Source organism: Aliihoeflea aestuarii, from assembly GCF_024105665.1.
Lineage (GTDB): Bacteria > Pseudomonadota > Alphaproteobacteria > Rhizobiales > Rhizobiaceae > Aliihoeflea > Aliihoeflea aestuarii.
The window spans coordinates 168,741-224,253 of record NZ_JAAAMK010000003.1 but is presented as its reverse complement, the minus strand read 5'-3'; the positions used below and the strand labels follow the sequence as shown (position 1 = coordinate 224,253).

The window sequence follows — 55,513 nt, the reverse complement described above, 5'->3', positions numbered from 1 at the left end:
ACGGGAAGGATGGGCTGGAGCGGTGCTCGACCAGCGCGTGCCCGATCGGGATCAGATATGGGCGCTGCGTCGGAACGATCCTGCCGATGAGGTAGCTGATGACGAGGCCGATCACGAGCGCGGCGAACAGGATGAGCGCCTGCCGGCGTACCGAACGGTCGCCGAGCGTCCAGATCATGATCAGGTGAAGCGGGATCAGATAGATCACGACTTTTGCCGCGACGAAGGCGATGGCGGCCATAACGCCCCATTCGTCGCTCGACGCGTTGATCATGAGGAAAAGCTGCTGGTCGATCGCGTTCATCTGGTCTCGCACTTTGTCGTTTCGGCGCGTCGCATGCACCGATTCGATGGCGAGATTGCGCCCGGCCGGTTAATCGGCGGTTAGCCGGCGTCTTAAGGTTTCAGCGCTGCCGGGCAGCCACGAACTGTGCGGCCGCGATCAAAATGTCGGCGCGTGCGCCATAGGGTGCGAGCACGTCGGCGGCCTGCGCGACAAGGCCGCGCAACTGGCCGCGCGCCCAGTCCTCGCCGTGAAGCGCGGTCAGCGTGGCCTTGCCGGCGGCGGCGTCCTTGCCGGTCGCCTTGCCCATCGCCTCGGCGCTCCCCGTCCGGTCGAGAAGATCGTCGGCGAGTTGGAAGGCGAGGCCGATCGCCGAGCCGAACTCGCCCAGCCGCTCCACATCCGCTTTCGGCGCACCGGCCGCGATCGCGCCGGCCTCGCAGGCAAAACGGATCAGCGCGCCGGTCTTCATCGCCTGCAGGCGGATGATGCCGGCTTCGTCCGGCGCATCGCTTGCGGCGGACAGATCGAGCGCCTGTCCGCCCACCATGCCGCCGATGCCGGCCGCCGAGGAGAGCTTGCGCACCAGCGTCACGCGCGTTTCGGCGTCGAGTTCGGTCGCGGGGTCGGCGATGATGTCGAAGGCGAGCGTCAGGAGCGCGTCGCCGGCGAGAATCGCGGACGCCTCGTCGAACGCCTTGTGAACGGTCGGTTGGCCGCGCCTCAGATCGTCATCGTCCATCGCGGGCAGGTCGTCATGGACGAGCGAATAGGAATGCACGCATTCGAGCGCCGCGGCGACCCGCACCACAGCCTCGCCGTCGACGCCGAAAAGAGCGGCGCTTTCGAGCAGCAGGAACGGGCGCAGCCGCTTGCCGCCGTTGAGCACGCCATGGCGCATGGCGGCGAGAAGCCGCTCGGGGCGCGCCAGTTCTCCCTCTGCCGGGGTGGAGCCGAGGCAACTCTCCAGCATGGCTTCCACGCGCAGTGCGGTGCTGGCGAGCAGCGTTTCGAAATCGATGTCGGTCTGCATGCGTCAGGCAATCGCCTCAAATGAAGGCATGGTCAAGACGTTCGCCTCGAAGATTGCGCCTTATCGCCTGAGCGGTTAGACGATGACTTGTATCCGAATTTGGAAGAAACGGGTGGACGAGCCTGCAATCGAGGTCGAACCGCGCAGACGCGAAAGGCCGGAAGCCTTGGCGCTCCTGAAGCCGCGCCGCAAACGCGGCTCGCGCTTGCGCTGGCTATGGCGCGGCATCATGCTGCTCGTCGTCGTCGCGCTTCTTCCCCTGGCCTTGACGATGCTCTATCGCCTTCCCGCCGTGCCCGCGCCGTCCACGCTGATGGTGCGCGATGCGCTGACGTTCCAGGGCTACGACCGGCGCTGGATGCCGATCGACGAGATGGGCACGAACATCGTCTACGCCGTGATGATGTCGGAGGACGGCCAGTTCTGTGCCCATCAGGGTGTCGACTGGACCGCGCTCAACACGGTCATCGAAGGCGCGATGTCGGGCGAGCGCACGCGGGGCGCCTCGACCATCTCGATGCAGACGACGAAGAACCTGTTCCTGTGGCACGGCCGCTCGATGATACGCAAAGGCATCGAAGTACCGCTGTCGCTTTATGTCGATGCCGTCCTGCCCAAGAAGCGCATCATGGAAATCTATCTGAACATCGCCGAATGGGGTCCGAACGTTTACGGTGCGGAAGCTGCCGCGCAGTATCATTTCGGGCGTTCGGCGCGTGATCTGAGCGCCCGGCAGGCGGCGCTTCTGGCGGTGTCGCTGCCCAGCCCGCTGACGCGCAATCCGTCCAATCCGGGCCAGGGGCTCAACCGCCTCGCCAATACGATCGAAAGGCGCGCCGCGCAGGCGGGTGCCTATGTCGGGTGTCTGCGGTAGATGGATGCGCGAATGGAGATGGCGGGAGCGCTCTGAAAAATCTGCACGCCGAGTCTGGCCAAGCCGCCCCCATGCGTGTATAGGCACCGCAACCTTTCGCTTAAATTCGGCCAGTTGCAGGCCCTTGTCCCAAGGGCGGCGGCGGCCATCGACCGTTTACCGGAGCAGACAAATGGCAGTACCTAAAAGGAAGACCTCGCCTTCTAAGCGTGGCATGCGTCGTTCGGCCGATGCGCTGAAGTCGCCGACCTTCACCGAAGACAAGAATTCCGGCGAAATGCGCCGCCCGCACCATATCGATCTGAAGACCGGTATGTATCGCGGTCGTCAGGTGCTGACGCCCAAGGAAGGCTGAGCCTTTCCGAACGCATGAAAAAAGCCGGGCAATGCCCGGCTTTTTTGTTGCCTGATAAAAGCGCCGATCAGTGATCAGGCGTCGGTTCCGCGAACCATCTGGGTCGATTCCCAGCCTTCGCCGGCCGAAATGATACAGCTATTGCCATCGGTGCCGGTTGCAAGGATCGTCCACGACCCGCTGTCGGAGACGAAAATCTCGACGACCGCGTTCTGGTCGACCATGCCGACAGCAGTCACGTTTTCCTGGAACTGCTGTTCGAGCTCGGAAACGATGTGGCTGCGGTCGCTGCACATGTTCATGTTGAGCATGTTCGCGTTCATGGCCGGAAGCTGCTCGACGGGAGCGGATGTCTGGGCGGTCATGTCGGCGTTCGGGCTGGTCGCCGATGCAAATGGCAATGCGGTCAGAACCATCGCGGCCGCCGCTGCTGAAACGATAAATGCCGTACGTGCCATGATGGCACCTCCTGCGTTTCGGTCAGTGGGGAACGACGATCTACAAAATGCCCTGGCCCGACCCTGAAATCTGTGCATTTCCGCGCTTGGCGGTCTCGCGGAAACAAGGGTTGAGAAAAGGTATCCGTTCCATCACCATTTCGTGACGCTGCGACATGCGTTCTGATGGAACCCATAAGAAAACGGGCGCTCGAAGGCGCCCGTTTAAGATTTCAGAACGTGCTGCGAAGCGTCAGTTCATGGTCGGAATGACCAATTCCACACCGTCCTTGATGCCCCGCAACGCGCCCGCAGCCGCAGGCGAGGACGCGCAAAAGGGAACCGCCGGACGTCAGTTCATCGTCGGAATAACGAATTCCGCGCCATCCTTGATGCCTGACGGCCAGCGCGAGGTGACCGTCTTGGTCTTGGTGTAGAATCGGAAGGCATCGGGGCCGTGCTGGTTGAGGTCGCCGAAGCCGGAGGCCTTCCAACCACCGAAGGTGTAATAGGCGATCGGCACCGGGATGGGCACATTGACACCGACCATGCCGACCTGGACGCGGGCAGCGAAGTCGCGCGCGGCATCGCCGTCACGGGTGAAGATCGACACGCCGTTGCCGTATTCGTGCTCATTGGGCAGGCGGATCGCGTCTTCGTAGGTCTTGGCGCGCACCACCGACAGGACCGGGCCGAAGATCTCCTCCTTGTAGATCTTCATATCGGGCGTGACGTGGTCAAACAGGCAACCGGCCATGTAATAGCCGTTCTCATAGCCCTGCATCTTGAAGTCGCGCCCGTCGACGACGAGCTTCGCGCCTTCCTTCACGCCGCCATCGACGTAAGTCTTGATGCGCGACAGCGCGTCGGCGGTGACGACCGGGCCGAAATCGGCCGAGGCGTCGAGCGAGGAACCGATCTTCAGCGCCTCGACACGCGGAATGAGCTTTTCGACCAGCCGGTTCGCGGTCTCCTCGCCGACCGGGACGGCGACCGAGATCGCCATGCAGCGCTCGCCGGCCGAACCGTAGCCCGCGCCGATCAGCGCGTCGACCGTCTGGTCCATGTCGGCGTCGGGCATGATGATCATGTGGTTCTTGGCACCGCCGAAGCACTGGGCGCGCTTGCCGTTCGCCGTCGCGCGCGAATAGATATATTGCGCGATGGGCGTCGAGCCGACGAAGCCCACGGCCTTGATGTCGGGATCGTCGAGAATGCCGTCCACGACGTCCTTGTCGCCGTTGACGACGTTGAGGACGCCAGCCGGCAGACCGGCCTCGATGAACAGTTCGGCGATGCGCATCGGCACCGACGGGTCGCGCTCGGACGGCTTCAGGATGAAGGAATTGCCGGCCGCGATCGCCGGGCCGATCTTCCAGAGCGGGATCATGGCCGGGAAATTGAACGGCGTGATGCCGGCGACGACGCCGAGCGGCTGGCGCAGCGAATAGACGTCGATGCCGGGGCCGGCGCCGTCGGTATACTCGCCTTTCAAAAGATGCGGCGCGCCGATGCACACTTCGATGACTTCGAGACCGCGCTGGATGTCGCCCTTGGCATCGGGGATCGTCTTGCCGTGCTCGCGGGCGAGCATTTCGGCCAACTCGTCATATTCGTTCTGGACGAGGTCCAGGAACTTCATCAGGACGCGCACGCGGCGCTGCGGATTGGTCGCCGCCCAGCCGATCTGCGCTTCCTTCGCGTTCTCGACGGCCTTGCGCAGTTCCTCGCGCGAGGCGAGCGCCACCTTGCCGCGCACCGAGCCGTCCATCGGCTGCATGATGTCCGCCGTACGCCCGCTGGTTCCCGCGACGCGCTTGCCGCCGATGAAATGTCCGACCTCGATCATGACCGTTTCTCCCTTGTCTGGTTGGATCGCATTTTGACCCTTCAGCCTGCGAATGCAACGTCACGGCAGCGCAAGCCGCTGTGCAGGAATGCGTGCGCGCGAAATAAGGTGCAGCAATCGACGCAACGCGATATGGGAGACGACAAAGAGGGTTTTCGATGAACTGGGACGATATGCGCGTATTTCTCGCCGTGGCGCGCTCGGGGCAGATATTGGGGGCCGGCAAGCGCCTCGGCCTCAACCATGCGACCGTCTCGCGCCGCATGGTCGCGCTGGAGGCCGCGCTCGGCGCGAAGCTGCTCAACCGGCTGACGACGGGCTGCGAGCTGACGCCCGAGGGCGAACGCTTCTTCCAGGTCGCCGAGCGCATGGAAGCCGACATGATCGCGGCGCGCTCCGAGATTGCCGACGAGGGCGCCTCGCTTACCGGCACGGTGCGGATCGGCGCGCCGGATGGTTTTGGCGTCGCCTGGCTCGCCGGGCGCCTGCCGGAGTTTTCCGCCGCGCATCCCGATCTCGACCTGCAACTCGTGCCGGTGCCGCGCTCATTCTCGCTGTCGCGCCACGAGGCCGACATCGCGATCACCGTCGACCGGCCGACCGAAGGACGGCTGGTGGCGGTGAAACTGGTGGACTACACGCTGGCGCTCTACACCTCGCGCGACTACGCGGCGTCGCACGGCATGCCTGAAACCACGGACGATCTGCCGGGCCATCGGCTCGTCGGCTACGTGCCGGATCTGATCGTCAGCCCTTCGCTCGATTATGCGCGCCAGTTCCACCCGCAATGGGAGGCGCGGTTTTCGGTGTCCTCGGCGCTCGGGCAGGTGGAAGCGGTGCGCGCCGGGGCGGGCATCGGCATCCTGCATTCCTTCATCGCGCGCCGGCATGAAGATCTCGTCCAGATCGAGACGATCAAGCCGATCCGGCGCGCCTACTGGCTCGTCTACCACGAATCGGTCCGGCCGGTCCGGCGGATCCAGGCCGTCGCCGCCCATATCGCGCGCGCGGTCGAGAAAGACCGCGCATTGTTTTCCTGAACGGACACTTTCATGACGATCACCATCCGTGCTGCCCGCGAAGACGACTTGTTCGCGATCACCGCCATCTATGAAGACGCAGTATTGCACGGTACGTCGAGCTACGAGCTGACCGCGCCGGACCTTGCCGAGATGACGGCGCGTTTCGCCACCCTGACGGCAGGCGGATATCCCTATCTCGTCGCTGAGATCGACGGCGATATCGCCGGCTACGCCTATGCCGGCGCATTTCGCGCGCGTCCCGCCTACCGCTTCATCGTGGAGGATTCGGTCTATGTTTCACCGCGCCATAAGGGGAAAGGTGTCGGCCGTGCGCTGATGGAAGCCCTGATCGCGGAGGCGGCCCGGCTCGGCTTTCGCCAGATCGTCGCCGTCATCGGCGACGGGCACACCGACAGCGCATCCGTGAAGCTTCACGCCAAACTTGGATTTAAAGACGCCGGCAAGCTCGCCGGCACCGGCTACAAGCACGGCCGCTGGCTCGACACGGCGTTCATGCAACTCGCATTGAATGAAGGCGCCGATGCGCCGCCCGATCCGGCATCGTTGCCGGAACGGCGGTTTCGCGGCGAAATCTAGGAACCGACTGCCGCCAGCCGCTCCGGCAGCTTTTCCAAGGTCTCGGCGGTCGCATTGGCAAACGCGACGCGCAAATGGCGTTCGTTGCCCGCGCCGAAGAACGAGCCGGGGATCGTGATCACGCCCGCCTCACGCGCCAGCCGTTCCGCGACCTCGACGCTCGGCCGATCCTCGAAGGGATGGCGCAGGAAGGCGAAATAGGCGCCGACGGCGTCGAGCGTCCAGCCGTTCAGGCCCTCGAGCGCCGCACGCAGCACGCGCGCGCGTTTCGCGATCTCGGCGCGGTTGGCCTCGCGCCAGTCCGTCAGCGCCGGCAGGGCCTTCGCAACCGCCATCTGCGGCGCGCGCGGCGCGCAGATCTGGATGTTGTCCATTATCCTGGCGATCGCATCGACCATATGCGGCGACGCCGTCACCGCGCCAAGCCGGTGACCGGGAATGCAGAAGGATTTGGAGAACGAATAAAGCCCGATGAGATTGTCGCCCCACTGCGGATCGGAAAAGAGATCGTGCGGGCGCGTATCTCCCGTCGCCAGGAAATCGCGATAGGTTTCGTCGAGGATCAGCCAGATGCCTTTTTCGCGGCACAGCGCCAGAAGATCGGCGAGCAGGGCCGGCGGATAGACCGCGCCGGTGGGATTGTTGGGCGTGACGATCGCCAGCGCGCACACCTTGCCGTCGATGGCGGCGGCGACGTCTTCGACCGTCGGCAGGAAGCCGTTTTCGGCCCGGCATGTCACGTAACGCGGTGCGATGCCGAGCATGGCCAGCGTCGTCTCGTGGTTGAAATAGCAAGGATTGGTCATCAATATGGCATCGCCAGCGCCAGCGACCGCCATCGCTGCACTGACGAAAGCCTGGTTGCAGCCCGATGTGATGTGGACGTTTTCGGCCCCGATCGCCGCGCCGTAGAGGTGGCTTTGATGCTCACTGTATGCAGCACGCATCGCCGCCTCGCCCTCGATCGGCCCATAGCCGGTGGCGGCGACCGAGCCGGCGGCGTCCGCCAGCCATCCGAGCATGCGCGGCTCCGGCGGATAGCCGGGAACGGCCTGGCTCAGATCGATCAACGGCCCTCTATGCCCGTCATAGGCGCGGCCCCATGCCTGAACAAGGGGGATCGGCGGTGCCGACAGATCAGCGATCAGGGGATTGAGCGGAGCGGGACGGGACACGGGCGGCGAACCTCGATGAATGACGGATGCGTCAGCGCTACACCAGCTTGCACCCGCAATTCAACGCGCCTTACCGGGATGCTGAACTTTCCGTCGTCTCACCGGTTGAGGGGGCTGATCGTGAACCGGGCAATCGGGTGAGGTGAAAGATGAAGATCGCGGGCTTCCAGATGAAGAGCGTGCCGGGCGACGTGGGCGCCAATCTCGACAAGATCGCGGCTGCCGCGCGCGCGGCGACTGAGAAGGGCGCGTCGATCCTCGTCGTGCCCGAACTCGCGCTCACCGGCTACGGCGTCGGCAAGGCGGTGCGCGAGACCGCGCAGACGCTGGACGGCGACCAGATCGCCGGGCTTGCCGCCACGGCCCGCGAAACGGGCCTCACCATCGTCGCCGGTTTTGCGGAGCGCGACGGCGACATCGTCCGCAACAGCGCGGTCGTGGTCGATGGCGAGGCGTTGCCGATCGTCTACCGCAAGTGCAATCTCTACGGTCCCTACGAACGGGGGCTTTTCGAGCAGGCTAAGCCGGCGGCGGTCACCTTCGAAAAGGGCGGGCTGACCTTCGGTCTCCTGATCTGCTACGATGTGGAGTTTCCCGAGAACATGCGCCGGCTGGCCAGAGCCGGCGTCGACGCGGTTCTGGTGCCGACGGCGCTTCCGACCAGCGATCACGACGCTTTCATCGCACGCCAGATGGTGCCGGTGCGGGCTTTCGAGAACCAGGTCTTCCTCGCCTATGTCAATCACTGCGGCGCCGACGAACGCTTCGCCTATGCCGGGCTGTCGTCGATCGTCGCGCCGGACGGAACGCTGCTCGCCAAGGCGGGCGGGGACGAGGAAGCGTTGATCGTTGCGGAACTGACGCCGTCACGCTATGCGGATTCGGCCGAGGCCAATTCCTATCTGGCCGATCTGAATATTTGAGGAGTTCGCCATGACCATCACCCGCCACGAGACCGGCCCGCGCATGAGCCATGCCAACATCTTCAACGGCGTCGTCTATCTCGCCGGTCAGGTCGGCGACGGCGAGACGGTCAAGGCGCAGACGGAATCCATTCTCACGGAGATCGACCGGCTGCTCGCTGTGGCAGGTTCTTCGAAGTCGCGCATCCTGTCGGCGCAGATCTGGCTGTCCGACATGGCCGATTTCGCCGAGATGAACGCGGCGTGGGATGCCTGGGTCGATCCGGCGAACACGCCGGCCCGCGCGACCGGTGAAGCCAAGCTCGCCGCGCCGAAATACAAGGTCGAGATCATCGTGGTCGCTGCGCAGGACTAGCGCATGTCTCCCGAAAATGGGCACCGGTTTCGGGATAAAGACATGCGCAAAATAAGAAGCTGAAGCGCATGGAGCGAATCTGAAAGATCGCGGCGCGCTTCAGGCGCCGACGAGTTTCAGCTTCTTGTCGAAGATTGTGACGACGCGTGCAAGTTCGTGTCCGCGTTTCAAAATGACGCCGTTTGCGGCTACGACCGAAAAGGCGCCCTGCTTGCGAGCGAGCGCGGGGATCTTTGTGATCTGGAAGAGCGGCACTTCGCTGGTGCGGCGGAAAACGGAAAAGACGGCGCGGTCCTTCAGGTGATCGATCGCGTAATCGCGCCATTCGCCGGCGGCCACCATTTTCCCGTATAGCCGCAGGATCAGATCCAGTTCGAGGCGGTGAAACGTCACCGGAAGCTCCATGCGCTCGCGGCGCGCTTCATGAAGTGGAATGAGCGTTGCGGATGAATCGGCACCTGCGCCATGTCCGCCATCATTCATCGGCGAACCTCCTCGTGACAGTTTCGCGACATAGGAAGGTTCGCCTGCATGCGTGGCAATTGCAAGGTCAAAAGCGTCGTTGCACGAATGTCGCACCACACTCACGCCGCGGGACAGGCTGTCGGAATTGGTGATTGTCGGACTTATTCTTGCCGTAATTAATCCAAGTTGCAGCCCCAATCGAAGGCCAGTGTTCCCCCGTTGCCTGAGACGGTTCGGTCCGGCCCGGTGCCGTAACCCCAAGCCCCCCGCCCACGGGATCGACGTCGGATCGAACCAACTCGGTGACACTTCCTGAAAATCGATGAGACGACAACGGTGCGGCCGCCCGCTCCTTATGATCCTGCGCCGTGATGGATCAGCGCGGCGCCCCGGATCGCGCCCGGCAGGCCGTTGGGATTGATTTCCTGCACGAGCACGGCGACGCCGCCGCTTCCCTTCTTGCGCACGTCATGAAGCGGCAGGCGCAGTTCGCCCGCCTCTCCCTGCCACATTCCCGCGCTGTGGAACGCCTTGACCGGGTGAACGTAAGCATGCGAACGGCCGCGATTGTGTCCCTGTTTGATCTCGACTTCGGTGCGCTTGTCGAAATAGACGACCAGCACGCTCGCCTCCGTGCGCGCGACGCCTTTGCCGAGCGAAATCACCAGACTGTCGGATGTCAGCCGAAGATCGACCTTTACGGGCAAAAACCCGCCCATGCGCACGCGGCGCAGGGCCGCCTCGACCCGCTGGGGCTTCGATCCCTTGACGTCGCCCGCGCCGTTGATGACGATTTGTGGCGTATAGACCGACCGGTTGCCGAACAGGCGCGAATAGTCGCGCTGCCGATCGGTGTTCTCGGGCGTGGCGAGCGTGTCCTTCCAGCCCAGATAGTCCCAGTAATCGACATGGAAGCCGAGCGCGACGATGTCGCCGGCCTCGGCGAGTTCGGCCAGCTTGGCGTCGGCCTGCGGGCAGGAATTACAGCCCTGGCTGGTGAAAAGCTCGACCACGGCAACGGGCTTTTCGACGTCCGGCGAGGCCGACGCGGCAAATGTTCCAAACCCGGCTATCGCAAAGGCGATGAGCGCGAATGCGTGTCGCAGTCCCATGATCGATCCGGTTCAGGCAGGGCCGGAATGGCGCTGCCGCAATCGACATAAGGTTAGGCATTGCCGCAGGTCAACGGAAAGTAACGTTCGGGTGAGCCTTGCAATGACTTCCAAGAGAAAAGCCGGGGCGCGAACGCCCCGGCCTTCGTTCGAAATTGCAGAGGCGCGACGCGCTCAGGCCGCGAGGTCGCGCAGCACGTATTGCAGGATGCCGCCGTTCTTGAAGTAGTCCAGCTCGTCCAGCGTATCGATGCGGCACCAGATCGGAACGTCCTTCACCTGCCCGTCGGCATAGGTCACCTTGGCGACCATCTTCTGACGCGGCTTGATCGTCTCCAGGCCCTCGATGGTGACGGTCTCGTCGCCCTTGAGCGCGAGGTCCGCCCAGCTCGTGCCGTCTTCCAGAACGAACGGGATGACGCCCATGCCGACGAGGTTCGAGCGGTGAATACGCTCGAACGACTGCGCGATGACCGCGCGCACGCCCAGAAGGTTCGTGCCCTTGGCCGCCCAGTCGCGCGACGAGCCGTTGCCGTATTCGACGCCGGAGAAGATCACCAGCGGCACGCCTTCTTCCTTGTAGCGCATGGCCGCGTCGTAGATCGACATCTCCTCCTTGGAAGGGTAGTGGATCGTGTAGCCGCCCTCGCGCCCGTTTTCGCCCAGCATGTGGTTGCGGATGCGGATGTTGGCGAAGGTGCCGCGCATCATCACTTCATGATTGCCGCGACGCGTGCCGTACTGGTTGAAGTCGGCGACGCCGACGCCATGATCCGTCAAATAGGCACCAGCCGGAGAAGCCGCCTTGATCGAGCCGGCCGGGGAGATGTGGTCGGTCGTGATCTTGTCGCCGAAAAGGCCGAGGACGCGCGCACCTGAGATCGGAGCGACCTTGCCGTCGGCTTTCTTCTGCATGCCTTCGAAATAGGGCGGGTTCTGCACATAGGTCGAATTGTCGTCCCAGGTGTAGGTCTGGCCGGCCGAGACCTGCACCTTCTGCCAGTTCTCGTCGCCCTTGAACACGTCGGCGTATTTCTCGGCGAACAATTCGCGCGTGACGTTCTTCGCGATGAAGTCCTGAATCTCGGCCGAGGACGGCCAGATGTCCTTCAGGAAAACGTCCTTGCCGTCCTTGTCCTGGCCGAGCGGTTCGCTGGTCAGATCCTTGGTCACCGAGCCGGCGAGCGCGTAGGCGACGACCAGCGGCGGCGAGGCGAGGTAGTTCGCCTGCACGTCCGGCGAAACGCGGCCCTCGAAATTGCGGTTGCCCGACAGGACGGCCGCGGCGATCAGCCCCTTGTCGTTGATCGTCTTCGAAATCGGGCCCGGCAGCGGGCCGGAATTGCCGATGCAGGTGGTGCAGCCGAAGCCGACGAGGTTGAAGCCGATCTGGTCGAGTTCGGTCTGAAGGCCGGCGCGCTCCAGATATTCCGCGACGACCTGCGAGCCGGGCGCAAGCGACGTCTTCACCCATGGCTTCTGCTTCAAGCCGAGGCGGTTGGCGTTGCGCGCCAGAAGGCCGGCGGCGATCAGCACCGACGGGTTCGAGGTGTTGGTGCAGGACGTGATCGCGGCGATGGCGACGTCGCCATGGCCCAGATCGTAGTCCTCGCCCTCGACGGCGTAGCGGCGGTCGGTATCGGCCGTCTTCTTGTATTCCTTGCCCAGCGCCTCGGCGAAGCCCGTCGCGATGTCTTCCAGCGCGACGCGCCCCTCGGGACGCTTCGGGCCGGCCATGGACGGCACGACCGTGCCCATGTCGAGTTCCAGCGTGTCGGTGAAGACGAGGTCGGAGCCGTCGCCGTCGCGCCACATGCCTTGCGCCTTCGAATAGGCTTCGACCAGCGCGATGCGCTGCTTTTCGCGGCCAGACATGGTGAGGTAGTTGATCGTCTCGCCGTCGACGGGGAAGAACCCGCAGGTCGCGCCGTATTCCGGCCCCATATTGCCGATGGTCGCGCGGTCGGCGAGCGTCATGTTGCCGAGGCCCGAGCCGTAGAACTCGACGAATTTCCCGACGACGCCCTTCTTGCGCAGCATCTGGACGACGGTCAGCACGAGGTCGGTCGCGGTCACGCCTTCCCTGAGCTTTCCGGTCAGCTTGAAGCCGATGACTTCCGGCAGGAGCATGGAGACCGGCTGGCCGAGCATGGCCGCCTCCGCCTCGATGCCGCCGACGCCCCAGCCCAGAACGCCGAGACCGTTGATCATCGTCGTGTGCGAATCGGTGCCGACGCAGGTGTCAGGATAGGCGACGGTGACGCCGTCCTCTTCCTTCGTCCATACGGTCTGGCCGAGATATTCGAGGTTGACCTGGTGGCAGATGCCCGTGCCGGGGGGAACGACCCGGAAGTTGCGGAACGCCTGCTGGCCCCATTTCAGGAACTTGTAGCGCTCCTCGTTGCGCTGGTATTCGAGCTCGACATTGCGCGCGAAGGCGCGCGGCGTGCCGAATTCGTCGACGATGACCGAGTGGTCGATGACGAGATCGACCGGCACCAGCGGGTTGATCTTCTCCGGGTCGCCGCCGAGCGCGACCATCGCGTCGCGCATGGCGGCAAGGTCGACCACGGCCGGAACGCCGGTGAAGTCCTGCATCAGGACGCGCGCCGGGCGATAGGCGATCTCGACGCCGGCGGTGCCCTTGTCGTCCAGCCATCCGGCGACGGCCTGGATGGATTCCTTGGTGACGGAGCGTCCGTCCTCGTTGCGCAACAGGTTCTCGAGCAGCACCTTCATCGAGAAGGGAAGCTTCGAGATGCCGGCAAGGCCGTTCTTCTCGGCTTCAACGAGGTTGTAATAGGTGTATTCGGTGCCGTTCACGTCGAGCGTGCGGCGGCAATTGAAGCTGTCGAGTGATTGTGTCACGGGCGTTCCCTAACTGTCGGTACCGAGAGGGGACGAACGCCAGTGTGCATCACGCGCAAAGGTGCGGGTACGGTCATTTCCGCTGTCCGTCACCCCGCAACCCGGCCGTTCAAGGCGGCACGCGCGCTGGCTCGGCGCAAATTTGGTCCACACGCCGACCGCTGGCGTGGTTGCCGGTTCTATAGAGAATTTCTTATAAGAGTTCCAGAGTAGCGGGCGGGCAAAAATCGCCGCAGTAAAGATAATTGGCGGAAAGTATCAGGATGCGGCTGATTGCCGAGGCATTGTGCGGCGAACGCGGCGGCGAACCCGTGTTCGGCCCGGTCGACTTCGCGCTGGGACAAAGCGAGGCGCTTGTCGTCACGGGTGAGAACGGGTCGGGCAAGTCGACGCTTTTGCGCGTCGTCGCCGGTTTGTTGCCTTCTGCGTCCGGCGCTGTGCGGCTGGAAGGCGCTGAAGACGAGCAGGTCGCGTCCGCCGCGCATTATCTCGGCCACCAGAACGCGATGAAGACGGCGCTATCCGTCAACGAGAATCTCGATTTCTGGCGCGACTTCCATGGCGAACCGTTTTTGACCAACGAAGAAGCGCTGGACGAGGTCGGGCTGGCCGATCTCGGGCATCTGCCTTTCGGCTATCTTTCCACCGGGCAAAGGCGGCGCGTCTCCATCGCGAAGCTGCTCGTCAGCTATCGCCCGGTCTGGCTGCTCGACGAGCCGACCGCCGGCCTCGACGCCCGCTCCGAACGCCGCTTCGCCGCGCTGATGGCGGCGCATCTGGAGGATGGCGGAATCATCGTCGCCGCGACGCATATCCCGCTCGGGATCGAGGGGGCAACGAGCCTGGTGATGGGCGACCGCTGAAATGACGATACTTCTTCGCGCGCTCCTCTGTCCTGCCGGACATCTCCCCCGCAAGGGGGGAGATCAAGCACGTCATTCGCTTCGACAGCACTCCGATCGCCGCAAAGGCGGGGACAGGAAGAGCGTGATCTCCCCCGTTACAGGGGAGATGTCCGGCAGGACAGAGGGGGGCGTCGTAAAGCGCGTTGGCCGGGGTGTACCCTCATGCTAGCCCTCTTCATCCGCGACATACGTCTCGGCATTCGCGCTGGCGGCGGTGCGCTGGTGGGCGTCCTGTTCTTTCTTGCCGTCGTCGCGGTGGTGCCCTTCGGCGTCGGCCCGGACCTCAATCTTCTCGCGCGCATCGGCCCGGCCATGCTGTGGATCGGCGCGCTGCTCGCCGGATTGCTCGGTCTCGACCGGCTCTTTCAGGCCGACCGGGAGGACGGCTCGCTCGACCTCCTGATCCTTGGCGACACCCGCCACATGCTTGCCCTCACCGTCTTCGTGAAATGCCTTGCCCACTGGACCGCGAGCATTCTGCCGCTCGTCGTCGCCTCGCCGCTGCTCGGGCTGTTCATGAACATGGAACCGGTCGCGATCTTCGCGACATCGGCCACACTGCTCGCCGGAACCCCGGCCATCGCCTTCATCGGCGCGGTGGGTGCGGCGGTCGCCGTCGCCTTGCCGCGCGGCGGGCTGCTCGTGTCGGTGCTGGTCCTGCCGCTCGTCATCCCGGTGCTGATCTTCGGGGTATCGGCGGCCTATGGCGCGGCGAACGATCCGCAGCCTTTCCTGCCGCCGTTCCTGATCCTGTGCGCCCTGACGCTGTTCTTCGCCGTGATCGGCCCGTTCGCCGCCGCGCTCGCGCTGAAATCGGCGAGCGACTGACGCGACGACATCACGCACGGCAGGTTGATCGGCAGCGAATTGCGCCGCTTCCCGCTTGAAGCTATGTGAGGGACCATGAGCGATACGAGCGTTTCCGCCACGCGGCTGACCGATCTTGCCAATCCGACGCGTTTCATCGCGCTGGCGGACAGGCTGATCCCGTTCGCCTATGCGCTCGCCGCGATCCTGCTCGGCGTCGGTCTCTATATGAGCTTCACGGCGCCGGAGGATTACCAGCAGGGCATCACCGTGCGCATCATGTATATCCATGTGCCCTTCGCGTGGTTGTCCATGATGTGCTACTCGATCATGGCGATCTCGGCGCTCGGCACGCTGGTCTGGCGGCATCCGCTGGCCGATGTGGCGCTGAAGGCGGCCGCCCCGCTCGGCGCGGCGTTCACGCTTCTGGCGCTCGCCACCGGCTCGATCTGGGGCAAGCCCATGTGGGGGACGTGGTGGGTCTGGGACGCGCGGCTCACTTCCGTCTTCGTCCTGTTCCTGATGTATCTCGGCATCATCGCACTCACTCGCGCGCTCGACGATCCGGGGCGTTCCGCGAAAGCGGCTGCCATCGTCACGCTGGTCGGTTTCGTCAACATTCCGATCATCAAGTTCTCGGTTGACTGGTGGAACACGCTGCATCAGCCGGCCTCGGTCATCCGGCTCGACGGACCAACGATCCACTCCTCGATGCTCTGGCCGCTGCTCGTCATGGCCGCGGGTTTCACTGTGCTTTTCCTCGCATTTCACCTGACCGCGATGCGCACAGAAATCTGGCGTCGCCGCGTCTCGGCCATGCGCCGCCTTGCCGCGCGGCGCGCCGATGGAGGCGCGTCATGAATCATGTCGCCTTCGTTTCGGCCGCCTATGGGGTTACGTTTCTGGTTCTGGCCAGCATCGCGCTTTGGCTTTTCATCGACCATCGCGCGCGGAAGCGTGAACTCGCCGATCTCGAAGCGCGTGGCGTGCGCCGCAGGTCGGCGCAATGAGCATAGATAGTCGACCAACCCCGCGCCGCCGCCTGCCGCTTCTGGCAATCGTGCCGCTGGCGCTCTTTCTCGGGCTGGCGGGCGTTTTCCTGATCATGCTTCTGTCGGGCCGCGATGCATCGGTCGTCCCGTCCGCTCTGATCGGTGCACCGGCCCCGCAGACGAGCCTGCCGCCGCTCGAAGGCTCACCCCTGCCGGGCATCGAGAGCGCGTCGTTCGGCGGCGAACTGACGCTGGTCAATGTCTGGGCCTCCTGGTGCGCGCCGTGCCGTCAGGAACATCCGCTTCTGATGGACCTCGCCGAGGATGAGGGGCTGACCATTGCGGGTCTCAACTACAAGGACCGCCCCGAACAGGCCCGCAACTTTCTTGCCGAACTCGGCAATCCCTACGATGCGATCGGTGTCGACGGGTCGGGCCGCACGGCGATCGACTGGGGTGTCTACGGCGTGCCGGAAACCTTCTTGGTCGGCGCGGACGGCACGATCCTCTACAAGCATGTCGGCCCGTTCACGCCGCAATCGATGCGCGACGGGCTGATGGTCGCCATAGAACGCGCGCGTTCGGGCGGGTAGATGTTCGGTCCGGTATTTGCTGGAGCGGATTGAGGGTGAACCGTTGGGGCTGTGAGGTCCACGCCTTGCGGATGAACTCGTAAGGGGTGATGCCCTTGAGGGGCTTGAGCCTGCGACGAAGTCGGCGAGATGGCTGCGGAGCTGGTCGTGGTTTCGTAGTAGAGGCGCTTGACGGTGGTGTCCTTGATGGTGCGGTTCATCCTCTCGACCTGTCCATTGGTCCACGGCTCACCCTGGGGGCAAGGCCATTGAGCAAGGCGAGGCATTGTCCGTCGGCTCTTCGCGCAGAACCATTCTTGCGCTGTTCCGTTTCAGCATCATGCGAAAACATTCCGCCGGAGGCCCCATGAATGCACTCGTCAGGAAGCTGGAACATTTTTGTTCGTTCAACAAAGAGGAGCGTGCGGTTCTGGATTCCCTGTCAGAACTGCCGCTCGTCGTCGCCCCGCGTCACGACATCATCAGGGAGGGAGACAACCCGACAGGCGTCAATCTGATCGTCGACGGATACGCGGTGCGCTATAAGGCACTCGCAGACGGGCGACGGCAGATACTGGGCTATTTCGTGCCCGGTGACATTTGCGATCTGCGCGTCTTCATCCTGAAACGCATGGATCACTCCATCGCGACGCTGACGCAGGCCGAGATAAAGACCATCCCCGAAAAGCGCGTGGTCGAGGTCGTCGACCGCTATCCCCGCATCATGCGCGCGCTCTGGTGGGCAACCCTCGTAGAGGAATCGATCACGCGGGAATGGCTGCTTTCTATGGGCCAGCGGACCGCCGTCGAACGCTTCGCGCATCTGTTCTGTGAAATCTATCACCGCGCCCATGCCGTCGGCCTGGCGGATGGCCCGACCGTGCGGCTGCCGCTACGCCAGAGCGATCTGGCTGAGATGACCGGCCTGTCCGCCGTCCATGTCAACCGAGTCCTTCAGCAATTGCGCAAAAGCGGGGTCGTGAAATTCGACGGGCGCCTCCTCACCATCGTCAATCTGGAGCAATTGGAGGAAATTGCCCTTTTCGATCCGCTCTATCTTCACATGGGCGAGGGCAGGGCGGCGAAAGGTATCCAGGCCAAATCCGCCTGAGGAAGCCCCGCAGGCGGCGCCAGCGTGGCGAATTTGTGTCATCGGCGGGAACGAAGGGCAAATTGGCGTGTTGATGAGCAGCCACTAACATTGGGAGCATCATCATGCATGGCATCATCTATCTCGTCGGCCTCGTCGTGGTCGTTCTCTTCATCCTTTCGCTTCTGGGCCTTCGTTGAGCCATGATCGGAGAATCTCGATGACTCCTGAATACGGGGCTACCCCCACACCGCCTGTCGGCGCGACAGCCATCGCCACGGGCGACGAAAAATCGTATGTCGACTGGCCTGCCATCATCGGCGGTGCGGTTCTCGCGACCGCCATTTCCGTCGTTCTTCTCGCCTTCGGTTCGGCGCTGGGTCTCAGCTTGACCTCGGCCCGCGAGGGCAGCGGAATCTCGCTTGCCGCCTTCGCGATCGCTGCGGCGCTATGGCTTATATGGGTGCAGGTGTCGGCCTTCATGGCCGGCGGTTATCTGGCCGGCCGGCTGCGCCGGCGCAATTACGACGCGACGGAAGACGAATCCGATATCCGCGACGGGTCGCATGGCCTTCTCGTATGGGGGCTCGGCGTTCTGATCGGTGCGGTTCTGGCATTTTCGAGCGCCTCGGCGGTTCTCGGTACCGCGACCAACGCCGTCGGGTCTGCAGTGGGCGGTGCGGCATCCGGTGCCGCCTCGCTCGCTGAGAATATCGATCCCAATGCCATCCTGAGCGACAGGCTGCTTCGGCCCGGCACGGCGACAGACACAGCCGACACGGACTTGCGTGACGAGGTTGGCCGCATCTTGATCACCGCCGTCGCGGACGGCGAACTGGCGCAGGAAGATCGTGACTATCTGGCAAGCGTCGTCGCGGCCAGGACGGGCACCGACGAGGCTGAGGCACAGGCGCGCGTCGACCAGTTCTGGGCGCAGGCTCAGGAGCTTGAAGCAACTGCCCGCGAAACGGCCGAACGGGCACGTCGCGTGACCATGGTTGCGGCGTTCATTACCGCGGCCTCGCTTCTGATCAGTGCAGCCGGTGCCTATTTCGGCGCGGTCACCGGCGGCAATCATCGCGACCGGCAGACGGTCGTGCAGGGCTGGACCCGCCCCTGGTAACAGCGATCGCGTCGCCTTCGGACGCAAACGCCGTCCCGGTTCGACCGGGGCGGCGTTTTCTTATGAGCCGCGAAAACTTGACTCCGTGCGGCTTTTGAGGGAATAAGCCGCCAGTTCAAGCGACGAGTTACCGACTCCGAGCAGCCGACCGGGGCGCTTTCCGTATGCGGAAGGGCCGGATCCCGGAGGTCAACACCCGGCAGCGCCATGCGCCCCCGGGTGTCGTTTTGCTTTGTTCGGTTGGGTTTCGGTTGGGCATGCACTACCTCTCGGGCGATGACGCACGAGACCTGAAGGACGGATGATGTTCGAAAACCTGCAAGAGCGCCTTGGTTCGATCCTGAACGGCCTGACCGGCCGTGGCGCGCTGTCGGAAGCAGACGTATCGGCCGCGCTGCGCGAAGTGCGCCGCGCGCTGATCGAGGCCGACGTGGCGCTCGAGGTCGTCCGTTCCTTTACCGATCGCGTCAAGGCGAAGGCGGTCGGCGCGGAAGTCCTGAAGTCGATCAAGCCCGGCCAGATGGTCGTCAAGATCGTCCATGACGAACTGATCGAGATGCTCGGCGCAGAAGGCGAGACGATCGATCTCAACGCGCCCGCGCCGGTCGTGATCATGATGGTCGGCCTTCAGGGCTCGGGCAAGACGACGACGTCGGCCAAGATCGCGAAGCGGCTGACGGCGCGCCAGGGCAAGAAGGTCCTGATGGCCTCGCTCGACACGCGCCGCCCGGCCGCGCAGGAGCAATTGCGCCAGCTTGGTGAGCAGACGAGCGTACCGACGCTGCCGATCATCGCCGGCCAGTCTCCGGTCGACATCGCCCGGCGCGCGGTTCAGGCCGCTCGCCTCGGCGGCCACGACGTCGTCATCCTCGACACCGCCGGCCGCACCCATATCGACGAGCCGCTGATGGCCGAGATGGCGGAAATCCGCCAGGTCGCCAATCCGCATGAAATCCTGCTGGTCGCCGATTCACTGACCGGCCAGGACGCCGTCAACCTCGCCCAGAACTTCGACAGCCGCGTGGGCATCACCGGCCTCGTCCTGACCCGCATGGACGGTGACGGACGCGGTGGTGCGGCGCTTTCCATGCGCGCCGTCACCGGCAAGCCGATCAAGCTGATCGGCACCGGCGAAAAGATGGACGCGCTGGAGGAGTTCTACCCCAAGCGCATCGCCGACCGCATTCTCGGCATGGGCGACATCGTCAGCCTCGTCGAGCGCGCTTCCGAAACCATCGACGCCGAAAAGGCGCAGGCGATGGCGAAGAAGATGCAGTCGGGCAAGTTCGACCTGAACGACCTCGCCGACCAATTGCGCCAGATGCAGAAGATGGGCGGCATGGGCGGGATCATGGGCATGATGCCCGGCATGGGCAAGATGAAGGACCAGATCGCGACCGCCGGTTTCGACGACAAGACCTTCGCGCGCCAGATCGCCATCATCCAGTCGATGACGAAAGCCGAGCGCGGCAATCCCGACCTTTTGAAGCATTCGCGCAAGAAGCGCATCGCCGCAGGCTCCGGCACCGACGCCGCCGCGATCAACAAGCTCCTGAAGATGCATCGCCAGATGGCCGACATGATGAAAGCCATGGGCGGCAAGGGCAAGGGCGGCGGCATGATGCGCGCGGCCATGGGCGGTCTCGCCTCTAAAATGGGCCTCGGCGGAATGGGTGGTCTCGGTGGAATGGGCGGCGGCATGCCGGACCTGTCGAAAATGGACCCCAAGCAGCTCGAAGCCTTGCAGAAGCAGGTTCAGGCATCCGGTCTCGGCAAAGGATTGCCGGGCGGAATGGGCGGCGGGTTGCCGGGCCTCGGCGGCGGCGGTCTTCCGGGACTTGGCGGCTTGCCGGGCCTGCCGAAAGGCGGGAAGAAATGATCCCGACGCTGGAAACCGAACGCCTCTTGTTGCGCGGAATAAAGCCGGATGATTACGAGCCATTCGCTGCATTTTCGGCGACCGATGCGGCTCGTTTCGTGGGTGGAGCCAAAGACGGCCCGGCCGCATGGCGTTCGCTGGCGACGATCGCGGGATCGTGGACCTTGTGCGGATACGGTGAATTCGCCGTCGAGGAAAAGGGAAGCGGCCGTTTCATCGGCGTTGTAGGCCCGTGGTTTCCCGAAGGCTGGCCTGAGCAAGAGATTGGCTGGATCATATTTCCCGAGTTTCAAGGCAAGGGATATGCCAGCGAAGCCGCCGCTCGAACGCTCGCTTTCGCCTACCATGATCTCGGATGGACGACTGCCATATCCTGCATCGACAACGAGAACCTTCCCTCGCAGCGCGTCGCCGAAAAGCTGGGCGCCAGGCGCGACGGGGAAGCCGAGTTCAAACCTTACGGCATGATGCCCGTCTATCGGCATCTGCCACCATCCGAATTTTTCGCACGCCACGCGCAGGAGCCGGCATGACTGACACACCGGACGCACAGCGCGCCCGCGAAATCCTCGCGACCTACCGCGCGTCGATCGACAATATCGACGCCGCCTTGATCCACATGCTCGCCGAGCGCTTCCGCTGCACGCAGGCGGTCGGCAAGCTCAAGGCAGAACACGACCTTCCGCCCGCCGATCCGTCGCGGGAGAAGACCCAGATCGAACGGCTTCGCCGCCTGGCGAACGAAGCCAATCTCGACCCCGATTTCGCGGAGAAGTTTTTGAACTTCATCGTCCGCGAGGTCATCCGCCACCATGAGGCGATCGCCTCGGAAACCCGTTGAACCGAACATCCATCCCAGGAGAACAGAAATGGCACTGAAAATTCGTCTGGCCCGTGCGGGCTCCAAGAAGCGTCCCTACTACCACGTCGTCATCGCCGACGTCCGCTCGCCGCGCGACGGCCGTTTCATCGAGCAGGTCGGCTCGTGGAACCCGATGCTGCCGAAGGATGGTGAGCGCGTGAAGCTCAACGAAGAGCGCATCAAATACTGGCTCGACCACGGCGCACAGCCGACCGACCGCGTCCTGCGCTTCCTCGACCAGGCCGGCGTCGCCAAGCGCGACGAGCGCCAGAACCCGAAGAAGGCCGAGCCGGGCAAGAAGGCGCAGGAGCGCATCGCCGCCCAGAAGCAGGCCGAAGAGGATGCAGCCGCCAAGGCAGCCGCCGAAGCCGAAGCTGCAAATGCACCGGCCGAGGAAGCTTCAGAAGAAGCTGCTTCGTAAGTTTCTGTCGCTATCGACAGTCGAAAGCCCCGTCGGCACACGCCGGCGGGGCTTTTCGTTTCGGCCTGCATTAAAATTATCGTTGCGGCGAATGTCGGATCGGTCTTGTCTCTTGCGTCTTTCACGATGAGCACGAGGCTGGACATGCTGTACGCCATTTTATGCTACGACTACGAAGACGCCGTGGGCCAATGGTCCGACGAAGAGGACGCCGCCGTCATGGCGCGGCTCGATGCCGTCCTGCAGAAGGTCGAAAAGTCAGGCCGGCTCGGCCCGGTCGCCCGCCTCCTGCCGACCACGGCGGCGACCACCTTGCGCAAATCCGCCGGTGAACCGCTGATCATCGACGGCCCCTTCGCCGAGACCAAGGAGCAGTTCCTCGGCTTCTATCTCGTCGACTGCGCCGATCTTAACGAAGCCATCGCCTTCTCGAAGGAACTGGCTGAAGCCAATCCCGGCAACGGTTCCTACGAAATCCGCCCCGTCGGCTACGTGCGCCCGCAAGCCACGGAGTACGCGCGCGAATGAAAGATGCGGACACCATAGGAAGAACGCTTGCCGCCGCCCGGCCGCAGGCGGTCGGCGCGCTTTTGCGCTATTTTCGCGATCTCGACCGCGCGCAGGAAGCCTTTCAGGAGGCCAGCCTCAGGGCACTGAGGAACTGGCCGAAAAACGGCGCGCCGCGCGATCCGGCGGCCTGGCTGATCTTCGTCGGCCGCAATGTCGGCATCGACGCGGTGCGCCGAGACAAGCGTCTTGTCGCCTTGCCGGAGGAAGAGGCTCTGTCGGACCTCAGCGACGTGGAAACGCCACTGGTCGAACGTCTCGACGGCGCCGATTATCGCGACGACATCCTGCGCCTCCTGTTTACCTGCTGCGACCCGGCACTGCCGCCCGAGCATCAGGTGGCGCTCGCCCTGCGCATCGTTTCCGGCCTCACCGTTCCGCAGATCGCCCGCGCTTTCCTGATTTCCGAAGCCGCCATGGAACAGCGCATCACGCGCGCCAAGGCCAGGATCGCCGCCGCCGGTCACAAATTCGAAACGCCCGACGCCATCGCGCGGTCGCAGCGCGTCGGTGCGGTCGCCGCGATGATCTATCTCGTCTTCAACGAGGGCTACTCCTCGCGTCCCGAAAACGTCGCGGCGTCCAATGTGCTCGCCGAGGAAGCGATCCGGCTCGGACGCCTGCTTTTGCGGCTTTTCCCCGCGGAGCCGGAAATCATGGGCCTTCTGGCGCTCATGCTTCTTCAGCATGCGCGCTCGACCGCGCGCCTCGACGACCGGGGCGAGATCGTGCTTCTGGCCGATCAGGATCGCTCCCGCTGGAATGCGAAGATGATCGTGGAAGGGCTGGCGCTGGTCGACAAGGCGTTTCGTCATCGCCAGCCCGGCAGCTACCAGATTCAGGCGGCGATCGCCGCGCTGCATGCGCGCGCCGCACAGGCCCGCGATACCGACTGGACCGAAATCGAGCTTCTCTATCGCATGCTGGAGGCGGTCGAGCCGTCACCGGTCGTCACGCTCAATCGGGCCGCCGCACTTTCGAAGGTGAAGGGCCCGCAGGCCGCGCTCGACCTGATCGAACCGCTGGCTGACCGCCTGGCGGGCTATTTTCACTATCACGGCATGCGCGGCGGGCTGCTGGCCGAACTGGAACGCTGCCGCGAGGCGCGCGAGGCGTTCGATCGTGCGATCGCTCTTGCGCGCACACCGGCGGAAGCGGCCCATATCCGCCGCCATCTCGATGAGATGCAGGCATGACGGCGAGGTGCCTGACGGCGGACGGCTGTTCTGATTTTTTGGGATCGTTACGCTTGCCCGAACTGTCGGGGCCTGGATTCCTGTGACGAGCACAGGAATGACGGCGGAAAGCTTGCTGTCAATCGTCGATGCTGATCCTTTTTATGGCCACCCCTCCCGCCATCGTCATTCCTGTGCTCGTCACAGGAATCCAGGCCTCTACGGAAAATCGTAGGGTAAAGCATCCGGACGTTTCGGCGGCAGCCTGACGATCGCTCGACCCTCCGAGCGGGCTGTCGGTGAGCGTGATGTCGCCGCCATGCAGGCCGAGCCCTTACGCGGCCGATCTGGCTCGCTGCGCAAGAAATCCCGACATCAGGCGCAGCCCCTCGCGCAGCACGGCTTCCTCATTGGCATAGCCGATGCGCAGGAAGCCCTCCATGCCGAACGCGCTTCCGGGCGTCAGCATCACGCCGGTTTCAGTGAGCAGTGCCAGGCAGAATTCTTCAGACGACATCGGCAGCCGATAGCGCAGCATGGCCACCGTGCCCGATTGGGGCTTCACCCAGTCGATCAGCGTCTCGCGCTCGACCCATTCGGACAGGATGCCGAGATTCGTGCGGGTGATGCGGCGGCTGCGCGCCAGAACGGCATCGGCATTTTCCAGCGCGAGCGCGGCGAAGTGATCGTCGATCATGCCGACGCTGATCGTGTTGTAGTCGCGGTGGATGGACACCGCCTCGATGATTTCCTTCGGTGCACAGATCCAGCCGAGCCTGAGACCGGCCAGCGAAAACGCCTTCGACATCGAGCCGGTGCTGATCCCCTTCTCGTAGAGGTCTGCAATGGACACCGTCGCGCCCGGCCCGCTCTGGTCCGTGCCGCGATAGACCTCGTCGCACAGGACCCACGCACCGCAGCCGCGCGCGATCCCGACGATTTCTTCAAGCCCGGCGCGATCGATGAGCACACCGGTCGGGTTGTTGGGATTGGTCAGAACGATCAGCTTCGTCCCGTCAACGGCGAGCCGGGCGAGCTCATCCATATCGAGACGGAAATCATCCTCCCATCGCAATTCGAGCCGCGCGGTCTTCGCACCCATGCTTTCAGGGATCGATACGTGCTGCTGGTAGGTCGGAACCACCGAGACGACACGGTCGCCCGGCTCGATCAGCGCCTGATGGACGAGCGCGTTGGCACCCGCCGCCCCATGGGTGACGATGATGTTCTGCGGCTTCTGCCGGTCATAGAGCGCGGCAATCGCCGCGCGCAGACGATCGGACCCTTCGATCGCGCCGTAGGACAGCCGCATCTCCAGTAACGCATCGAGCTCGCTTTTTCCTCCGCCGGAAATCTCCAGGAGTTCGGCGACCGTCAACGAATCGACGCATGTTTCGGCCAGATTGAACGCGCACCCGGTTTCATGCGCGTTCATCCAGATTTCGACGGCGAACGGATCGATCTTCATGGCCACTCTCTCCCGAATTTCCCGCCGAGAATCGTGATCGGGCCACGCCTGTCAAGCAGCCCGATCGCACTTCTTGCGGCTGCATCGCAGACACGGCACCATCAATTTGTTTGCCGCAGGCTGTCGGTCGTCGCCGGTATCGCGCGTCTTCAATGCGAAACCGCCGCAATAGGGAGACCCGATATGACGAAAGCCCATGCCCACGACCTCGTACTCGACCGCCTGATCGACGCGCCGCGCGACAAGCTTTTCCGCTGCTGGACGGAGCCCGCGCTCCTGAAGCAATGGTTCGTGCCGGCGCCCTGGACGATCGCCAGCGCAAAGGTCGATCCGCGGCCCGGCGGCGCCTCATCGATCACCATGCGCGATCCGGAAGGTAAGGAATATCCGAACGAGGGCGTCTATCTCGATATCGTGCCGAACGAGAAACTCGTCTTCACAGATGCCTATACGGCCGGCTGGATCCCGTCGGAAAAGCCGTTCTTCACCGGCATCGTGACCTTTGCAGACGAGGGCGACAGGACGCGCTACGTCGCGACCGCCCGCCACTGGCGCGCGGAAGACAGGGACGCCCACGAGAAGATGGGTTTTCACGAGGGGTGGGGCAAATGCGCCGACCAGCTCGAGGTTTTGGCGAAAGGGCTTTGAATTTTCTTTGACGGGTGTCGGTTCGCATGGGTCTCATCCGTCATTCAGCCAGACTACCAACCAAGAGGAGAACCGAAATGAGCTATGTCGATGGATTCCTGCTCGCCGTTCCGAAGGCGAGGCTTGAAGAATACAAGAAGATGGCGACCGCCGCCTCGCAGGTCTGGCTCGATCACGGCGCGACCGGCTATGTCGAATGCGTCGCCGAGGACGTGCCCTATGGCGAATTGACATCCTTCCCGCGCGCGGTTCAGGCCAAGGACGACGAGATCGTCATCTTCGCCTGGGCGACCTACCCCGACCGCGCCACGCGCGACAAGGTGATGACGAAGGTCTTCGAGGATCCGGGCATGAAGGCACAGATGGACGACATGCCGTTCGACGGTAAGCGGATGATCTTCGGCGGGTTCGACGCGTTCGTCGAACGCTGAAGCGGCCACAAGGAGGCTCAACCATGTCTTACGATTATCCCGGAGTGGTCCCGCATCTGAGCTCGAAGGACGCGAACGCGGCCATCGAATTCTACAAGCGGGCGTTCGGCGCCGAGGAAAGCGGCGAGCGCATGCTGATGGATGACGGCAAGCGCGTCATGCATTGCGAACTGAAGATCAATGGCGGCACGCTGATGATCGCAGATGCAATGCCTGAATATGGCTATCCGTGGGTCGAGCCGCAGGGCGTCACGCTCAACATCATCACGGACGATGCGCGCAGCGTGTGGGACCGCGCTGTCGCGGCGGGCTGTGAGGTGACCATGCCGCTGGAGGTCGCATTCTGGGGCGATCTTTACGGAAACCTGAAGGATCCGTTCGGGCACACTTGGGCCTTCGTCGGGCCTGCTCCGAAATCGTAGCGGCGCTTCAAATGAAAACGGCCGCGCATTGCGCGGCCGTTTTCATTGATGGATCGGCGATCAGGCGGCCTGCTTCTTCGGCTGGATCATGCCGCGCGCGACGAGCAGCTCGGCGATCTGCACCGTGTTGAGCGCCGCGCCCTTGCGCAGATTGTCGGAAACGACCCATATGTTGAGACCGTTTTCGATCGTCTGGTCCTCGCGGATGCGGGAAATATAGGTTGCGTCCTCACCGGCCGAATCGAGCGGTGTGACGTAACCACCGTCCTCGCGCTTGTCGATGACGAGGCAGCCCGGAGCCTCGCGCAGAATCTCGCGTGCTTCGTCAGCGGTGATCGGGTTTTCGAATTCGATATTGACCGCCTCGGAATGCCCGATGAAGACCGGCACGCGCACCGCTGTGCAGGTGACCTTGATCTTCGGGTCGAGCATCTTCTTCGTCTCGGCCATCACCTTCCACTCTTCCTTCGTCGAGCCGTCATCCATGAAGACGTCGATATGGGGAATGACGTTGAAGGCGATGCGCTTGGTGAACTTCTTGGCTTCGACCGGATCGGCGACGAAGACGGCACGCGTCTGCGTGAACAGCTCGTCCATGCCTTCCTTGCCCGCGCCGGAAACCGACTGATAGGTCGACACGACGACGCGCCTGATCTTCGCCTTGTCGTGCAGCGGCTTCAGCGCGACGACGAGCTGCGCGGTCGAGCAGTTCGGATTGGCGATGATGTTCTTGCGCGTGAAAAGCTCGATCGCGTCGGGGTTCACTTCCGGAACGATCAGCGGCACGTCCTGATCGTAGCGGAAGGCCGACGAATTATCGATGACGACGCAGCCCTGCTTGCCGATCTTCGGCGACCATTCCTTCGACACGTTGCCGCCGGCCGACATCAGGCAGATGTCCGTGTCGGAAAAGTCGTATTGGGCGAGGTCCTTCACCTTCAGCGTCTTGTCGCCGTAGGACACCTCCGTGCCCTGGCTGCGGCGCGAGGCGAGCGCCACGACCTCATCGACCGGAAAACCGCGTTCTTCCAGTATATTGAGCATTTCGCGCCCGACATTGCCGGTGGCGCCTGCGACTGCGATCTTGAAACCCATCAAACTTTCCTCGATCTCTCCGCGTTCACCTTAGAGACGACCCGCCGGCCGAAGGCGGGGCTCTCCTCCGGCCGATCCCGGGGAGAGGACGAGGCGACCGGACAATCAGACGGTTTTAGTCGTCGTCGTTTTGGAGAACGTGCCGGCCGGATTGAAACGGGCGCGCGACGATGCACCTTCGGCAAACCGTGCCGAGTGCGAAAACGCCAAGAATGCCATCAACAGGCCGCGCATTTTAAAAATTTCCCCGTTCGTGGCTGCTTTTACGCGCTTTGGAGGGAGAGTCAATCAAGGGAAGATTATCGACACCGCCGCGTCGTCAAACCATTCTTCGCTGTTCCCTCATTCCCTCTTCCCTACTTCCCTTCAATGCGGTCCGGCCCGCCCACGCGTCTCGGCCAGCAATTCATGCACGAAGCGCAGTTTCTCTCCGACCTGTTCCGAAATCACGAAGGGGTAGAGGTCGGGCAGGCCCATGCAGCGATTGATCTGGTTCGACGCCTCGCAGAGGATGAGCCATCGCGTCAGCAATTCGTCGAAATCTGCGGGCGGTTCGATCTGTTCGGTATGCGCGGCTATCGGCGTATCGGCAAACTCGCCCTCGTTCGGCGGCAGATCGTGCTCCACGGCCGTATCGATCCGGCCGAGCGGCATGTTGAGCGCGGCGACCATTTCCAGCGTGTCGTAGATGTGGAGATAGTGGGCCCATGTCTCGGCCCAGTCCTCCCACGGGTGGCTAGCCGCATAATGCGAAATGTGGTTCTGCTCCCAGCCGCCGACCGGACCCGCCTCGTAGTGGCGCTGGAGGGCCTGCATGTAGTCTTCCCGCTCGTCGCCGAAAACGGCGCGCGAGCGATCGATCCACTGCGCGTCGTCCCGGATCAGCCGGTCCCAATAGTAATGGCCGAGCTCATGGCGGAAATGACCGAGCAGCGTGCGGTAGGATTCGCCCATCGAAACGCGCATCTTTTCGCGCTCGGGACTGTCGGCCTCGGCGACGTTGAGCGTGATCAGGCCGTTGTCGTGACCGGTCAAAATGCGTTCTCCGCCCGGTCCGCCGCCGCCGGGATCGGCGAGGAAGTCGAAGGCGAGGCCGATTTCATCGCCGGGGCTCGCCTTCGGGGCGACGTCGAGCCCGAAATGGAGAAGCTGATAGACCGCGCGGCGCTTGGCGGCTTCCGTCTTCGCCCAGCGCTGGTCGTTTCCCGCAACGCTCATGTCGGGAACCGTCTTGTTGAGCGAACAGGCCCGGCAGAAACCCGTTTCGGTCTCGGCAACCCAGTTGCAGCCGGCAGGCGCGGCGTTGTTGCAGGCAAAACCGCCCTGCCCGGCGACGACGAAGTTTTCCGTCATGGGATCGTACAGAACGGCGGTGCCGCATGAGAGGCACAGGCCGTTCTCGAAATAGAGCCGGTTCGAACAATGCGGGCAGGAAAAGAGCTTCATGAGCGGACATCCAGCAGGGAAGTTGCGCCGCAGAACGTTCGGCCGGCGGCGGTTGTTCCGGGTTCGGGAGCGATGCCCCGAAAATCTCGGCCCGTGCCGCTGGACGAGGCGGCCAACTCGATGTGTGCCATTTTTGCGGCACTTCGACCGGGAACGACAGGCCGACCGGCAGGCAGCGCCGTGAATCACAATTCGGTCATCATGCTCTTTCAACGACCCAGTCTAACTTGCAGGTAAGAAGCTTGTGCGACAGTGCCGGAAGATGGCGTATCGCGACAGGCGGATGCGTGCGGGCATCTATTCTCGGGCAGTCTTGGAAAGGTGGATTGATGGCGGGACGCGGATTGGCAAAAACCATTCTTGGCGCGGTTGTGGCGCTGGGCGCGAGCATGTCGCTCGCTCACGCGCAGCAATGCGGCAATGACGGATCGGGCTTCAACGCGTGGAAAGGGCAGTTCGCGCAGCGCGCCGCCTCCAGCGGCATCGGCCAGCGCGGCCTCGACGCGCTTTCGGGCACCAGCTACGCGACGCGGACCATATCGGCCGATCGCAAGCAGGGCGGCGGCTTCACGCTCACCCTCGACCAGTTTCTCGAACGCCGGGGCGGCAATGCGATCGTCTCGCGCGGCATCCAACTCAAGCGCCAGAACGCCGATCTTTTGAGCCGCATCGAGCGCGTCTACGGCGTGCCGGCCGGTCCGCTGATGGCGATCTGGGGCATGGAGACGGGCTTCGGCGGCTTCCTCGGCAACGAGAACATCCTGTCGGCCGTCGCGACCCTCGCCTATGATTGCCGCCGTTCGGAATTCTTCTCCGAACACCTCGTCGGCGCGTTGAGGCTGGTCGATCAGGGCAATCTGTCGCCGCAGGCCAGGGGCGCGGCCCATGGCGAAATCGGCCAGACGCAGTTCCTGCCGGCCAATGTCGTGCGCTACGGCGTCGACGGCGACGGCGACGGGCGCATCGATCTGATCAATTCGCGCGCCGACGCGCTTGCTTCCACCGCAAATTTCCTGCGCGGCCATGGCTGGCGGCCGGGTGCGGGCTACCAGCAGGGTGAGCCGAATTACGCGGCCATTCAGGGCTGGAACGCCGCGCGCGTCTACCAGCAGGCGATCGCCGTGCTCGGCGCCCGGATCGATGCCGCGAACTGAACCGTCATACGATATTCTGAAAAGGGCGCCCGGAGCGCCCTTTTCAGTTCAGAGAAGCCACTCGATGTTCAGCCGTTTCAACAGGCCGATGGCAGCGCGGCTGGCAATTCCCATGCCGGGCTCGCGCGCGAGGCGTCGGCCGGCCGCATCCTGCCACAGGATATGCCCGGAATCGTCCGCGACGATGCGATAGGCCATCTGCGGCACGGTCTTCCTGAAAAGGTCGGCCGCGATACCTGCCAGGTTCGGCGATTCGATCAGCACGCCCATTTCGGTGTTGAGGTCGACCGAACGCGGATCGAAATTGAATGAGCCGACGAAGAGCCGTTCGCGGTCGACGCTGAAGGTCTTGGCGTGGAGCGTGGTCGCCCCAGCGCGCAATGCCGACACGGACGCGTTGCCGGAGCCGCGCAACCGCCGCGCGACGCCCATGCGCGCGCCCCTGCGCCGCTCCTTGCGAGTCGGTGCCTGCCGTGTCTGAGCCCGCATTTCGTAGAGCTTGATCCCGGCAGCGACCAGATCCTTCCGATAGGGCGCGTAGCCGGCATGGACGACGCCGACATCCGTTGCCTCATAGGCGTTGGTAAGGATCGAGATATCGACGCCACGCAGCCGCATGGCAGTCAGGTCGGCGACGCCGATCCGGCCCGGCACGAAATATCCCGAGATGATCTGGAGTTCGCGTTGCGGCGTGCCGATGACGTTTTCGAGCAGACCGGCAAGCCGGGTCTCACCGGCCTTGAGCCCCAGCGCCTTCGTCGGATCGTCGGCGAAGAGCCGCACCTTCGCCCATTCCATCGGCAGGCGGGATTCGGCCAGCTCCCGAACAATCTCTAGGTCTCGCAGCGCCTCCACATAGCGTCGCGCCGCCGGATCGCGCTCCACGATGGACGAGCGCCGGCGCAAACGCCGCAGGTCACGCGGCCCGACCCGGCGAAGCAGAAGCCGCGCGGGAAAGGCGGACGACGCGTTCCAGTAGCGATCGAACTGCGTTCCGACGTCGGCAACGACCGGACCGACCGCCAAAACGTCGAGATCGGCGAAAAGCGGGCCGTCCTCGACGCCGAAATATTCGTCGCCGATATTGCGCCCGCCGACGATGGTGGCGTGCCCGTCGACCGTCAGGCTCTTGTTATGCATGCGCCGGTTGAGACGCCGGAAATCGAATGCGTAGCCGATCGCCTTCGGCCAGCGGATCGGGAACGGATTGAAGAGCCGCACCTCGATGTTCGGATGCCGGTCGAGCGCGAACAGGACGTTGTCGAGCCCGTCGATGCCGTTATCGTCGAGAAGCAGGCGCACGCGCACGCCGCGATCGGCTGCCTCGAGCACGGCCTCCAGAAGCAGCGTACCCGTCCTGTCGCCGCGCCAGATGTAATATTGAAGGTCGAGCGTCTTTTCCGCATGGCGTACCAGCGCCATGCGCGTGGCGAAAGCTTCGAGCGCGTCCGACAGGAGATAGACGCCGGACAGCCCCTTATGCCGCGCGGCGATCTTCGTGATCGCCGTGGCGAGCGTCGTGCCGCTGACGTCCGGCGCGGGGCCTGCCGGCGGCAAGGCATGGCGCGGCAGACGCGAGGCACGGCCTATCGCCCCCGCGATCAGCAAACTTCCGGCAATGGCAAACAGCCAGGACGACAGACGCATAAGCACCCTCCGCGCCCTTAATATCGCATGGGCATAAGGGTTCCCGCCGCGTCTTGCGGCGGGATGGAAAAATGCCTCAGCCCTGACGCTTGCGCGCGGCGAGCGTGCGAAGGCGCAGCGCGTTCAAACGAATGAAGCCTTCCGCGTCCTTCTGGTCATACGCGCCGCGATCGTCCTCGAAGGTAACGAGCGCGTCTGAATAGAGCGACATGTTCGACTTGCGGCCGGTGACGATGACGTTGCCCTTGTAGAGCTTCAGGCGAACCTCGCCCTCGACATCTTCCTGGCTCTTGTCGATCAGCGCCTGAAGCATCTCGCGCTCCGGCGAGAACCAGAAGCCGTTATAGATCAGCTCCGCATAGCGCGGCATCAGATCGTCCTTCAGATGCGCGGCCCCCCTGTCGAGCGTGATCGATTCGATCGCGCGATGCGCGGCCAAAAGGATCGTGCCGCCGGGGGTTTCATACACTCCACGCGATTTCATGCCGACGAAACGGTTCTCGACCAGATCGAGACGGCCGATGCCGTTGTTCCGGCCAAGCTCGTTGAGCTTCGCGAACAAAGTCGCCGGCGACATTTCCTTGCCGTCGATGGCGACCGCATCACCCTTGCGAAAGCCGATCGTGACTTCGGTGACGGCATCGGGCGCATCCATCGGCGAGACCGTACGCATATGGACATATTCCGGCGACTCGGTCCACGGATCTTCCAGCACCTTGCCTTCGGAGGAGGAGTGCAGAAGATTCGCATCGACCGAGAACGGCGCTTCACCCTTCTTGTCCTTGGTCACCTGAATCTGGTGCTGTTCAGCGAAATTGATCAGGTCGGTCCGCGACTTGAAGGTCCAGTCGCGCCACGGCGCGATGACCTTGATATCGGGGTTGAGCGCATAGGCGGACAGCTCGAAGCGGACCTGATCGTTGCCTTTTCCGGTTGCGCCATGCGCGATGGCGTCGGCGCCCGTCTCGGCGGCTATCTCGACGAGGCGCTTGGAGATCAGCGGGCGGGCGATCGAGGTGCCGAGAAGGTAGGTGCCTTCATAGACCGCATTGGCGCGGAACATCGGGAAGACGAAGTCGCGGATGAATTCCTCGCGCACATCCTCGATGTAGATTTCCTTGATCCCCATCATCTCGGCCTTGCGGCGCGCCGGGTCCAGTTCCTCGCCCTGACCGAGATCGGCCGTGAAGGTGACGACTTCCGCGCCGAGTTCGGTCTGGAGCCATTTCAGGATGATCGAGGTATCGAGTCCGCCCGAATAGGCGAGCACGACCTTCTTGACGTCTTTCCACTTGGACATTTCTCGGGGCCTGCTTGAGATGGGTTTTCGGCCGCTCTTTTAGCAGGAATGACGGGACGGACAAGGCGTCCGCCCCGATACGCCTCAATGCCCCGGCGCGCCTCGTCGCCAGAGCTGATCCCAGATGTCGTAGGCGGCCAGAGCTATGCCGATCGCGAGCGCTACGCCCAGATCGAGCCGCGGAACGAACCAGATCAGGATACCGAGAAAGCCCGCAAAGGCGATGAACGCCAGCATGGAAAAAAGACGCTTGCGATCCATGCCGGCGCGGGCGGGGAGCTCGCTCATGTCAGCCTCCATAGAGCGCGTTGGGCAACCCGAAAACGAGGCTCGGGAAGACGTAGATCAGCGCCATGCACAAGATGACGATGGCCATGTATGGCATCATCCCGAGGAAGATGTCGGTCAGCTTCACATGCGCCGGCGCGATGCCCTTCAGATAATAAGCTGACATCGCCATAGGCGGCGACAGAAACGCCGTTTGCAGATTGACCGCGACGAGGATGCCGAAGAACAGCGGATCGATGCCGAAATGCGGCAGAAGCGGCATGAAAATCGGCACGAAGATGACGATGATCTCTGTCCATTCCAGCGGCCAGCCGAGGATGAAGATGATGAGCTGCGCGGTGATCAGGAACATCAGCGGCGACATGTCGAGGCTGGTGACGAAGTCGCTGATCAGCGCCTGTCCGCCAAGATAGGCGAAGACCGACGCGAAGGTGGCCGAACCGACGAAAAGCCAGCACACCATCGCAGAGGTGCGTGCCGTCAGATAGACGGACTCCTTCAGCCTTTCCCATGTCAGCGCACGATAGGCGATGGCGAGCAGCAGCCCGCCCAGCGCGCCGATGGCGGCCGCTTCCGAAGGCGTGGCGAAGCCGAACAGGATCGCGCCGAGAACGGCAAGGATCAGGAAGGCGAGCGGGACGAAGGAGGTGAACATCATCCATGCCACCTGTCCGGTGGAATAGTTGCCGATGTCCTCGTCGCGCGGTTTGGGCGCAAGGTTGGGATTCATGACGGCGCGCACGATGATGTAGACGAGGTAGAGGCTGGCCAGAAGAAGACCCGGCAGGAGCGCGCCCGCATACATACGCACGACCGAAATGCCGGATGTCGCCGCATAGACGATCAGCAAAATCGATGGCGGGATCAGGATACCGAGCGTGCCGCCGGCGCAGATGACGCCGGTCGCGTAGCGCACGTCGTAGCGCGCCTTGAGCATGGCGGGCAGGGCAAGCAGGCCCATCAGCGTCACCACCGCCCCGACGATGCCGGTTGCCGTGGCGAAGAGCGTGCAGGTGACGAGCGCTGCGACCGCCATCGAGCCGGGCAGACGGCGCGTGGCGATGAACAGCGTCGAGAACAACCGGTCGACGATGTTTGCCCGTTCCACGATATAGCCCATGAAAAGGAACAGCGGGATCGCGGTCAGAACGTCGTTCTGGATGACCGAGAAGGTCTGGTTCACGAAGAGGTCGAAGATGCGGTTGTTGAAGAAGCCGCCGATCCAAAGTTCGAACTGCTGGAAGGCGCCTGCCCCATCTTCCACCGCGCGCTCGAAGGGACGCCACATCCGGCCCGGCTCGTAATAGGCGTAGTAGCCGAAACCGACACCGAGCGCCATCAAAGTGAAGGCGACCGGAAAGCCGAGAAAGATGGTCAGGATCAGGATGAGCAGCATCCCGACCGCGATATGTGCGTCCGTCATCGGGAAGCCCCCGTCCCTGAATTGTCAGGTGTCGGCACAGTGTCGGGATCGACCATTTCCGGCTTTTCGCGGGACTGGACCTGTTCGAGCAGAACCTTGTCGAGTTCCTCGACATCTTCGGCCGCCCTCACCCATTCGCCCGTGCGCAGGCACACGATGCAGCGGAAGACCTGCGCGATGCCCTGGATGAACAACAGGATGCCGGCGGCCACGATTACCGTCTTGAACTGAAAGATCGGGATGCCGGCGGGACTGTTGGAACTCACTTCCCAATAGCCCCAACTTCGCGCGGCATATTTCCAGCCCGCGAAGATCAGCGCGGTGACGCCGGGAAAGAAGAAGATGATGTATAGGACGAGTTCGACGCTCGCCTGCGTTCGCGGTCTCCACAGCCGGTAGATGAAGTCGCCGCGCACATGGCCGTCGCGTGACAGCGTATAGGCGCCCGCCATCATGAACAGCGTGCCGTAGAGAATGTAGGAAAGGTCGAAGGCCCACGGCGTCGGCGCACGGAAGAAATAGCGCACGACGACCTCGTAGCCGATGCCGAGCGCCATGACGATGACGCCCCAGGCGAACACCTTGCCGAACCAGGCCGACAGATCGTCGGCGACCGCGATGAAGCGAAGCATCGAATTCTCCCGCCGAAGACGAAACCGGTCGCCTCATGGCGACCGGTTCATGGCAAAGGGCGCGCCCTCAGCTTTCCATCTTCAATTTGCCGGGGAAGTAGTGCTCATAGGCGAGCGCCAGATCGGCCGATCCCATCAATTCGTAATAGGTGACGCGCTCGACCCATTCGCGCTGGCTGTCGAGCACCTTCTTCATGAAGGCATCGGCCTCGAGCGTCGGGATGATCGTGTCCCAGGCTTCGAGCTGCGCGGCGAGGATTTCCTTCGACGTGCGATGGACCGTGACGCCGTGCTCTTCCTGCAATCGCACCAGATCGGCTGAGTAATTGTCGAGCGCGAGCGCCGTATTTGATGTGCTGGCCGCCTCGACTGCGTATTCAATGATCGCCTGCAGATCGTCGTCGAGATCCTCGAAGACATCCCGGTTGAACATGAACTCGAAGGATTCGCTCGCCTGATGGTAGGAGGAGAGCATGTAGTGCTTGGCGACGTCCTGCGAGCCGAAGCGAAGATCGGACGACGGGTTGTTGAACTCGAACGCGTCGATGACACCGCGTTCCATCGCCGGCACGATTTCGCCGCCCGGAAGCTGCGCGACGCTCATCCCCATTGTCTGGAGAAGGTCCGCCGCGAGACCGACCGTGCGGTATTTGAAGCCGTTGATGTCGGCGACGGTCGCGACGGGTTGCTTGAACCAGCCGAAGGGCTGCGCCGGCATCGGAAAGCCGTAGAAGCCGACGACATTCAGCCCCATGATGTCTTGCGTGAGTTCCTTGTAGAGATCCTTGCCGTCACCCTGATGGAACCAGGCGAGCATGGTCGTCGCGCTGCCGCCGAAGACCGGACCGGTGCCGAAGAGCGAGGCCGCCTTGTGCTTGCCGTACCAATAGACGGGCACGGTATGGGTGGCGTCGATCACGCCGTCATTGACGGCATCGAGCACCTGGAACGCACCGACGACGGAGCCGGCGGGAAGCAGCTCGAACCTGATCCGGCCGGCCGACATGCGTTCGACGCGGTCGGTGTATTGCTTGGCAAAATCCATCCAGATGTCGGATGCCGGCCAGGACGTCTGCATCTTGATGGTGAAGGGGGTTTGGGCGAGAACCGCCGGGGCGGCAAGGGCGCCGGCCGCGCTTGCGCCGACCAGCGTGGTTGCGCCGAGAAACTTCCGGCGCGAAAGCGTCTTCATTTCCATTTGATCCTCCCTGAGCGGCTTCCGTTGTTTGGATTTTTCCGCTGCGGGCGAGAATATTCATTACGCTACGTAAAGCAAGTAAAACTGTGCCGTTTTGTCGCACGCATATACTGGACCAAAGTCGTAGGCGGTTTCGAGCCGGAAAACTGGCACGACGATGTCGTCGTGTTGACGTCTTGCATCCGGCGCTGGCGCATGGTTACCCACCACCGTCCTGTCTCGAATGCCGCACTGAGGGTGATTTCATGGACTTCCTGCCGACGACCGCCACCATCGTTCAATTCGCCGTCGCGACCTTCGTGATCACGATCACGCCCGGCCCGGACATGACGCTCTTCGTCGGGCGTGCGCTGTCCGAGGGCCGCATGGCGGGTTTTGCGTGCATGATCGGCGCGATGTCGGGCATCGTCATCCACACGGCGCTGGTCGCGCTCGGCCTGTCGGCGCTGATCGTCGCTTCGCCGGAAGCCTTTTTGGCGCTGAAGCTCGTCGGTGCGGTCTATCTCGTCTGGCTGGCATATCAGGCGATCCGGCACGGCTCCGCCTTTTCACCCGGCACCGACGCCCCACGCAAAAAGCGCTCCTTCTTCGCCAACTGGGCGACCGGCCTCGGCATCAACCTCCTGAATCCGAAGATCATCCTGTTTTTCATGACCTTCCTGCCGCAATTCGTCTCGGCTGCCGATCCCGACGCGCCGGCGAAGCTTTTCTTCCTTGGAGGTCTGTTCATTGTGCTGGCGCTGCCGGTGACGGTGCCGATGGTGATCGCGGCGGATTCGTTTTCTGCGCTCCTGAAGCGCTCGCCGCGCGTCACGCGCATCATCGACTACGTCTTCGCCGGCGTCTTCTCGGCCTTCGCGCTGCGCATCCTCATGACCGAGGCGCGCTGACTTCGCCGCGCCAGTTACCGGCATTGCGCCCGGCGATCATCCAGTAGGCAAGAGCACCGCAAGCGCCCGCAACTGTCACATTCAACAGGACCATCGCAGCGATGCCGGTCCGTTCCGGATAAAGCTCGAGCGCGATCAGCATGCCTCCGGGCAAAGAGATGACCACACCTGTTCCGGCGTAAACGGCCCAATGTCGCCATTTTCGCCATTCGGACAATGCGATGAAGAGAAGCGTCGGAATGCCGGCAAAGCCAGCAATGACCATAGGCCAGAGAGCCAGTTGTACCGGCAGGTTTTCAAGTTCGCGTGTATTTTGCTGAAAAAGCGCCAGCAATGTCGAGGGCAGAAGGAGAAAGAACGTCGCAACGAGAACGGCGGCAACGAACCCGACCAGGATAGACGCGATGTGTCTCAAGCGCGTGACTCTGGGGCAACCTCTCGCCAATTGCCGGCACTTCGGCCGGCAATTGCCCAATAGGCGATGCCGCCGACAAGCCCGGCCGCGAGCGTGAAGAGCATCAGGCCGGGGTCGGACGCCGCATCAAGCCGGTCCGTCGCCTCCGCCAGCCGCCAGCCGGTGTAAAGCGCAACGACCGCGCCACCGGTCGCATGCGCAAGCCACGAGCGCCAGCTCGTGAGTTCGGCCGCCACTGCGACGATCATGAACACGCCGAAGGAGATGTTGGCGAGAATCAGCGCGAAGAACGGCACCGTCACGTAGAGCGCTGGCCGCGCCGCTTCCGAAAATTCGGGGATGACCGTGACGACCGTCGAGGCAAAGAGCACATTGACGAACAGGCTCGCCGCCAGACATGCGGCGATGAAACCGGCCAGGATGGCGACGAACCGGACGAAATAGGTGACGAGGCGGCTCAAGGCGCGATCCTCACGCTTCGCCGTGCCCTGCGATCATCATCGCCTCCAGCTTCAGGCGATCCGACTTCTTCATCCGCTCGGATTCCGACTTCAACTGACCGCAGGCGGCGAGGATGTCGCGACCGCGCGGCGTGCGGATCGGCGACGCGTAGCCGGCTGCGTTCACATAATCGGCGAATTTTTCGATCTGCTCCCAGTCCGAGCACTGGTAGTTCGAGCCGGGCCATGGATTGAACGGGATCAGGTTGATCTTTGCCGGAATGCCCTTGAGCAGCTTCACCAGTTCCCTGGCGTCTTCCATGGAATCGTTGATGTCCTTGAGCATCACATATTCGAAGGTGATGCGCCTTGCATTGGACAGGCCCGGATAGTCGCGGCAAGCCTGGATCAGCGTGTGCAGCGGATACTTCTTGTTGATCGGGACCAGAAGGTCGCGCAGATCGTCGTTCACCGCGTGAAGCGAGATGGCGAGCATGACGCCGATCTCCTCGCCGGTGCGGTAGATTTCCGGGACAACGCCGGAGGTCGACAGCGTGATGCGACGTTTAGAGAGTGACAATCCGTCGCCGTCTGACGCAATCAGCAGCGCCTTCTTCACTTCCTCGAAATTGTAGAGCGGCTCGCCCATGCCCATCATGACGATGTTGGTGATTTTGCGCCCTTCCGCCGGCACGATCGCGCCATCGGGCGTGTCGCGGTCGGGGAAATCGCCGAGCCGGTCACGCGCCGTCAGCAATTGCGCGAGGATTTCCTCCGCCGTCAGATTGCGCACCAGCTTCTGCGTGCCAGTGTGGCAGAAGGTGCAGGTCAGCGTGCAGCCGACCTGGCTGGAAATGCACAGCGTTCCGCGCCCTTCCTCGGGAATATAGACGGTTTCGATCTCAACCGGCCGGCCGGCGCCGCGCGGCGGGAAACGGAACAGCCATTTGCGCGTGCCGTCCTCGGAAATCTGTTCTTCGACGATCTCCGGCCGACCGATGGTGAATGCCTCGGAAAGCTTGGCGCGCAGATCCTTGGAGATGTTGAACATATGCGCGAAGTCGCAGACACCGCGCACATAGAGCCAGTGCCAGAGCTGCTGCACGCGCATGCGGCGCTGCTTTTCGGGAATGCCGATCTCTCCCAGTGCAGTCGCCATCTCCTCGCGCGTCATGCCGATGAGCGACGGCTTCTCGGCCGTCTTCGGGCGAAGCGCGGCGCGCGTTTCCGGCTGGGTGAGATCGAGCGTCAGGGTCATGGGCGTTGCAATATCCAGTCGTCGCGATAGTCGCGAGGAACGTCTTCGTAACATGAAATGCGGGGTGGCCGCTATCGGCGGGCCTACCGGGACCTGCCCGGCGAATGATGGCGTCCACATAGGCGACGTTGCGGCAAATGAAAAGGCCGGAGCGTGCGCCCCGGCCTTTTCAAAGCGCATGGCGCGTTCGTATTAGCTGCAATTCTCGATCGAATTCAGGGCGGCGGTGATGCCGCGCAGCGAGAAGGTATAGTTCGTGTCGTTGCCGCGTCCGGACTTCGCCGCGATCTTCATGTCGGCCCCGCCGCGCATCGCGGCGATCAGTTCGCCTTCCTGAGCGGCGTTTTCGAGCCAGGCGGACGTGCCACGGGTAAACATCGAATAGCTGGAATTGCCGACCTGCACGGTCACCTTCGAATTGTCCTGGAAATTGTAGGACGCGATGAATTGCGGCTCGTAGCTGACGTTCTGGCCCGGCTTCTGACTGACGAAGAAATAGATGTCGCCGTGGTTGAGACTCGACGGCTGCTTTTCCGTAGGCACGGTAAGCACATAGCACACACGCCCGCCGTCACCCTCATAGGAGTAGGTGCCCCAGGCATTGTGCTGGCCGATCTTGGTTGCGGACTGGGCGAGCGCCGGCGAGGCGAGCGCGACCATGCCGAGGCAGGAGAGTGTCGCGAGAGTTCTGCGCATGGCTAACCTTGGATCCCTGATCGTGTGACTGATTAACGAGAACGGACCGGATGGCCCGATTGCGTCGAATTTTAAGGAAACGGGGTTACCAAAGACTGAATGCGTGAAAGCATCGCCGTCTTGAGCATCCCCTCCCGTTTTCAATGCCGGTTTCGAAAGCCGCCGCGAGCGGATTCACGGAGCTTCCCGTCCCTGAAAAGAGTTGAAACGGGCAAAGGCGGCAAGAATTTGACTAAATGTGTCGGACTGTGAAGACGATTGGAACTTGCCGGTTGCACCCCCAAGCTACGCCTCGTAGACTTTCGCTGAATAACGGTCGGATCGGCCGTTCGGGAGAGCATTCCGCCGCGCATGACCACTACGCCTTCACAAGACCATGCCCGGCTGGCGGCCCGCGTGGCCCGCGAACGTGACCGCGCCGCCTTCGAGAAGCTTTTCGACCATTTCGCGCCACGCGTGAACGGATATCTGCAACGGCAGGGCGTCGACCAGGGACAGGCCGAAGACATCGCGCAGGAGGCGATGTCGGTGCTGTGGCACAAGGCGCATCTTTTCGATCCGGCGAAGTCGTCGCTGGCCACATGGCTGTTCCGGATCGCGCGCAACCGGCGCATCGACCTGCTTCGCCGCGACAAATCGCACCGTCTCGACCCTTTCGATCCGTTCTTCGAACCGGACGCGCCGGAACCCGCCGACCGCGCGGTCGACGGCGCGCGCCGCGACACGCGCATCCGGGCCGCACTGAAGGCGTTGCCGCGCGAACAGATCGAACTCGTGCAGCTCGCCTTTTTCAACGGACTGACCCACAGCCAGATATCCGAGAAGACCGGTCTGCCGCTCGGCACAGTGAAATCACGCATCCGGCTGGCGTTCTCGCGTCTGCGCAAGGCGATCGAGGCGGATCCCCGGATCGATACGGATATCTGATCCTGCGAGTACGCGCACCGGGAATGCGCCATTGCGAATCTTGTTGACACATTTGTTTCAATGGAATTCATATTTGAGACAAACGTTTCAAAGAGCCGCATGTGAGCCTTCAGGACATCTGGCAGCGCATCGAAGCGCGATATGAAAGCTTCTCGCCGCAACTGCAGCATGCGGCGCGCTTCGTGCGCGAACACCCCGAAGACGTCGCGCTGACCTCGATGCGCGGCCTGGCGACGCGGGCGGGCGTATCGCCGGCCGCAATGTCGCGTCTGACGCAGGCGCTCGGCTTCGAAAGCTGGGACGCGCTCCAGGCCCGGCATCGCGACTGGTTGACGCTGGGGCGGCAGGGCGTCTTTTCCGGCCCGGCCGACAAGCTTCTGACCGGCATCAAGGCTCCGGGCGCCGAGGACGTCTTTTTGGACGCTCTTCGCGCGGCCGAATGTAACAATGTCGACGCTGCTTTCGCGCCAATGTCGCGCGATGCGCTGAAACGGGCAGTGAACTTGTTGGGCAACGCGCGGTCCATCAGCGTTTTCGGAATAAGAAGCTGTTTTCCGGTCGCGTTCAGCATCCACTATTCGCTGTCGCTGTTTTCCCGCCACGCGCGACTCGCCACCGGCACCGGCGGCGTGCTTCTCGACGAACTGGATCATCTGGGCGAAAAAGACGCCCTGATCGTCATTTCCGTCGCCCCCTATAGCCGCGAGGCGCTGGACGCTGCCCGTCGCGGCAAAGACGTGGGAGCGCGCATCGTCGCCCTGACGGACAGCCCCTTGAGCCCGATCGCGCTTCTGGGCGACGTCGCGCTCGTCGCGGGCAATGCCAGCCCGGCCTACATCGCCTCGCCCATCGGTCTTCTGGCGATGGCGCAAGCTTTGACCACTCTTCTTTTCACCTGCGCCGGCGACGATGCGCTTGTCGCCCTGCGCCGGCGCGAAGCCGCCCTTGCGGCGGCATCCGCCTACCTTCCCACAGAGACCGCGAAATGACCGCAAACCGCACCCGAATCCTCCATCGCGAACCTGCCCGCAACCTGCCTTTGGCGGTCGGCGGCGACGGGCCGTATCTCATCGACGGTACCGGGAAACGCTATCTCGACGCATCGGGCGGCGCGGCCGTGTCGTGTCTCGGCCACAGCGAGCGCCGCGTTATCGACGCGATCAAGGCGCAGCTCGACATCCTTCCCTTCGCCCATACGGGTTTCTTCACGAACGAACCGGCCGAAGAACTCGCCGATCATCTGATCGCGCGCGCCCCGGACGGCCTCGGCCATGTCTATTTCGTCTCCGGCGGTTCGGAAGCCAACGAGACGGCGATGAAGCTCGCACGGCAATATGCCTTCGAGCGCGGCGAAACCGGTCGCAAACATTTCATCGCGCGGCGGCAAAGCTACCATGGCAACACGATCGGCGCTCTGTCGGCCGGCGGCAACGCAGCACGGCGCGCCGTCTACGAACCGATTCTCCTGCCGGTGAGCCATATCGATCCCTGCTTCGATTATCGCGAACGTCGCGAGGACGAGACACCGGAAGAATACGGATTGCGCGCTGCCGACGCTCTCGAAACGGAAATCCTGCGGCTTGGACCCGAAACAATCATCGCCTTCATCGCCGAGACGGTCGTCGGCGCGACGATCGGCGCCGTGCCGCCTGCGCCCGGCTATTTCAAACGGATTCGCGAAATCTGCGACCGCTACGGTGTGCTTCTCATTCTCGACGAGGTGATGAGCGGCATGGGGCGCACCGGCACGCTCTATGGTTGCGAGCAGGACGGCGTGTCGCCCGACATTCTCACCTGCGCCAAGGGCCTCGGCGCCGGCTATCAGCCGATCGGCGCGTGCATTCTTTCGGATGAGATCCACGACACGATCACCGGCGGGTCGGGCGCGTTCCAGCATGGCTTCACCTATATCGGGCACGCGGCCGCCTGCGCAGGCGCGCTCGCGGTGCAAAAGGTGATCGAGAATGACGGGCTTCTGGAAAACTGCCGCGCCATGGGTGCGCTGCTCGACGAACGCTTGCGCGACGCCTTCGGCGATCATCCTCATATCGGCGACATCCGCGGGCGCGGGCTTTTCCGCGCGATCGAACTCGTCGCCGATCGCCAGACGAAGACGCCGTTCGATCCGGGACTGAAGCTCCACGCCCGCATCAAGGCGGCGGCGATGGAGGAGGGATTGATGGTCTATCCAACGGGCGGAACGGCCGACGGCAAGGCCGGCGATCACGTCCTGCTCGCGCCGCCCTTCGTCATCGGCGAAAGGGAAGTCGACATCATCGTCGAGCGGCTGTCGCGCGCGGTGGGCACCGCGCTTGGCGCGACGAGAGCGGCCGCATGACTGAGCACCCCTTCGCCATCGCCGTTGCGCCCAATGGCGCGCGCCGCACGAAGGCGGACCATCCGCGCCTGCCGATAAGCGCCGCCGAGATCGCGCGCGACGCCGCCGAGGCGCTGGAGGCCGGTGCGGCGATGATCCATCTGCATGTACGCGACCGCGAGGGTCGTCATACGCTCGATGCGGACCTTTACCGCGAGGCTGTCGAAGCCGTGCGAAATGCGGTTGGCGACGATCTCGTCATCCAGGTGACGACCGAGGCCGTCGGGCGGCATGAGCCTCACGAACAGATCGCCGTGATCGATGCGCTGAGGCCCGAATCCGTCTCGATCGCACTGCGGGAAATCCTGCCCGAAAACGGGGACGAACGCACCGTCGCCGCTCTGTTCGAGCGCATGGAAAGGACCGGAACGCTGCATCAGATCATCATTTATGAAGCCGGCGAATTGTCGCGACTGAAAAATCTGGCCACGCGCGGCGTATTGCCGGACGAACCGCTGGCGGTCCTCGCAGTTCTGGGACGGTATTTCGAGACTGGTGCGAGCGATGATGAGTTCGATGCCTTCATGGCCGCAGGTATCGAGAACCACCGGTGGATGGCATGCGCGTTCGGCCCGCGTGAGAGCGAGTTCATGCAGAGGGCCGCCGAGGCGGGCGGTCATGCGCGCGTCGGCTTCGAGAACAATCTGTGGCTACCGGGCGGAACGCTGGCACAATCGAATGCCGCGCTGGTATCCGCAGCGGCAACCTCAGCCGGCATACGCGGGCTTGCAAAAGCCGACGATTTGCGCAGGCTCTGGACAGAGCCTGCGGTGGGGCTCGGTGTCGAAACGCCGACCGCGTAAACGGACGGAATATCCGGTGCTGATTGCACGCAGCCCGGCCAGACAACTTTCGACCCGCAAGGGGACGTGCAGCAAAGGAGAAGCGGAATGAAACCTAAAAACCTGATCGGCCTCGGCCTCGCCGTCGCGATGGGCGGCACGCTCGCCGCTGGCGCCGCCGGCGCCCAGCAGCAATTCGTGACCATCGGCACGGGGGGCGTCACGGGCGTCTATTATGCCGCCGGCGGTGCGATCTGCCGTCTCATGAACCAGACCCGCGCAGAACACGGCTTCCGTTGCTCGGCCGAGTCGACCGGCGGTTCGGTCTTCAACCTCAACGCCATGCGCCAGGGTGAGTTCGATCTCGGCATGGTCCAGTCCGACTGGCAGTACCATTCCTTCAACGGTTCGAGCGATTTCGAGGAGGCAGGCGCCTGGGAGGATCTGCGCGCCGTGTTCTCGATCCATCCCGAGCCCTTCACGCTCGTCGCCCGCAGCGATGCAGGCATCGCTTCCCTCGACGACCTCGAAGGCAAGCGGGTGAACATCGGTAATCCGGGTTCGGGCACGCAGGCGTCGATGCAGATCATGCTCGACGCGCTCGGCTGGGAACGCAGCGCTTTCTCTCTGGCAGCCGAGCTTCGCCCGGACGAGCACGGCCCGGCACTTTGCGATAACCAGATCGACGCGTTCTATTACGCAGTCGGTCATCCCTCGGCCAACATCGCCGATCCGACAACGACCTGCGGCGCGCAGATCGTCCCGATCGAGGGCGAGGCGATCGACAAGCTCGTCGCCGACAATCCCTACTACGCAAGCGTCTCCATTCCCGGCGGTCTCTACACCGGCAATGACGAGGACATCCCGACCTATGGCGTGCTCGCGACGCTGGTCGCCTCGACCGACGTTTCGGAAGACGCCGTCTACAATCTGGTGAAGTCGGTCTTCGACAATTTCGACGCCTTCCGCCAGCTTCACCCGGCTTTCACAAACCTTGAGCCGGAAAGCATGGTGTCGGACGGCAACTCTGCCCCCCTTCACCCGGGCGCCGAACGCTATTACAGGGAACAGGGCTGGCTCTAAGCCGGTTTCGGAAGGGGCGCCTTTACGGTGCCCCTTCCTTCTTTCAGGGGGCTTGAAGGGATGATCCGATGAGCGCAAGCACAAACGATACGCCACGCAGCGATGAGCTTGCGCAGATGGTGGCCGAAGCCGATACCGGCGGGCGCACGCCGACCGACCGTTTCTCGCGCTTCGTTTTGCTTGCCGTGCCGCTTTGCTGGGCGCTGTTCCAGATCTGGTACGCCTCGCCCTGGCCCTATCAGCTTCGCATTGGCGTCTTCAACGCCACCGAAGCCCGCGCCATCCACCTCGCCTTCGGTGTCTTTCTCGCCTTCGTCGCCTATCCCGCCTTCAAAGGCTCACCGCGCAACCATATCCCGCTGATCGACTGGGCGCTCGCGCTCGGCGCCGCTTTCTGTGCGGCCTATCTTTTCCTCTATCAGGCCGAACTGGCGCGCCGGCCCGGCCTGCCGACGACGATGGATTTGACCGTCGCCGTTCTCGGCATCCTGTTTCTTCTGGAAGGCGCGCGCCGCACGCTCGGCCTCGCGCTGCCCATCGTCGGCCTTTTCTTCATCGCCTACGCCTTCTTCGGCCCCTATCTGCCGGGCCTGCTCGCCCATCGCGGCGCATCGCTCTCGCGCGCGGCCTCGCAATACTGGCTGACGACAGAAGGCGTGTTCGGCGTCGCGCTCGGCGTCTCCACCGCCTTCGTCTTCCTGTTCGTGCTGTTCGGATCGCTTCTGGAGCGCGCGGGCGCTGGCAATTACTTCATCAAGCTCGCCTTTGGCCTCCTCGGCCATCTGCGCGGCGGCCCGGCCAAGGCCGCCGTGCTCGGCTCCGCCTCGACCGGCCTCATTTCCGGCTCCTCCGTCGCCAATGTCGTGACGACCGGCACCTTCACGATCCCGCTGATGAAGCGGGTCGGCTATCCGCCCGTCAAGGCCGGCGCGATCGAAGTTTCTGCCTCGGTCAATGGTCAGATCATGCCGCCGGTCATGGGTGCCGCCGCATTCCTCATCGCCGAATATGTCGGCATTTCCTATGCCGAGGTCGTGCGCCACGCCATCGTCCCGGCACTTTTGACCTATCTGTCGCTGTTCTATGTGGTCGATATCGAGGCGCGCAAATACGGCATGAAAGGCGTCAGGCAGGAGCGGCGGCGCAGCCGCCTGACCAGCCTTGCCATCGGCGGCATGACGATCAGCGGCTTCATCCTGTTCTGCGGTTTCGTCTATTACGCGCTCGGCTGGACCCGCACGGCCTTCGGAAGCTATGCGAGCTGGGCCGCGGGCCTCGGAGCCCTGGCCGTCTATATCGGCTCGATCGCCTGGCGCGCGCGCTACCCTGACCTTGAAGCCGACGATCCGGCGGCGCTGGCCGACAAGCTGCCGGATGCGGTGGAAGTCGCGCCCGCCGGCATCCACTACGTCATGCCGGTCTTCATTCTCGTCTGGTGTCTGATGGTCGAGGAGCTCTCGCCCGGCCTGTCGGCCTTTTACGGCACCATGGCGCTGATCTTCCTCGTGGCCACGCAGCGTCCGCTGATCGCCTTCTTCCGCCGCGACTTCAACCTGATCGCACCGCTCAAGGCCGGTTTCGTCGACGTCGTCGAAGGGCTGGCGACGGGGGCGCGCAACATGGTCGGCATCGCCATTGCGACGGCTGCCGCCGGCATCGTCGTCGGCACGGTGGCGCTCACCGGCATCGGCCTCGTCCTGTCGGAAATCGTTATCGCGGCGTCGGGCGGCAACCTCCTGATCATGCTTCTGATGACGGCGCTGATCTGCATGGTGGTCGGTCTCGGCATGCCGACGACGGCGAACTATGTCGTCGTCGCCACGCTCATGGCCCCGGTCATCGTCGAGGTCGCGACATTGAACGGCCTCGCCGTGGCGCTCGTCGCGGTTCACCTCTACGTCTTCTATTTCGGCCTGATGGCCGACGTGACGCCGCCCGTCGGCCTTGCATCCTTCGCCGCTTCCGCGATTTCACGGGCAGATCCGCTACGAACCGGCATCCAGGCCTTCCGTTATGAAATGCGAACGGCCATCCTGCCGCTGGTCTTCATTTTCAATCACCAGCTCCTGCTGATCGGCATCGAGAGTTGGTGGCATCTGATAATCGTGGTGACGGGTGCGCTTGTCGGCATGCTGATGTTCGTCTCGGTCACGCAGCAGATCTTCGTGACGCGCTCGCGCATCTGGGAAAGCGCGATCCTGCTTCTGGCCTGCTTCATGCTCTTCCGTCCCGGCTTCTTCATGGATCGCCTGTCCGATCCCTATATCGACGAGCCGGGCGACAGGATCGTCGAATTGGCCGGGGAACTGCCGGCCGACGCCTTCCTGCGCTTTGAGGTCGAGGGCATGGATCTGTCCGGAAACGACTTCACCCGCATCGTGCAGCTTCCGCTCGGCGACGCGGACCCCGGCGCGGAGCGGCTGGCGGCCTCCGGTGTGCAGATCACGGCTTTCGGCGGCCAGACGCAGATCGTCAATGTCCGCTTCCGCAGCCAGGCCGAACGGCTCGGGCTTGAGGTCGGACAGACCGTGACGCGCGTCGAGATCCCCGATCCGCAGACCTGGCGCAACGAATGGATGTTCATTCCCGCTCTCGCGCTGGTCGGTTTCGTCGCCGCGCTCCAGTGGCGGCGACGCGAATGGGACCAGCCGGGGATGCCGGTCGCCAAGCCCGCCTGAGGCCCATACGATCGGACAAGGCAAAAGCCGCCTCTCATGCGGGAGGCGGCTTTTTCATGCTTGGTATCAACGCGCAGACATAAGCCTGCTGCCATCCTGTGCCTATCGGCGCGACGGCCCATGCGCTATGGACCTGATGCACCTTGAGCGGGCATCTGCCTGCCTTTTGCGCAGGCAGCGCGCCGCGTCGCCAATGCACTCAACCAGCCGGGACTTGCCGACCTCGTGACCAGCGTTCTTCCAATATCGACCTCGCCGTCAGCCGCCCCATGGGGAAGCCATGTCCGCGAGACGGTCCTGCTCGGCCTGCCGCTCATCGCCGCGCAGCTTGCGCAGACCGCGCTGAACGTCACCAACACGCTGGTGCTTGGTCGGCTTGGTCCGGAGGAACTCGCCGCGTCCGTTCTCGGCTGGCAGATCTTCTTTGTCGTCTGGATGTTCGGTTCGGGCTTCGGCTTTGCGGTCATGCCGCTGGTCGCCGGTGCGATCGGATCGAACGACCCGCGCGGCGGCCGCCGTTTCGTGCGCATGGGGCTTTGGGTCAGCTTCGCCTATGCCTGCCTCATGATCGTGCCGTTGTGGAACGCACACGCGATCTTTCTGGCGCTCGGGCAGGAGCCGGTCATCGCGGCGCTTGCAGCCGACTACACCGATATCTTGAAATGGTCGCTCTTTCCGCAGCTTTCCATCATCGTCCTGCGCTCCTTTCTCGGCGCACTTGGACGGCCTTCGGTCGTCGTCGCGGCGCTGGTGGCAGGCGTCGCCATCAACGCGATGCTAAATCTCGTCTTCGTCTTCGGCGGCTTCGGTCTGCCGGGTATGGGAATGCGCGGCGCCGGTTTTGCAACGCTCATCGCCACGACCTGCGTCGTCCTCTTCCTGATCGCCTACATTTCCCGTCATCGCATCCTGCGACAGCAGGAAATCTTCGTCCGCTTCTTCAAGCCCGATATGCCTGCGGTGCTGGAGGTCTTCCGCCTCGGCTGGCCGATCGGCATCACGATCGTCGCGGAGGTCGCGCTTTTCACCGCCACGTCCTTCATGATGGGCCAGATCGGCGCGATGGAGCTTGCCGCGCATGGAATCGCCCTTCAGTTGAGCGGCCTCGCCTTCATGATCCCGCTCGGGCTCTCGTCGGCGACGACGATCCGGGTCGGCCATGCCGTCGGGCGCCGAAGCAAGGACGACGTCTATCGAGCGACGGTGACGTCACTGGCGATGGGAGTTGCCGTCGCCGTCGCCACGGCCGCGCTCTTCCTCACCATTCCGCGCACATTCGTCGGCCTCTATCTCGATCTCGACGATGCCGCCGTCGCGTCCGTCATCGGCTTTGCCGTGACATTCCTCGCCGTCGCCGGCCTGTTCCAGATCGTCGACGGGGTGCAGGCCCTGTCAAGCGGCGCCCTGCGCGGAATGCGCGAGACGCGCGTTCCGATGATCATCGCGCTGGTCAGCTACTGGGTGATCGGCGTACCGACCGGCTATGGTCTCGCGCATCATGCCGGGCTGGGCGGCGTCGGCATCTGGTGGGGTCTTGCCATCGGCCTTGCCGTCGCAGCGATTTTGATGACCGCGCGCCTGTTGTCGAGAATACGAAGCCTCAGATACTGATTGCCACTGAATAAAAAGGCCGGGTCGCATGCATGACCCGGCCTTTCCCATCAGTTTGAGGGCGCTCGTCAGGTGCTCGCCAGCGCCCCGGTCCTCGACGCGGTCAGATAGTTGTAGCCGAGAATGCCGACGATCGCGATCACGCTGACGATCTCGATAGGTATGCTCGGCCACAGGCAGCCGATGCCGGCCGCCGTCAGGACGCCGCGGCTGACGATGTCGATCCGCCCGAAGAGGTAGCCTTCCAGCACCGCGACGAAGGCCACCAGCGCGACGAGCGCCACCACGCCGTTCCAGATGACCAGCGGCACCGGGCCGCCGATGATGATCTCGGGATTGAAGACCATGAAGAGCGGAATGATGTAGAGCCCCTTGGCGAACTTCCATGCCTGGAAGCTCGTCTCGACGGGTTTCGACCCGGCGATAGCGGCACCGGCGAATGCCGCAAGCGCGATCGGCGGCGTCACGTTCGAATCCTGCGAATACCAGAACACGACGAGATGGACGATCAGCAGCGGGATACCGAACTCGGCGCTCATCGCCGGGCCGACCAGGATGATCAGCACGATATAGCTTGCCGTCACCGGCAGGCCGAAGCCGATCACCAGGCTGGCGATGAGGACGAGCAGCAGCGCAAGGACGATGTTGCCCTGCGAAAAGCTCATCATCAGCGACGAGAATTTCAGCCCCAGTCCGGTGAGACCGATGACGCCGACGATGATGCCGCCGACGGCGCAGGCCAGGGAGACCGTCAGCGCCGAGCGCACGCCCACCTCACATGCCTCGACCAGCTTGGAGGCCGTCGAACGGGTGATCCCGAAAGCGCCGCCATATTCCGCGAGCTTTTGCGCCGGTGAGGAACCGTGTCGGCGCGCCATCGTAACATCGATCACGAACCGGATCGCGGCGACGACGAGGATCGCCAGGATCGCGAAGAAGCCGACCCGCATCGGCGACAGCCCCATGACCAGCAGCCAGATCAGGAGCGCCAGCGGCGCAAGGAAATGCCACCCCTCGCGCATGACTTCGCGCACGGAAGGCAGTTCACTCGCCGGCAGGCCCTTCAGTCCCTGCTTGATCGCGATGAGATGCACGAACATGTAGACGGTGAGGAAGTAGAGAAATGCCGGATAGATCGAGACGAGAACGATCTGGACATATGGAATCTGCGTGTATTCGGCGATCAGGAACGCACCCGCGCCCATCAGCGGCGGGGTGATCTGGCCGCCGGTCGAGGCAGCCGCCTCAATGCCCGCAGCCTGGCTCGGCTTGTAGCCGAGCCGCTTCATGAGCGGGATCGTGAACGGTCCCGTCGTAGCGACATTCGCGATGGCCGATCCGGTGATTGAGCCCATGGTGCAAGACGCGACGACCGCGGCCTTGGCCGGCCCGCCACGCTTGCGACCGGTCGCGGCATAGGCGAGGTCGATGAAGAACTTGCCGGCGCCCGTGACTTCCAGCACCGCACCGAACAGAACGAAGATGAAGACATAGGTGGCGGCGACGCCCAGCGGCAGGCCGAAAATGCCTTCCTGCCCGAGATAAAGTTGCGCGACGAGGCGCTCGATATTGTAGCCGCGATGCGACAGGATGCCCGGCATGAACTCACCGAGCCACGGCAACGTGCCGCGCGGACCGGCGAGCGCATAAAGGATGAAGACGAGCCCGATGATCGTGATGCCGAGGCCGACGACGCGGCGGCTGGCCTCGAGCAGCGTGATCACGGCCAGGATACCGATCCAGATATCGGTCTGGCTCCAGAACCCGGCGCGCGCGAAAATCTCGTCCAGATAGATCGTGATGTAGAAGCCCGACACGATGGCCGCGACGAAGAAGGCGGCATCGATCAATCCACCGACAACGCCGCGTTCCTTGTGCCGGCCGAAGACCGGGAACATCAGGAAGGCGATCATCATGATCAGTGCCAGATGGATGGTTCGCTGGTAAAAGAGACTGAGCGGCTGGATACCGGCCGCGTAAAGCTGAAAGAGGCACAGCCCGACCGACAGAAGCACGATCAGCTTGGCCACCGCCCACGGCTGGGCGAGGGCTGGAGGTTCGACCAACCCGGCGCCTGTCGCTCCGGCCGCGCTTCCGCTCTTGGTCGCGCTGCCCCAGAATTTGTTCAACATTCTCGAATTCCCCTGCTCTCAGGATCGCTCGCGCGTATGGCCACGCTGGTCCCCGCCGCAAGCTCCGTGAGGCTGATGTCGATGTCGCCTGCGACGATCCGGTGATCGACCCGGGCCGATCCGACGCGCAGACGGTAGCAATTTCCCGGCACGATTTCGTCGATGCCGTCTATCCAGTATCCGCCCGCGCCGTCCGATCTTTGGACGCCGCGTCCGGGTATGTGGCCGAGGCCGGCGGCGAAATCCGGCTGGTGGCTCCGTTCCAGAACCATCAACCCACCGCGCAAGCTGTAGCAGTCCTTCACCTCGAAGCCGGCGACCGAATGGTTCCACGCGATGCACCAGGATTGCGCGTCGACACTCGCCAGCTTCCGGCTGTCGGCACCGATGACCTCGATCGTTCCGGCCGTTGCCGGCAGCGCCAGAACGGTAAGTGCGAGGGCGGGCAGCAGCCCGCACCTCGCGTCTTTCATGATTGCAAGTCGCATCGAAGCGACCCCGACCGTCCTACTGCTCGCGCAGATTGTCCGGAATCTCGGCGCCGATCTCCTCATAATAGCGCAGCGCGCCGGCATGAAGCGGGATCGGGCTCGAGCCGATGGTGAACTCGACCGTCGTGTCGTTCGCCGCCGGGTGAATGGCGACGAGATCGGCATGGCGATCGTAGAGCATCTTGGTGATCTCGTAGGCGAGTTCCTCGTCCATCTCCTCGGAGACGAACCAGACATTCGGGATGCCGACCGTGCCGACATCTTCCGTCACGCCGTCGTAAAGACCGGACGGAAGCGTGTAGGACGCGAAGATCGGCTCGATCTCCTGCGCCGCTGCGACCTGCTCTTCCGTGATCGGGATGAGACGGATGTTGCGCGTGGCGGTCAGGTTCATGATCGAGGACGTCGGCGGCCCGACACTCCAGATGCCGGCGTCGATGTCGCCATCGCGCAGGGCGTCGGCTGTCTCGTTGAAGTTGAGACGCTGGGCTGCGGCCAGATCGTCATAGGTCATGCCGACGGCTTCGATGAGCGCACGCGCGTTGAGCTCGGTGCCCGACCCCGGCGCGCCGACCGAAACGCGCTTGCCGCGCAGATCCTCGAGCGACTGGATATCGGAATCGGCCGGAACGACGATCTGCACCGCGTTCGGATAGACCGAGGCGAGAACGCGCAGGCTGTCGGCCTGACGGCCTTCGAACTGACCGGTGCCGGTGAAGCCCTGATAGACGCTGTCACCAAGACCGATGGCGATGTCCGAATCGCCACGGTGGATCAGCGCGACGTTCTCGACCGATGCGCCCGTGACCTCGGCAACCGCGGCATAGCCTTCGATATGCTGGTTGATCAGTTCGGCGAGACCGCCGCCGATCGGATAGTACACACCGCCCGTGCCGCCGGTCGCAACCGAAAGCTGCTGCTGCGCGAACGCGGGACCAGCCATCGCGACGGATGCGGCGAGAAGTGCCGTCTTGAATAGTCTCATCCTGAAAAACCTCCCTCAGGCATTACGTTGGCGAAACGAACACGGCCGAAAGGGAATAAAAGGCGGACCTCGTCCGCACGGCCTGCCTGCGCAGGCCACTCCTCCCTCCGACCGCGATATGCTTCGCAGGTTCGGATCGGCGCCGGAGAGGCGACCGATACGAACACTTTGCAATCGGCGTGCCAGACCGGAAAAGGCGCAAATGGGGAGTTCGTCGACCAGTTTTGAGCAAAAATCCGCCGATCGACAGATTCAGTCGGCGGAATCTTGCTGATCGATTGGTGATGAACGCAGCCGCGACAGGCCGTAACGCGCCATCTTTTCGTTCAGCGTTCTGCGGGGAATGCCCAGATCGGCCATGACTTCGGCGATACTGCCGTCGGCCTCCGCAAGACTGCGCTCGATCAGCGATCGCTCGAACGCCTCGACACGGCTCGAAAGCGGCTGACCCTTGCCGTTCGTCGGGGAAGGACGGCCAAAAGCGACGTCGACCGCGCCTGAAAAGCCGAGAACGTATCGCTCGGCCGCATTGCGCAACTCGCGCACATTGCCCGGCCAGTCATGCGCGAGCAGGGCCGACGCCGTTTCCTGGGCGAGCGGTTTCGGTTCGCGCCCATGGGTCTCGGCGGCCTGCGCCGCGAAATGCTCGAACAGAAGCAAAATATCCTCGGCACGCTCGCGCAGCGGCGGAATGTGCAGCTCGACCACGGCGATGCGATAGAAAAGGTCGGATCGGAAGGCCCCGGACCGACCGGCTTGCGAGAGATCGCCCTTGGCCGCCGCCACAGTGCGCAGATCCACGTTGATCGTGCGGTTCGAACCGAGACGTTCGACCGCATGCTCCTGAAGCGCGCGAAGGAGCTTCGCCTGCATGGCAAGCGGCATCGATTCGATCTCGTCGAGAAAGAGCGTCCCGCCGTCGGCATGCTCGATTTTGCCTTCGCGCGCGCGCGCAGCCCCCGTAAAGGCGCCCTGCTCATGTCCGAAAAGCTCGCTTTCGACCATGCTTTCGGGGATGGCCGCGCAATTGACCGCGACGAAATTGCCGCTGGCACGCCGGCTCGCCTCGTGGATGGAGCGCGCGACGAGATCCTTGCCGACGCCGGTTTCGCCGACCAGCACTACGCCGACATCCGTCGCCGCGATCTCGGTGACCGCCGCGCGAAGCCTCTGCGCGGCCTGCGAGGTGCCGATGATGCGTCCCGACAGCGTGCGATCGGATATAGCGCTGCGCAGCGCCCGGTTTTCCATGACGAGCCGCCGTTTTTCGCTCGCGCGCGTCAGCGTATCCGAGAAGCGGGCGGGATCGAACGGTTTTTCGATGAAGTCATACGCGCCGCGCCGCATCATCTCGACCGCGGTTTCCACGTCGCCATGGCCGGTGATCATCACGACGGGAAGCTCGGCATCGATGGTGCGGACCCTGTCCAGAAGCTCCCTTCCGTCCATTCCCGGCATCTTGAGGTCGGAGACGAGAATGCCCGGATAATCGGGCGTCAGCCGCTCCAGCGCAGCGGCTGCGCCGGGCACGGCCGTCAACCGAAAGCCGGAAAGGCGCAGATATTGCTCCACCGACTGGCGCATGGCGGCATCGTCATCGACGAACAGAACCTCGAGCGCCGGTTGCATCATCAGGCTCCTACCAGTTCGACAGGGTGTTCGGCCGCGTCCAGTTCGACGCAGACGCATGCACCTCCACCCGGCAGGTTCGAGGCGCGGATCGTGCCGGAAAACTCCCGCACCATGCCGTAGGCGATCGAAAGGCCGAGGCCAAGCCCCTCGCCGACCTCCTTGGTGGTGAAGAACGGATCGAAGACCTTGTCGATATCGGCCTGCGGAAAACCCGGACCGTTGT

Annotated in this window: 58 protein-coding genes and 1 pseudogene (2 of these 59 only partly in view); 31 read left to right on the top strand and 28 right to left on the bottom strand. The window is 63.5% G+C overall.

The genetic code is table 11. The features are described from left to right. Nucleotides 1-304 carry the 5' portion of an undecaprenyl-diphosphatase gene (locus tag GTW25_RS08720; protein WP_252911661.1) on the bottom strand. 296 nt of this gene lie to the left of the window's left edge, so 304 of the gene's 600 nt are visible here — the first part of the coding sequence; the start codon lies at nt 302-304; its stop codon lies beyond the left edge, outside the window. A gap of 100 nt (nt 305-404) precedes the next feature. Further along, nucleotides 405-1,316, bottom strand: coding sequence for a polyprenyl synthetase family protein (locus GTW25_RS08715; protein ID WP_252911660.1), 912 nt, complete (start codon nt 1,314-1,316; stop codon nt 405-407). Between the two features lie 112 nt (nt 1,317-1,428). Between GTW25_RS08715 and mtgA the strand changes: the two genes are divergently transcribed. Next, on the top strand, nt 1,429-2,190 hold the full coding sequence (gene mtgA / locus GTW25_RS08710) for a monofunctional biosynthetic peptidoglycan transglycosylase (RefSeq protein ID WP_372493101.1): 762 nt from the start codon (nt 1,429-1,431) through the stop codon (nt 2,188-2,190). A gap of 172 nt (nt 2,191-2,362) precedes the next feature. After that, entirely contained in the window at nt 2,363-2,545 is a 183-nt protein-coding gene (rpmF, locus tag GTW25_RS08705; protein ID WP_024587246.1) for a 50S ribosomal protein L32, read from the top strand. Between the two features lie 74 nt (nt 2,546-2,619). On the opposite strand, the gene GTW25_RS08700 is transcribed toward rpmF, so the two are convergent. Both GTW25_RS08700 and GTW25_RS08695 read right to left on the bottom strand, forming a co-directional pair. Continuing rightward, nucleotides 2,620-3,003 carry a hypothetical protein gene (locus GTW25_RS08700; RefSeq protein WP_252911659.1) on the bottom strand — a complete coding sequence of 128 codons (384 nt, stop codon included), beginning with the start codon at nt 3,001-3,003 and terminating at the stop codon, nt 2,620-2,622. 331 nt (nt 3,004-3,334) lie between these two features. Then, complete coding sequence (locus tag GTW25_RS08695; RefSeq protein ID WP_252911658.1) at nt 3,335-4,831, bottom strand: CoA-acylating methylmalonate-semialdehyde dehydrogenase; 1,497 nt, start codon at nt 4,829-4,831, stop codon at nt 3,335-3,337. 158 nt (nt 4,832-4,989) lie between these two features. On the opposite strand from GTW25_RS08695, the gene GTW25_RS08690 reads away from it, so the two are divergent. Both GTW25_RS08690 and GTW25_RS08685 read left to right on the top strand, forming a co-directional pair. Further along, nucleotides 4,990-5,871, top strand: coding sequence for a LysR family transcriptional regulator (locus tag GTW25_RS08690; RefSeq protein ID WP_252911657.1), 882 nt, complete (start codon nt 4,990-4,992; stop codon nt 5,869-5,871). Nucleotides 5,872-5,883: 12 nt separating this feature from the next. Further along, entirely contained in the window at nt 5,884-6,450 is a 567-nt protein-coding gene (locus tag GTW25_RS08685) for a GNAT family N-acetyltransferase (RefSeq protein ID WP_252911656.1), read from the top strand. On the opposite strand, the gene GTW25_RS08680 is transcribed toward GTW25_RS08685, so the two are convergent. After that, nucleotides 6,447-7,625: an aminotransferase gene (locus GTW25_RS08680; RefSeq protein WP_252911655.1), complete on the bottom strand. Its 1,179-nt coding sequence runs from the start codon at nt 7,623-7,625 to the stop codon at nt 6,447-6,449. The genes GTW25_RS08685 and GTW25_RS08680 overlap by 4 nt on opposite strands. Before the next feature lie 149 nt (nt 7,626-7,774). On the opposite strand from GTW25_RS08680, the gene GTW25_RS08675 reads away from it, so the two are divergent. Beyond that, nucleotides 7,775-8,548 (top strand): carbon-nitrogen hydrolase family protein, encoded by a 774-nt coding sequence (locus GTW25_RS08675; RefSeq protein WP_252911654.1) that lies wholly within the window; start codon nt 7,775-7,777, stop codon nt 8,546-8,548. Nucleotides 8,549-8,558: 10 nt separating this feature from the next. After that, nucleotides 8,559-8,903 (top strand): RidA family protein, encoded by a 345-nt coding sequence (locus tag GTW25_RS08670; protein WP_252911653.1) that lies wholly within the window; start codon nt 8,559-8,561, stop codon nt 8,901-8,903. A gap of 99 nt (nt 8,904-9,002) precedes the next feature. On the opposite strand, the gene GTW25_RS08665 is transcribed toward GTW25_RS08670, so the two are convergent. The 3 genes from GTW25_RS08665 to acnA all read right to left on the bottom strand — a co-directional run bounded on the left by GTW25_RS08665 (nt 9,003) and on the right by acnA (nt 13,348). Then, nucleotides 9,003-9,386, bottom strand: coding sequence for a DUF2794 domain-containing protein (locus GTW25_RS08665; protein ID WP_252911652.1), 384 nt, complete (start codon nt 9,384-9,386; stop codon nt 9,003-9,005). A gap of 335 nt (nt 9,387-9,721) precedes the next feature. After that, nucleotides 9,722-10,480: a DUF1223 domain-containing protein gene (locus GTW25_RS08660; RefSeq protein WP_252911651.1), complete on the bottom strand. Its 759-nt coding sequence runs from the start codon at nt 10,478-10,480 to the stop codon at nt 9,722-9,724. 174 nt (nt 10,481-10,654) lie between these two features. Beyond that, complete coding sequence (gene acnA, locus GTW25_RS08655) at nt 10,655-13,348, bottom strand: aconitate hydratase AcnA (protein ID WP_252911650.1); 2,694 nt, start codon at nt 13,346-13,348, stop codon at nt 10,655-10,657. A 263-nt stretch (nt 13,349-13,611) separates the two neighbouring features. Between acnA and ccmA the strand changes: the two genes are divergently transcribed. From ccmA to GTW25_RS08630, 5 genes are all read left to right on the top strand, one after another. Beyond that, nucleotides 13,612-14,211 carry a heme ABC exporter ATP-binding protein CcmA gene (gene ccmA, locus GTW25_RS08650; protein ID WP_252911649.1) on the top strand — a complete coding sequence of 200 codons (600 nt, stop codon included), beginning with the start codon at nt 13,612-13,614 and terminating at the stop codon, nt 14,209-14,211. A gap of 204 nt (nt 14,212-14,415) precedes the next feature. Beyond that, entirely contained in the window at nt 14,416-15,081 is a 666-nt protein-coding gene (ccmB, locus tag GTW25_RS08645) for a heme exporter protein CcmB (protein ID WP_252911648.1), read from the top strand. Nucleotides 15,082-15,156: 75 nt separating this feature from the next. Beyond that, nucleotides 15,157-15,921, top strand: coding sequence for a heme ABC transporter permease (locus GTW25_RS08640; RefSeq protein WP_252911647.1), 765 nt, complete (start codon nt 15,157-15,159; stop codon nt 15,919-15,921). Continuing rightward, nucleotides 15,918-16,070 carry a heme exporter protein CcmD gene (gene ccmD, locus GTW25_RS08635; protein WP_252911646.1) on the top strand — a complete coding sequence of 51 codons (153 nt, stop codon included), beginning with the start codon at nt 15,918-15,920 and terminating at the stop codon, nt 16,068-16,070. Before GTW25_RS08640 ends, ccmD begins: the two co-directional genes overlap by 4 nt. Then, a complete protein-coding gene (locus GTW25_RS08630; RefSeq protein WP_252911645.1) occupies nt 16,067-16,645 on the top strand; it encodes a DsbE family thiol:disulfide interchange protein in 579 nt (192 codons plus the stop codon). Before ccmD ends, GTW25_RS08630 begins: the two co-directional genes overlap by 4 nt. Here the strand turns inward: GTW25_RS08630 and GTW25_RS08625 are convergent. After that, nucleotides 16,581-16,872, bottom strand: a pseudogene (locus tag GTW25_RS08625) (hypothetical protein); the annotation flags it as partial. The gene GTW25_RS08630 and the pseudogene GTW25_RS08625 overlap by 65 nt on opposite strands. Nucleotides 16,873-16,991: 119 nt before the next feature. On the opposite strand from GTW25_RS08625, the gene GTW25_RS08620 reads away from it, so the two are divergent. From GTW25_RS08620 to GTW25_RS08585, 8 genes are all read left to right on the top strand, one after another. Then, entirely contained in the window at nt 16,992-17,735 is a 744-nt protein-coding gene (locus GTW25_RS08620; protein WP_252911644.1) for a Crp/Fnr family transcriptional regulator, read from the top strand. Between the two features lie 199 nt (nt 17,736-17,934). After that, entirely contained in the window at nt 17,935-18,837 is a 903-nt protein-coding gene (locus GTW25_RS08615; protein ID WP_252911643.1) for a hypothetical protein, read from the top strand. Between the two features lie 304 nt (nt 18,838-19,141). Continuing rightward, entirely contained in the window at nt 19,142-20,716 is a 1,575-nt protein-coding gene (gene ffh, locus GTW25_RS08610) for a signal recognition particle protein (protein WP_252912050.1), read from the top strand. After that, nucleotides 20,713-21,249 (top strand): GNAT family N-acetyltransferase, encoded by a 537-nt coding sequence (locus GTW25_RS08605; protein WP_252911642.1) that lies wholly within the window; start codon nt 20,713-20,715, stop codon nt 21,247-21,249. The genes ffh and GTW25_RS08605 overlap by 4 nt, the downstream gene beginning before the upstream one ends. Then, a complete protein-coding gene (locus GTW25_RS08600; RefSeq protein WP_252911641.1) occupies nt 21,246-21,557 on the top strand; it encodes a chorismate mutase in 312 nt (103 codons plus the stop codon). The genes GTW25_RS08605 and GTW25_RS08600 overlap by 4 nt, the downstream gene beginning before the upstream one ends. Before the next feature lie 28 nt (nt 21,558-21,585). Then, nucleotides 21,586-21,999: a 30S ribosomal protein S16 gene (rpsP, locus tag GTW25_RS08595; protein ID WP_252911640.1), complete on the top strand. Its 414-nt coding sequence runs from the start codon at nt 21,586-21,588 to the stop codon at nt 21,997-21,999. A 144-nt stretch (nt 22,000-22,143) separates the two neighbouring features. Then, the gene (locus tag GTW25_RS08590; protein ID WP_252911639.1) at nt 22,144-22,527 is read left to right on the top strand and encodes a YciI family protein; all 384 of its coding nucleotides are present in this window, start codon (nt 22,144-22,146) and stop codon (nt 22,525-22,527) included. After that, complete coding sequence (locus GTW25_RS08585) at nt 22,524-23,762, top strand: RNA polymerase sigma factor (RefSeq protein ID WP_252911638.1); 1,239 nt, start codon at nt 22,524-22,526, stop codon at nt 23,760-23,762. Before GTW25_RS08590 ends, GTW25_RS08585 begins: the two co-directional genes overlap by 4 nt. A 313-nt stretch (nt 23,763-24,075) precedes the next feature. Here GTW25_RS08585 and GTW25_RS08580 read toward each other — a convergent pair whose 3' ends face one another. Next, nucleotides 24,076-25,209 carry an aminotransferase gene (locus GTW25_RS08580; protein ID WP_252911637.1) on the bottom strand — a complete coding sequence of 378 codons (1,134 nt, stop codon included), beginning with the start codon at nt 25,207-25,209 and terminating at the stop codon, nt 24,076-24,078. A gap of 183 nt (nt 25,210-25,392) precedes the next feature. Here GTW25_RS08580 and GTW25_RS08575 point away from each other — a divergent pair, with 183 nt between their 5' ends. The 3 genes from GTW25_RS08575 to GTW25_RS08565 all read left to right on the top strand — a co-directional run bounded on the left by GTW25_RS08575 (nt 25,393) and on the right by GTW25_RS08565 (nt 26,710). Next, nucleotides 25,393-25,857 (top strand): SRPBCC family protein, encoded by a 465-nt coding sequence (locus tag GTW25_RS08575; protein WP_252911636.1) that lies wholly within the window; start codon nt 25,393-25,395, stop codon nt 25,855-25,857. A 77-nt stretch (nt 25,858-25,934) separates the two neighbouring features. Next, entirely contained in the window at nt 25,935-26,288 is a 354-nt protein-coding gene (locus GTW25_RS08570) for a DUF1428 domain-containing protein (protein WP_252911635.1), read from the top strand. 23 nt (nt 26,289-26,311) lie between these two features. Then, nucleotides 26,312-26,710, top strand: a complete 399-nt coding sequence (locus tag GTW25_RS08565) for a VOC family protein (RefSeq protein WP_252911634.1) — start codon at nt 26,312-26,314, stop codon at nt 26,708-26,710. Between the two features lie 60 nt (nt 26,711-26,770). Here GTW25_RS08565 and GTW25_RS08560 read toward each other — a convergent pair whose 3' ends face one another. The 3 genes from GTW25_RS08560 to GTW25_RS08555 form a co-directional block, all read right to left on the bottom strand. After that, nucleotides 26,771-27,805 (bottom strand): aspartate-semialdehyde dehydrogenase, encoded by a 1,035-nt coding sequence (locus tag GTW25_RS08560; RefSeq protein WP_252911633.1) that lies wholly within the window; start codon nt 27,803-27,805, stop codon nt 26,771-26,773. A 105-nt stretch (nt 27,806-27,910) separates the two neighbouring features. Further along, nucleotides 27,911-28,039, bottom strand: a complete 129-nt coding sequence (locus GTW25_RS20465; protein WP_290127952.1) for a hypothetical protein — start codon at nt 28,037-28,039, stop codon at nt 27,911-27,913. 132 nt (nt 28,040-28,171) lie between these two features. Continuing rightward, the gene (locus GTW25_RS08555; RefSeq protein ID WP_252911632.1) at nt 28,172-29,251 is read right to left on the bottom strand and encodes a zinc-binding metallopeptidase family protein; all 1,080 of its coding nucleotides are present in this window, start codon (nt 29,249-29,251) and stop codon (nt 28,172-28,174) included. Between the two features lie 329 nt (nt 29,252-29,580). Here GTW25_RS08555 and GTW25_RS08550 point away from each other — a divergent pair, with 329 nt between their 5' ends. Continuing rightward, nucleotides 29,581-30,405 (top strand): lytic murein transglycosylase, encoded by an 825-nt coding sequence (locus tag GTW25_RS08550; RefSeq protein ID WP_372493099.1) that lies wholly within the window; start codon nt 29,581-29,583, stop codon nt 30,403-30,405. Nucleotides 30,406-30,453: 48 nt separating this feature from the next. Here the strand turns inward: GTW25_RS08550 and GTW25_RS08545 are convergent, their stop codons facing one another. The 6 genes from GTW25_RS08545 to GTW25_RS08520 all read right to left on the bottom strand — a co-directional run bounded on the left by GTW25_RS08545 (nt 30,454) and on the right by GTW25_RS08520 (nt 36,893). Further along, nucleotides 30,454-32,052 carry a phospholipase D family protein gene (locus tag GTW25_RS08545; protein ID WP_252911631.1) on the bottom strand — a complete coding sequence of 533 codons (1,599 nt, stop codon included), beginning with the start codon at nt 32,050-32,052 and terminating at the stop codon, nt 30,454-30,456. Nucleotides 32,053-32,128: 76 nt separating this feature from the next. Next, entirely contained in the window at nt 32,129-33,352 is a 1,224-nt protein-coding gene (locus GTW25_RS08540) for an argininosuccinate synthase (protein WP_252911630.1), read from the bottom strand. 84 nt (nt 33,353-33,436) lie between these two features. Continuing rightward, on the bottom strand, nt 33,437-33,640 hold the full coding sequence (locus GTW25_RS08535) for a hypothetical protein (protein WP_252911629.1): 204 nt from the start codon (nt 33,638-33,640) through the stop codon (nt 33,437-33,439). 1 nt (nt 33,641) lies between these two features. Then, complete coding sequence (locus GTW25_RS08530) at nt 33,642-35,063, bottom strand: TRAP transporter large permease (RefSeq protein ID WP_252911628.1); 1,422 nt, start codon at nt 35,061-35,063, stop codon at nt 33,642-33,644. Beyond that, nucleotides 35,060-35,695, bottom strand: a complete 636-nt coding sequence (locus GTW25_RS08525; RefSeq protein ID WP_252911627.1) for a TRAP transporter small permease subunit — start codon at nt 35,693-35,695, stop codon at nt 35,060-35,062. Before GTW25_RS08525 ends, GTW25_RS08530 begins: the two co-directional genes overlap by 4 nt. A 67-nt stretch (nt 35,696-35,762) precedes the next feature. Beyond that, on the bottom strand, nt 35,763-36,893 hold the full coding sequence (locus tag GTW25_RS08520) for a TRAP transporter substrate-binding protein (protein ID WP_252911626.1): 1,131 nt from the start codon (nt 36,891-36,893) through the stop codon (nt 35,763-35,765). A 245-nt stretch (nt 36,894-37,138) separates the two neighbouring features. On the opposite strand from GTW25_RS08520, the gene GTW25_RS08515 reads away from it, so the two are divergent. Continuing rightward, nucleotides 37,139-37,783, top strand: coding sequence for a LysE family translocator (locus tag GTW25_RS08515; protein ID WP_252911625.1), 645 nt, complete (start codon nt 37,139-37,141; stop codon nt 37,781-37,783). Here the strand turns inward: GTW25_RS08515 and GTW25_RS08510 are convergent. From GTW25_RS08510 to GTW25_RS08495, 4 genes are all read right to left on the bottom strand, one after another. Further along, a complete protein-coding gene (locus GTW25_RS08510; protein ID WP_252911624.1) occupies nt 37,764-38,117 on the bottom strand; it encodes a hypothetical protein in 354 nt (117 codons plus the stop codon). The genes GTW25_RS08515 and GTW25_RS08510 overlap by 20 nt on opposite strands. 77 nt (nt 38,118-38,194) lie before the next feature. Continuing rightward, a complete protein-coding gene (locus GTW25_RS08505) occupies nt 38,195-38,659 on the bottom strand; it encodes a hypothetical protein (protein WP_252911623.1) in 465 nt (154 codons plus the stop codon). 10 nt (nt 38,660-38,669) lie between these two features. Continuing rightward, entirely contained in the window at nt 38,670-39,896 is a 1,227-nt protein-coding gene (gene rlmN / locus GTW25_RS08500; RefSeq protein WP_252911622.1) for a dual-specificity RNA methyltransferase RlmN, read from the bottom strand. 192 nt (nt 39,897-40,088) lie between these two features. Continuing rightward, nucleotides 40,089-40,592 carry an invasion associated locus B family protein gene (locus GTW25_RS08495; protein ID WP_252911621.1) on the bottom strand — a complete coding sequence of 168 codons (504 nt, stop codon included), beginning with the start codon at nt 40,590-40,592 and terminating at the stop codon, nt 40,089-40,091. A 351-nt stretch (nt 40,593-40,943) separates the two neighbouring features. Here GTW25_RS08495 and GTW25_RS08490 point away from each other — a divergent pair, with 351 nt between their 5' ends. The 7 genes from GTW25_RS08490 (at nt 40,944) to GTW25_RS08460 (ending at nt 50,050) form a co-directional block, all read left to right on the top strand. Beyond that, nucleotides 40,944-41,519 (top strand): sigma-70 family RNA polymerase sigma factor, encoded by a 576-nt coding sequence (locus tag GTW25_RS08490; RefSeq protein WP_252911620.1) that lies wholly within the window; start codon nt 40,944-40,946, stop codon nt 41,517-41,519. Nucleotides 41,520-41,620: 101 nt separating this feature from the next. Beyond that, nucleotides 41,621-42,508 carry a MurR/RpiR family transcriptional regulator gene (locus GTW25_RS20570; RefSeq protein WP_252911619.1) on the top strand — a complete coding sequence of 296 codons (888 nt, stop codon included), beginning with the start codon at nt 41,621-41,623 and terminating at the stop codon, nt 42,506-42,508. Beyond that, nucleotides 42,505-43,857 carry an aspartate aminotransferase family protein gene (locus tag GTW25_RS08480; protein ID WP_252911618.1) on the top strand — a complete coding sequence of 451 codons (1,353 nt, stop codon included), beginning with the start codon at nt 42,505-42,507 and terminating at the stop codon, nt 43,855-43,857. Before GTW25_RS20570 ends, GTW25_RS08480 begins: the two co-directional genes overlap by 4 nt. Continuing rightward, a complete protein-coding gene (locus GTW25_RS08475; protein WP_252911617.1) occupies nt 43,854-44,699 on the top strand; it encodes a beta-keto acid cleavage family enzyme in 846 nt (281 codons plus the stop codon). The genes GTW25_RS08480 and GTW25_RS08475 overlap by 4 nt, the downstream gene beginning before the upstream one ends. Before the next feature lie 87 nt (nt 44,700-44,786). Then, nucleotides 44,787-45,761: a TAXI family TRAP transporter solute-binding subunit gene (locus GTW25_RS08470; RefSeq protein WP_252911616.1), complete on the top strand. Its 975-nt coding sequence runs from the start codon at nt 44,787-44,789 to the stop codon at nt 45,759-45,761. A gap of 68 nt (nt 45,762-45,829) precedes the next feature. Then, complete coding sequence (locus GTW25_RS08465; protein WP_252911615.1) at nt 45,830-48,439, top strand: TRAP transporter permease; 2,610 nt, start codon at nt 45,830-45,832, stop codon at nt 48,437-48,439. A 225-nt stretch (nt 48,440-48,664) separates the two neighbouring features. Continuing rightward, nucleotides 48,665-50,050 carry an MATE family efflux transporter gene (locus GTW25_RS08460; RefSeq protein ID WP_252911614.1) on the top strand — a complete coding sequence of 462 codons (1,386 nt, stop codon included), beginning with the start codon at nt 48,665-48,667 and terminating at the stop codon, nt 50,048-50,050. A gap of 68 nt (nt 50,051-50,118) precedes the next feature. Here the strand turns inward: GTW25_RS08460 and GTW25_RS08455 are convergent, their stop codons facing one another. The 5 genes from GTW25_RS08455 to GTW25_RS08435 all read right to left on the bottom strand — a co-directional run. Continuing rightward, entirely contained in the window at nt 50,119-52,182 is a 2,064-nt protein-coding gene (locus GTW25_RS08455; RefSeq protein ID WP_252911613.1) for a TRAP transporter permease, read from the bottom strand. Further along, on the bottom strand, nt 52,176-52,655 hold the full coding sequence (locus GTW25_RS08450) for a DUF1850 domain-containing protein (RefSeq protein ID WP_252911612.1): 480 nt from the start codon (nt 52,653-52,655) through the stop codon (nt 52,176-52,178). The genes GTW25_RS08455 and GTW25_RS08450 overlap by 7 nt, the downstream gene beginning before the upstream one ends. A gap of 34 nt (nt 52,656-52,689) precedes the next feature. Next, nucleotides 52,690-53,658 (bottom strand): TAXI family TRAP transporter solute-binding subunit, encoded by a 969-nt coding sequence (locus tag GTW25_RS08445; RefSeq protein WP_252911611.1) that lies wholly within the window; start codon nt 53,656-53,658, stop codon nt 52,690-52,692. A gap of 252 nt (nt 53,659-53,910) precedes the next feature. Next, nucleotides 53,911-55,287, bottom strand: a complete 1,377-nt coding sequence (locus GTW25_RS08440; protein WP_308206242.1) for a sigma-54-dependent transcriptional regulator — start codon at nt 55,285-55,287, stop codon at nt 53,911-53,913. Nucleotides 55,288-55,289: 2 nt separating this feature from the next. Next, a protein-coding gene (locus GTW25_RS08435; RefSeq protein ID WP_252911609.1) for a sensor histidine kinase crosses the window boundary here: on the bottom strand, nt 55,290-55,513 show its final stretch. It continues 1,666 nt past the right edge of the window; 224 of the gene's 1,890 nt are visible here — the last part of the coding sequence; its start codon lies beyond the right edge, outside the window — the gene reads right to left on this strand; it ends in the stop codon at nt 55,290-55,292.

Bases quoted from the DNA above. Each gene is read 5' to 3' on its own strand.
- GTW25_RS08640 (WP_252911647.1), top strand. From the start codon at position 15,157: ATGAGCGATACGAGCGTTTCCGCCACGCGGCTGACCGATCTTGCCAAT.
- GTW25_RS08515 (WP_252911625.1), top strand. From the start codon at position 37,139: ATGGACTTCCTGCCGACGACCGCCACCATCGTTCAATTCGCCGTCGCG.
- GTW25_RS08670 (WP_252911653.1), top strand. From the start codon at position 8,559: ATGACCATCACCCGCCACGAGACCGGCCCGCGCATGAGCCATGCCAAC.
- GTW25_RS08470 (WP_252911616.1), top strand. From the start codon at position 44,787: ATGAAACCTAAAAACCTGATCGGCCTCGGCCTCGCCGTCGCGATGGGC.
- GTW25_RS08615 (WP_252911643.1), top strand. From the start codon at position 17,935: ATGACTCCTGAATACGGGGCTACCCCCACACCGCCTGTCGGCGCGACA.
- GTW25_RS08715 (WP_252911660.1), bottom strand. From the start codon at position 1,316: ATGCAGACCGACATCGATTTCGAAACGCTGCTCGCCAGCACCGCACTG.
- GTW25_RS08495 (WP_252911621.1), bottom strand. From the start codon at position 40,592: ATGCGCAGAACTCTCGCGACACTCTCCTGCCTCGGCATGGTCGCGCTC.
- GTW25_RS08580 (WP_252911637.1), bottom strand. From the start codon at position 25,209: ATGAAGATCGATCCGTTCGCCGTCGAAATCTGGATGAACGCGCATGAA.
- GTW25_RS20465 (WP_290127952.1), bottom strand. From the start codon at position 28,039: ATGCGCGGCCTGTTGATGGCATTCTTGGCGTTTTCGCACTCGGCACGG.
- GTW25_RS08520 (WP_252911626.1), bottom strand. From the start codon at position 36,893: ATGGAAATGAAGACGCTTTCGCGCCGGAAGTTTCTCGGCGCAACCACG.
- GTW25_RS08605 (WP_252911642.1), top strand. From the start codon at position 20,713: ATGATCCCGACGCTGGAAACCGAACGCCTCTTGTTGCGCGGAATAAAG.
- GTW25_RS08665 (WP_252911652.1), bottom strand. From the start codon at position 9,386: ATGAATGATGGCGGACATGGCGCAGGTGCCGATTCATCCGCAACGCTC.
- GTW25_RS08590 (WP_252911639.1), top strand. From the start codon at position 22,144: ATGCTGTACGCCATTTTATGCTACGACTACGAAGACGCCGTGGGCCAA.
- rpsP (WP_252911640.1), top strand. From the start codon at position 21,586: ATGGCACTGAAAATTCGTCTGGCCCGTGCGGGCTCCAAGAAGCGTCCC.
- ccmB (WP_252911648.1), top strand. From the start codon at position 14,416: ATGCTAGCCCTCTTCATCCGCGACATACGTCTCGGCATTCGCGCTGGC.
- GTW25_RS08525 (WP_252911627.1), bottom strand. From the start codon at position 35,695: ATGCTTCGCTTCATCGCGGTCGCCGACGATCTGTCGGCCTGGTTCGGC.
- GTW25_RS08565 (WP_252911634.1), top strand. From the start codon at position 26,312: ATGTCTTACGATTATCCCGGAGTGGTCCCGCATCTGAGCTCGAAGGAC.
- GTW25_RS08535 (WP_252911629.1), bottom strand. From the start codon at position 33,640: ATGAGCGAGCTCCCCGCCCGCGCCGGCATGGATCGCAAGCGTCTTTTT.
- GTW25_RS08545 (WP_252911631.1), bottom strand. From the start codon at position 32,052: ATGCGTCTGTCGTCCTGGCTGTTTGCCATTGCCGGAAGTTTGCTGATC.
- GTW25_RS08445 (WP_252911611.1), bottom strand. From the start codon at position 53,658: ATGAGACTATTCAAGACGGCACTTCTCGCCGCATCCGTCGCGATGGCT.
- GTW25_RS08455 (WP_252911613.1), bottom strand. From the start codon at position 52,182: ATGTTGAACAAATTCTGGGGCAGCGCGACCAAGAGCGGAAGCGCGGCC.
- GTW25_RS08675 (WP_252911654.1), top strand. From the start codon at position 7,775: ATGAAGATCGCGGGCTTCCAGATGAAGAGCGTGCCGGGCGACGTGGGC.
- ffh (WP_252912050.1), top strand. From the start codon at position 19,142: ATGTTCGAAAACCTGCAAGAGCGCCTTGGTTCGATCCTGAACGGCCTG.
- GTW25_RS08570 (WP_252911635.1), top strand. From the start codon at position 25,935: ATGAGCTATGTCGATGGATTCCTGCTCGCCGTTCCGAAGGCGAGGCTT.
- GTW25_RS08695 (WP_252911658.1), bottom strand. From the start codon at position 4,831: ATGATCGAGGTCGGACATTTCATCGGCGGCAAGCGCGTCGCGGGAACC.
- GTW25_RS08480 (WP_252911618.1), top strand. From the start codon at position 42,505: ATGACCGCAAACCGCACCCGAATCCTCCATCGCGAACCTGCCCGCAAC.
- GTW25_RS08450 (WP_252911612.1), bottom strand. From the start codon at position 52,655: ATGAAAGACGCGAGGTGCGGGCTGCTGCCCGCCCTCGCACTTACCGTT.
- GTW25_RS08550 (WP_372493099.1), top strand. From the start codon at position 29,581: ATGGCGGGACGCGGATTGGCAAAAACCATTCTTGGCGCGGTTGTGGCG.
- GTW25_RS08475 (WP_252911617.1), top strand. From the start codon at position 43,854: ATGACTGAGCACCCCTTCGCCATCGCCGTTGCGCCCAATGGCGCGCGC.
- ccmD (WP_252911646.1), top strand. From the start codon at position 15,918: ATGAATCATGTCGCCTTCGTTTCGGCCGCCTATGGGGTTACGTTTCTG.
- GTW25_RS08440 (WP_308206242.1), bottom strand. From the start codon at position 55,287: ATGCAACCGGCGCTCGAGGTTCTGTTCGTCGATGACGATGCCGCCATG.
- GTW25_RS08555 (WP_252911632.1), bottom strand. From the start codon at position 29,251: ATGAAGCTCTTTTCCTGCCCGCATTGTTCGAACCGGCTCTATTTCGAG.
- GTW25_RS08560 (WP_252911633.1), bottom strand. From the start codon at position 27,805: ATGGGTTTCAAGATCGCAGTCGCAGGCGCCACCGGCAATGTCGGGCGC.
- GTW25_RS08465 (WP_252911615.1), top strand. From the start codon at position 45,830: ATGAGCGCAAGCACAAACGATACGCCACGCAGCGATGAGCTTGCGCAG.
- ccmA (WP_252911649.1), top strand. From the start codon at position 13,612: ATGCGGCTGATTGCCGAGGCATTGTGCGGCGAACGCGGCGGCGAACCC.
- rpmF (WP_024587246.1), top strand. From the start codon at position 2,363: ATGGCAGTACCTAAAAGGAAGACCTCGCCTTCTAAGCGTGGCATGCGT.
- rlmN (WP_252911622.1), bottom strand. From the start codon at position 39,896: ATGACCCTGACGCTCGATCTCACCCAGCCGGAAACGCGCGCCGCGCTT.
- GTW25_RS08600 (WP_252911641.1), top strand. From the start codon at position 21,246: ATGACTGACACACCGGACGCACAGCGCGCCCGCGAAATCCTCGCGACC.
- GTW25_RS08530 (WP_252911628.1), bottom strand. From the start codon at position 35,063: ATGACGGACGCACATATCGCGGTCGGGATGCTGCTCATCCTGATCCTG.
- GTW25_RS08630 (WP_252911645.1), top strand. From the start codon at position 16,067: ATGAGCATAGATAGTCGACCAACCCCGCGCCGCCGCCTGCCGCTTCTG.
- GTW25_RS08490 (WP_252911620.1), top strand. From the start codon at position 40,944: ATGACCACTACGCCTTCACAAGACCATGCCCGGCTGGCGGCCCGCGTG.
- GTW25_RS08585 (WP_252911638.1), top strand. From the start codon at position 22,524: ATGAAAGATGCGGACACCATAGGAAGAACGCTTGCCGCCGCCCGGCCG.
- GTW25_RS08620 (WP_252911644.1), top strand. From the start codon at position 16,992: ATGAATGCACTCGTCAGGAAGCTGGAACATTTTTGTTCGTTCAACAAA.
- GTW25_RS08685 (WP_252911656.1), top strand. From the start codon at position 5,884: ATGACGATCACCATCCGTGCTGCCCGCGAAGACGACTTGTTCGCGATC.
- GTW25_RS08690 (WP_252911657.1), top strand. From the start codon at position 4,990: ATGAACTGGGACGATATGCGCGTATTTCTCGCCGTGGCGCGCTCGGGG.
- GTW25_RS08660 (WP_252911651.1), bottom strand. From the start codon at position 10,480: ATGGGACTGCGACACGCATTCGCGCTCATCGCCTTTGCGATAGCCGGG.
- GTW25_RS08700 (WP_252911659.1), bottom strand. From the start codon at position 3,003: ATGGCACGTACGGCATTTATCGTTTCAGCAGCGGCGGCCGCGATGGTT.
- GTW25_RS08540 (WP_252911630.1), bottom strand. From the start codon at position 33,352: ATGTCCAAGTGGAAAGACGTCAAGAAGGTCGTGCTCGCCTATTCGGGC.
- GTW25_RS08575 (WP_252911636.1), top strand. From the start codon at position 25,393: ATGACGAAAGCCCATGCCCACGACCTCGTACTCGACCGCCTGATCGAC.